Annotated in this window: 48 protein-coding genes, 1 tRNA gene and 1 other annotated feature (2 of these 50 only partly in view); of the genes, 20 read left to right on the top strand and 29 right to left on the bottom strand. The window is 60.1% G+C overall.

Going from position 1 to position 57,671, the window contains the following annotated elements; genetic code table 11:
* Window positions 1-442, bottom strand: the beginning of a protein-coding gene (locus tag EDD78_RS08435) for a S41 family peptidase (protein WP_132084653.1). The gene continues 1,715 nt to the left of window position 1, outside the view; only the first 442 of its 2,157 coding nucleotides appear in the window; its start codon is at window positions 440-442; the stop codon falls past the left edge of the window.
* Window positions 443-856: 414 nt separating this feature from the next.
* Between EDD78_RS08435 and EDD78_RS08430 the strand changes: the two genes are divergently transcribed.
* Window positions 857-2,878: an Ig-like domain-containing protein gene (locus EDD78_RS08430; RefSeq protein WP_132084652.1), complete on the top strand. Its 2,022-nt coding sequence runs from the start codon at window positions 857-859 to the stop codon at window positions 2,876-2,878.
* 118 nt (window positions 2,879-2,996) lie between these two features.
* Here EDD78_RS08430 and rpsR read toward each other — a convergent pair whose 3' ends face one another.
* The 6 genes from rpsR to EDD78_RS08400 all read right to left on the bottom strand — a co-directional run bounded on the left by rpsR (window position 2,997) and on the right by EDD78_RS08400 (window position 8,697).
* On the bottom strand, window positions 2,997-3,239 hold the full coding sequence (rpsR, locus tag EDD78_RS08425; RefSeq protein WP_079698831.1) for a 30S ribosomal protein S18: 243 nt from the start codon (window positions 3,237-3,239) through the stop codon (window positions 2,997-2,999).
* 41 nt (window positions 3,240-3,280) lie between these two features.
* Complete coding sequence (locus tag EDD78_RS08420) at window positions 3,281-3,736, bottom strand: single-stranded DNA-binding protein (RefSeq protein ID WP_079698830.1); 456 nt, start codon at window positions 3,734-3,736, stop codon at window positions 3,281-3,283.
* A 30-nt stretch (window positions 3,737-3,766) separates the two neighbouring features.
* A complete protein-coding gene (gene rpsF, locus EDD78_RS08415; RefSeq protein WP_341455981.1) occupies window positions 3,767-4,132 on the bottom strand; it encodes a 30S ribosomal protein S6 in 366 nt (121 codons plus the stop codon).
* Between the two features lie 160 nt (window positions 4,133-4,292).
* Entirely contained in the window at window positions 4,293-6,101 is a 1,809-nt protein-coding gene (locus tag EDD78_RS08410) for a peptidoglycan DD-metalloendopeptidase family protein (RefSeq protein WP_132084651.1), read from the bottom strand.
* Between the two features lie 178 nt (window positions 6,102-6,279).
* Window positions 6,280-8,259: an MATE family efflux transporter gene (locus EDD78_RS08405; protein WP_132084650.1), complete on the bottom strand. Its 1,980-nt coding sequence runs from the start codon at window positions 8,257-8,259 to the stop codon at window positions 6,280-6,282.
* A 15-nt stretch (window positions 8,260-8,274) separates the two neighbouring features.
* Complete coding sequence (locus tag EDD78_RS08400) at window positions 8,275-8,697, bottom strand: MarR family winged helix-turn-helix transcriptional regulator (protein ID WP_079698826.1); 423 nt, start codon at window positions 8,695-8,697, stop codon at window positions 8,275-8,277.
* Between the two features lie 197 nt (window positions 8,698-8,894).
* Here EDD78_RS08400 and EDD78_RS08395 point away from each other — a divergent pair, with 197 nt between their 5' ends.
* A complete protein-coding gene (locus tag EDD78_RS08395) occupies window positions 8,895-9,602 on the top strand; it encodes an alpha/beta hydrolase (RefSeq protein ID WP_350308583.1) in 708 nt (235 codons plus the stop codon).
* A gap of 53 nt (window positions 9,603-9,655) precedes the next feature.
* On the opposite strand, the gene fucO is transcribed toward EDD78_RS08395, so the two are convergent.
* On the bottom strand, window positions 9,656-10,804 hold the full coding sequence (gene fucO, locus EDD78_RS08390) for a lactaldehyde reductase (RefSeq protein WP_132084649.1): 1,149 nt from the start codon (window positions 10,802-10,804) through the stop codon (window positions 9,656-9,658).
* A gap of 133 nt (window positions 10,805-10,937) precedes the next feature.
* Window positions 10,938-11,489, bottom strand: a complete 552-nt coding sequence (locus EDD78_RS08385; RefSeq protein WP_132084648.1) for a TetR/AcrR family transcriptional regulator C-terminal domain-containing protein — start codon at window positions 11,487-11,489, stop codon at window positions 10,938-10,940.
* A gap of 393 nt (window positions 11,490-11,882) precedes the next feature.
* Between EDD78_RS08385 and serS the strand changes: the two genes are divergently transcribed.
* A complete protein-coding gene (gene serS / locus EDD78_RS08380) occupies window positions 11,883-13,166 on the top strand; it encodes a serine--tRNA ligase (RefSeq protein WP_132084647.1) in 1,284 nt (427 codons plus the stop codon).
* Between the two features lie 57 nt (window positions 13,167-13,223).
* Here the strand turns inward: serS and EDD78_RS08375 are convergent, their stop codons facing one another.
* The 7 genes from EDD78_RS08375 to EDD78_RS08350 all read right to left on the bottom strand — a co-directional run bounded on the left by EDD78_RS08375 (window position 13,224) and on the right by EDD78_RS08350 (window position 21,634).
* Entirely contained in the window at window positions 13,224-14,465 is a 1,242-nt protein-coding gene (locus tag EDD78_RS08375; protein WP_132084646.1) for a hypothetical protein, read from the bottom strand.
* A gap of 251 nt (window positions 14,466-14,716) precedes the next feature.
* On the bottom strand, window positions 14,717-15,505 hold the full coding sequence (locus EDD78_RS13980) for a biotin--[acetyl-CoA-carboxylase] ligase (protein WP_165873164.1): 789 nt from the start codon (window positions 15,503-15,505) through the stop codon (window positions 14,717-14,719).
* An 89-nt stretch (window positions 15,506-15,594) separates the two neighbouring features.
* Entirely contained in the window at window positions 15,595-18,828 is a 3,234-nt protein-coding gene (locus EDD78_RS13975; RefSeq protein WP_165873163.1) for a hypothetical protein, read from the bottom strand.
* Between the two features lie 37 nt (window positions 18,829-18,865).
* Window positions 18,866-19,633, bottom strand: coding sequence for a 23S rRNA (guanosine(2251)-2'-O)-methyltransferase RlmB (rlmB, locus tag EDD78_RS08365; RefSeq protein WP_079698819.1), 768 nt, complete (start codon window positions 19,631-19,633; stop codon window positions 18,866-18,868).
* Window positions 19,634-19,764: 131 nt separating this feature from the next.
* Window positions 19,765-20,049 (bottom strand): hypothetical protein, encoded by a 285-nt coding sequence (locus EDD78_RS08360; protein WP_079698818.1) that lies wholly within the window; start codon window positions 20,047-20,049, stop codon window positions 19,765-19,767.
* A gap of 400 nt (window positions 20,050-20,449) precedes the next feature.
* On the bottom strand, window positions 20,450-21,148 hold the full coding sequence (locus EDD78_RS08355) for a DUF6062 family protein (RefSeq protein WP_132084644.1): 699 nt from the start codon (window positions 21,146-21,148) through the stop codon (window positions 20,450-20,452).
* 150 nt (window positions 21,149-21,298) lie between these two features.
* The gene (locus EDD78_RS08350; RefSeq protein ID WP_132084643.1) at window positions 21,299-21,634 is read right to left on the bottom strand and encodes a hypothetical protein; all 336 of its coding nucleotides are present in this window, start codon (window positions 21,632-21,634) and stop codon (window positions 21,299-21,301) included.
* 46 nt (window positions 21,635-21,680) lie between these two features.
* Between EDD78_RS08350 and EDD78_RS08345 the strand changes: the two genes are divergently transcribed.
* On the top strand, window positions 21,681-22,538 hold the full coding sequence (locus tag EDD78_RS08345; protein WP_132084642.1) for a DNA-3-methyladenine glycosylase family protein: 858 nt from the start codon (window positions 21,681-21,683) through the stop codon (window positions 22,536-22,538).
* A 45-nt stretch (window positions 22,539-22,583) separates the two neighbouring features.
* On the opposite strand, the gene EDD78_RS08340 is transcribed toward EDD78_RS08345, so the two are convergent.
* A complete protein-coding gene (locus tag EDD78_RS08340) occupies window positions 22,584-23,576 on the bottom strand; it encodes a Gfo/Idh/MocA family protein (protein ID WP_132084641.1) in 993 nt (330 codons plus the stop codon).
* Between the two features lie 12 nt (window positions 23,577-23,588).
* Entirely contained in the window at window positions 23,589-24,551 is a 963-nt protein-coding gene (locus EDD78_RS08335) for an ROK family protein (RefSeq protein ID WP_079700398.1), read from the bottom strand.
* Window positions 24,552-24,680: 129 nt separating this feature from the next.
* Here EDD78_RS08335 and EDD78_RS08330 point away from each other — a divergent pair, with 129 nt between their 5' ends.
* A complete protein-coding gene (locus tag EDD78_RS08330; protein WP_165873162.1) occupies window positions 24,681-25,286 on the top strand; it encodes a pentapeptide repeat-containing protein in 606 nt (201 codons plus the stop codon).
* Between the two features lie 44 nt (window positions 25,287-25,330).
* Here EDD78_RS08330 and EDD78_RS08325 read toward each other — a convergent pair whose 3' ends face one another.
* Complete coding sequence (locus tag EDD78_RS08325; protein ID WP_079698813.1) at window positions 25,331-25,486, bottom strand: peptide deformylase; 156 nt, start codon at window positions 25,484-25,486, stop codon at window positions 25,331-25,333.
* A 15-nt stretch (window positions 25,487-25,501) separates the two neighbouring features.
* Window positions 25,502-26,845, bottom strand: a complete 1,344-nt coding sequence (locus tag EDD78_RS08320) for an MATE family efflux transporter (protein WP_132084639.1) — start codon at window positions 26,843-26,845, stop codon at window positions 25,502-25,504.
* A gap of 396 nt (window positions 26,846-27,241) precedes the next feature.
* Between EDD78_RS08320 and EDD78_RS08315 the strand changes: the two genes are divergently transcribed.
* Window positions 27,242-28,495, top strand: coding sequence for a hypothetical protein (locus EDD78_RS08315; RefSeq protein WP_132084638.1), 1,254 nt, complete (start codon window positions 27,242-27,244; stop codon window positions 28,493-28,495).
* Window positions 28,496-28,548: 53 nt separating this feature from the next.
* Here EDD78_RS08315 and EDD78_RS08310 read toward each other — a convergent pair whose 3' ends face one another.
* Genes EDD78_RS08310 through EDD78_RS08295 form a run of 4 tightly spaced genes read right to left on the bottom strand, consistent with a single transcriptional unit; the run spans window position 28,549 to window position 32,686 of the window.
* Window positions 28,549-28,980, bottom strand: coding sequence for an ACT domain-containing protein (locus EDD78_RS08310; protein ID WP_079698810.1), 432 nt, complete (start codon window positions 28,978-28,980; stop codon window positions 28,549-28,551).
* A 20-nt stretch (window positions 28,981-29,000) separates the two neighbouring features.
* A complete protein-coding gene (locus EDD78_RS08305; RefSeq protein WP_132084637.1) occupies window positions 29,001-29,579 on the bottom strand; it encodes an indolepyruvate oxidoreductase subunit beta in 579 nt (192 codons plus the stop codon).
* 21 nt (window positions 29,580-29,600) lie between these two features.
* Entirely contained in the window at window positions 29,601-31,337 is a 1,737-nt protein-coding gene (gene iorA, locus EDD78_RS08300) for an indolepyruvate ferredoxin oxidoreductase subunit alpha (protein ID WP_132084636.1), read from the bottom strand.
* Window positions 31,338-31,381: 44 nt separating this feature from the next.
* Window positions 31,382-32,686 carry a phenylacetate--CoA ligase family protein gene (locus tag EDD78_RS08295; protein WP_132084635.1) on the bottom strand — a complete coding sequence of 435 codons (1,305 nt, stop codon included), beginning with the start codon at window positions 32,684-32,686 and terminating at the stop codon, window positions 31,382-31,384.
* A 219-nt stretch (window positions 32,687-32,905) separates the two neighbouring features.
* Between EDD78_RS08295 and EDD78_RS08290 the strand changes: the two genes are divergently transcribed.
* Window positions 32,906-34,507, top strand: a complete 1,602-nt coding sequence (locus EDD78_RS08290) for a peptidoglycan D,D-transpeptidase FtsI family protein (RefSeq protein WP_132084634.1) — start codon at window positions 32,906-32,908, stop codon at window positions 34,505-34,507.
* A 94-nt stretch (window positions 34,508-34,601) separates the two neighbouring features.
* On the top strand, window positions 34,602-35,471 hold the full coding sequence (locus EDD78_RS08285; protein WP_132084633.1) for a DegV family protein: 870 nt from the start codon (window positions 34,602-34,604) through the stop codon (window positions 35,469-35,471).
* A gap of 46 nt (window positions 35,472-35,517) precedes the next feature.
* Here the strand turns inward: EDD78_RS08285 and EDD78_RS08280 are convergent, their stop codons facing one another.
* A complete protein-coding gene (locus EDD78_RS08280) occupies window positions 35,518-36,750 on the bottom strand; it encodes a hypothetical protein (protein ID WP_132084632.1) in 1,233 nt (410 codons plus the stop codon).
* 279 nt (window positions 36,751-37,029) lie between these two features.
* Window positions 37,030-37,281 (top strand) — a binding site (T-box leader).
* A gap of 64 nt (window positions 37,282-37,345) precedes the next feature.
* Here EDD78_RS08280 and leuC point away from each other — a divergent pair.
* Together leuC and leuD are read left to right on the top strand one after the other, a co-directional pair.
* Window positions 37,346-38,605: a 3-isopropylmalate dehydratase large subunit gene (gene leuC, locus EDD78_RS08275; RefSeq protein WP_207668664.1), complete on the top strand. Its 1,260-nt coding sequence runs from the start codon at window positions 37,346-37,348 to the stop codon at window positions 38,603-38,605.
* A 15-nt stretch (window positions 38,606-38,620) separates the two neighbouring features.
* Window positions 38,621-39,100 carry a 3-isopropylmalate dehydratase small subunit gene (leuD, locus tag EDD78_RS08270; protein ID WP_132084631.1) on the top strand — a complete coding sequence of 160 codons (480 nt, stop codon included), beginning with the start codon at window positions 38,621-38,623 and terminating at the stop codon, window positions 39,098-39,100.
* A 99-nt stretch (window positions 39,101-39,199) separates the two neighbouring features.
* On the opposite strand, the gene EDD78_RS08265 is transcribed toward leuD, so the two are convergent.
* The 3 genes from EDD78_RS08265 to EDD78_RS08255 all read right to left on the bottom strand — a co-directional run bounded on the left by EDD78_RS08265 (window position 39,200) and on the right by EDD78_RS08255 (window position 42,661).
* The gene (locus EDD78_RS08265) at window positions 39,200-40,486 is read right to left on the bottom strand and encodes a hypothetical protein (protein WP_132084630.1); all 1,287 of its coding nucleotides are present in this window, start codon (window positions 40,484-40,486) and stop codon (window positions 39,200-39,202) included.
* A gap of 225 nt (window positions 40,487-40,711) precedes the next feature.
* Window positions 40,712-41,374: a DUF6320 domain-containing protein gene (locus EDD78_RS08260; RefSeq protein WP_132084629.1), complete on the bottom strand. Its 663-nt coding sequence runs from the start codon at window positions 41,372-41,374 to the stop codon at window positions 40,712-40,714.
* A gap of 12 nt (window positions 41,375-41,386) precedes the next feature.
* A complete protein-coding gene (locus EDD78_RS08255; RefSeq protein WP_132084628.1) occupies window positions 41,387-42,661 on the bottom strand; it encodes a condensation domain-containing protein in 1,275 nt (424 codons plus the stop codon).
* 166 nt (window positions 42,662-42,827) lie between these two features.
* Between EDD78_RS08255 and EDD78_RS08250 the strand changes: the two genes are divergently transcribed.
* The 7 genes from EDD78_RS08250 (at window position 42,828) to EDD78_RS08220 (ending at window position 52,188) form a co-directional block, all read left to right on the top strand.
* Window positions 42,828-42,909 (top strand) — tRNA-Leu (locus EDD78_RS08250).
* A gap of 337 nt (window positions 42,910-43,246) precedes the next feature.
* Window positions 43,247-44,779 (top strand): response regulator transcription factor, encoded by a 1,533-nt coding sequence (locus tag EDD78_RS08245; RefSeq protein WP_132084627.1) that lies wholly within the window; start codon window positions 43,247-43,249, stop codon window positions 44,777-44,779.
* 4 nt (window positions 44,780-44,783) lie between these two features.
* The gene (locus EDD78_RS08240; RefSeq protein WP_132084626.1) at window positions 44,784-46,562 is read left to right on the top strand and encodes a sensor histidine kinase; all 1,779 of its coding nucleotides are present in this window, start codon (window positions 44,784-44,786) and stop codon (window positions 46,560-46,562) included.
* A 213-nt stretch (window positions 46,563-46,775) separates the two neighbouring features.
* Window positions 46,776-48,089 (top strand): ABC transporter substrate-binding protein, encoded by a 1,314-nt coding sequence (locus EDD78_RS08235; protein ID WP_132084625.1) that lies wholly within the window; start codon window positions 46,776-46,778, stop codon window positions 48,087-48,089.
* Between the two features lie 61 nt (window positions 48,090-48,150).
* Window positions 48,151-49,047: a carbohydrate ABC transporter permease gene (locus tag EDD78_RS08230; RefSeq protein WP_132084624.1), complete on the top strand. Its 897-nt coding sequence runs from the start codon at window positions 48,151-48,153 to the stop codon at window positions 49,045-49,047.
* Window positions 49,048-49,052: 5 nt separating this feature from the next.
* Entirely contained in the window at window positions 49,053-49,898 is an 846-nt protein-coding gene (locus EDD78_RS08225) for a carbohydrate ABC transporter permease (RefSeq protein WP_132084623.1), read from the top strand.
* Between the two features lie 22 nt (window positions 49,899-49,920).
* Window positions 49,921-52,188 carry a glycoside hydrolase family 2 protein gene (locus EDD78_RS08220; RefSeq protein WP_132084622.1) on the top strand — a complete coding sequence of 756 codons (2,268 nt, stop codon included), beginning with the start codon at window positions 49,921-49,923 and terminating at the stop codon, window positions 52,186-52,188.
* A gap of 281 nt (window positions 52,189-52,469) precedes the next feature.
* Here EDD78_RS08220 and EDD78_RS08215 read toward each other — a convergent pair whose 3' ends face one another.
* Complete coding sequence (locus EDD78_RS08215) at window positions 52,470-53,324, bottom strand: hypothetical protein (protein WP_132084621.1); 855 nt, start codon at window positions 53,322-53,324, stop codon at window positions 52,470-52,472.
* A 231-nt stretch (window positions 53,325-53,555) separates the two neighbouring features.
* On the opposite strand from EDD78_RS08215, the gene EDD78_RS08210 reads away from it, so the two are divergent.
* The 3 genes in view from EDD78_RS08210 to EDD78_RS08200 are tightly spaced (at most 18 nt apart) and all read left to right on the top strand, a layout consistent with a single transcriptional unit that may run on beyond the window.
* Window positions 53,556-54,233, top strand: a complete 678-nt coding sequence (locus EDD78_RS08210) for a DUF4956 domain-containing protein (protein ID WP_079698792.1) — start codon at window positions 53,556-53,558, stop codon at window positions 54,231-54,233.
* 12 nt (window positions 54,234-54,245) lie between these two features.
* Window positions 54,246-55,649: a CotH kinase family protein gene (locus EDD78_RS08205; protein WP_132084620.1), complete on the top strand. Its 1,404-nt coding sequence runs from the start codon at window positions 54,246-54,248 to the stop codon at window positions 55,647-55,649.
* An 18-nt stretch (window positions 55,650-55,667) separates the two neighbouring features.
* Window positions 55,668-57,671, top strand: the 5' portion of a protein-coding gene (locus EDD78_RS08200) for a glycoside hydrolase family 113 protein (protein WP_132084619.1). It continues 126 nt past the right edge of the window; 2,004 of the gene's 2,130 nt are visible here — the first part of the coding sequence; it begins with the start codon at window positions 55,668-55,670; its stop codon lies off the right edge, out of view.

The following is a 57,671-nucleotide window of genomic DNA, read 5'->3' as shown; positions in this document are numbered from 1 at the left end:
TGCCGAGGTTGTGCCCATAGAGGATGGTGTTCTGCGAAAAGGTCCCGCCCCGCCCGTCGCCGAGGGTGCACTCATAGTCCACAAAAACGCTGCCGCTCTCGCGGTAGTTCTTCTCCCCGTCGTGGAAACGGTAGTAGTCGTTGTCGCTGGTCTGCAGCACCGGCTCGTTGATGGCCGTGTCGGGGATGTAGAGCCAGCCCACCGTATCGGGGTTGCGCCGCCGGCTTTGGCGCAGCAGCTGCGCGACGTCCGGCACCTCGGGCTGGTAGGACGGCGCTTCCGGCGCGGACGGCGCCGGCTTCTCCTGGGAATAGCCCGGTGCCGGGGCGGCCAAAGAGGGGGCCTCCCCCTTAGGCGCAGCCTCCTCCCCCGCGCAGGCGCCGAGCGCCAAGGCCGCCGCCAGCACCAACGCCGCCATGCGGCCCGGATTACGTGCGCTCATTTTCCCATCCCCCTTCCTTTCCTTTTATTATAACAGGCCGGGACAGGCCAAATGTTAAGAGAAATTGAAAGTGGGCCGCACAAAATTTTGCCCAGCCGCTTCCAATTTTTCTTCCATGGATTGACAGATCTAAGGTTATCGCGTATAATACGAACAAAAGGAGAATATGTGCATAATTAATAGTACACATATTATCTTTTTTAAATTATTTATATATAATGTATGAATTTATCCCCTTTTATTTTCCAAAACAGAATTTGCCGCTTGCCTGATCTACGGGCAGGCGACTTTTTTTGTGCAGATTCACATGTTTCCTCTCCAGTATCTGGCTTGCCAAAGCTGTAGATTTAGTCACGCGGCAGGGATATCGGACCGCCAAGCGGTTGGGTAGATAAAGAAAAAGGAGAGATCATTATGAAGAAAAAAATGCTGGCGCTCTTGCTGGCATGCAGCATGGCGCTGGGCACCGCCCTGGGTGGCGGCGCCGCGGACGCCGAGGCGGCCGCAGTCCCGGCCGACCGGCTGAGCCAGCACAATACCATCGTCACCGGCGTGAAATTTGAAAAAGAGGCCGGGAAGATCACCTATTCCTACGAGGACTCCATCTCCTGGCCGACCCAGACCCCGAACACCGACCTGGGCGGGGTCAAGAGCACGATCTACGCCGACCTGCTCATCACCCGTCCGTCCGACGATGTAACCGCCGTCGAGATCGACGGCGAGCCGGTCGCGCTGGACGACAGCGCCAACGGCACCACCCCCACCGGGATGCTAAAATACTTCCCCGTCGGGCAGACGATCGACAGCCAAAACTACGCCTACGCCGAGGGCAAGACCTGGGAAGTGACGGTCAAATGGTTCACCGGTTCGTCCGGCGGCTACACGCTCAAGTCCACCGAGATGGTCACAGTGACCCGTGCGGCATATTCCGGCGAGGGCAGCACCGACGCTTCGGTCCGCACCAAGGTGCCCGCCGACAGGCTTTCGCAGTATAACACCACCGTCGAGGGGATCACCCTGCAGACCGGCGAGGGCACTGCGCGCTTCGCCTACGGCGAGGAGATCACCTGGCCGGGTGATCAGGATCCGAACGTAGACCTCGGGGCGGACGCCGACAGCGTCTACGTCGACCTGCTGATCGAGAAGCCCCAGGACGCCACCGCCGTTAAGATCGGCGGCGAGATCGTCAAGCTCGAGGATGCCGACCCGCCCACCGGCGCGACTAGCCAAGGGCTGCTGCATTACTTCCCCGTCGCGCTCAGGGGCAGCGACAACACCGTCGCCGGGCTGACCGGGGAGAAGTCCTGGACCCTGGACATCGACTGGTACAAGGGCAGCTCCTCGTCTGATTTCCAGCTGCTCAAGCTCGAAACCGTCACCGTGACCCGCGAGAGCTACACCCCGCCCGTGGAGCCTGAGGAGCCGTCCGTCGCCGAGGTGAAGGTCTCCCCCGTGACCCTGAAGCTCACCATCGGCGAATCGGCCGAGCTCACGGCTACCGTGAAAATGAATCCCGAGGAGGCCGAGTCCCCGTCGGTCAGCTGGTCCTCCAGCGACGATGCGGTCGCTTCGGTTGACGACAATGGCGTGGTGACCGCCCTCAAGGACGGGACCACCACCATCGCCGCCACGGCGGGCGGCAAGCACGGCAGCTGCGCGGTGGCCGTGGGAGATAACGAACCCGAGCCGGAGCCCGAACCGACCCCCGACCCTGAACCCACTCCCGATCCGGACCCGCAACCCACACCGGGCGGCTCCTCGGGCTCCAGCAGCCACGGCGGGGGCGGCGGCAGCGGCAATGTCTGGGGCAACACCGGCAATCCCTATGCCGCCAGCAATTCGGGCACATCCTCCTCTGTGGCCGGCAAGGCCCTGACCTCTTCCACCGTCACCAGCCAGACCAGCAAGGCGGTCGCCGCCGCGCTGAAGAACGATCAGAAATCCGCGGACGTGGTAATCAAGAACGCCCTTTCGGCCAGCCCGAAGGTCTTTGAGGACATGCTGAAGGCCGCCAAGAAGGCGGGCGGCGAGCAGGTGCGCCTGCTAGCAGATTCGACCGTCGGCGGCAAAATCCAGGCCCGGCTCTACATCGACGCGGCACAGGCCGCCAATCTGGGAGGGGACATCAAGCTCGGCGCCAAGACGGACGATGCGAAGGCGCGCACCCTGTTCGACAAGTATTTCAGAAACGAGTGCCAGTTTGTCAAGTTTAGCCAGGCCGGCAGCTTCGGGATGGAAATCCAGGCCGCGGTACGGGTAAACCTGGAGAGCATGAAGGTCGAAAACCTCAGGTTCTACAGCTATGATCCCGCCTCCAACTCCTACAGCCTGATCGACAATCCGCAGTATTTTGTCGACGCCAACGGCTTCCTGCACTTTGCCACCCAAAAGGGCGACACCGTCGTCATCAGCGACGGCCTGCTCTCCCGTAAATAGCGCTTCCTCCAAAACCGATTGCCGGGCGCTTCGCAATACTGCGAAGCGCCCGGCAGCTTTTCTCGCACAGAAAGAAGCCCCCGGCGATTTCGCCGGGGGCTCCTGTTTAATGAATCTCTTAGTCGCTGACAAACGGCAGCAGACCGATGTGACGGGCACGCTTGATGGCGACCGTCAGCTGGCGCTGATGGCGCGCACAGGTGCCGACCACACGGCGGGGCATGATCTTCGCACGCTCGGACATAAACCGGCGCAGCTTGGCGACGTCCTTGTAGTCGATGTTCTCGACCTTATCCACACAGAACGCGCAAACCTTACGTCTGCCCTTTCTGCCTCTGCCTCTTTCTCTATCCATAGCCATGGCTGAATCCTCCTTACTACAGGTTTTGACCCCGTTCCCACTTAGAACGGCAGGTCCTCATCACTGGTGATCTCCTGGAAGTCATCCACGCTGCCGCTCTGGTAAGAGACCGGCTGCGCGGCGGGCTGACTGGCTGGCGCATCGAAATTCGTGTAGGAGGGAGAGCCGCCGCCGTTTTCGGCCTTGGAGCCGATGAAGCTGGCGTTGTCCACGACCACCTCGACGGCGGTGCGCTTGTTGCCCTGCTTATCCTCATAATTTCTCGTCTGGATCGACCCTTCCACCCCGATGAGCTTGCCTTTGTTAAAGTACTTCGAGATGAATTCGGCCGTCTGGCGCCATGCGACGCAATTGATGAAATCGGCCTGACGCTCGCCGCCATTGGAGTATCTGCGGTCAATGGCCACGGTAAAGGACACCACCGAGAGGCCCGACTGGGTCGAACGCAGCTCGGGATCCGCCGTCAGTCTTCCTACGAGAATCGCTTTGTTAATCATGTTGAACCTCCTGCGCCTTGTGCGGCAAGCTTATTCCTCGCTCGCCGGTTCGCTGTCTGCCTTCTTCTCCTCGGGCTTCTTCTCCTTCGCCTTCTCAGACTCAGGCTCCTTCGCCACGATGAGGGTGCGCAGGACACCGTCGGTGATCTTGTAGCGGCGGTCCAGCTCGGACGGGAAGGACGGAACGCTGGTGAAGTTGATCAGGTAGTAGTACCCCTCGGTCTGATCCTTGATCTCATACGCCAGGCGGCGCATGCCCCAGTCATCGACCGAATCAATGGTACCGTTCTCCTCGATGATCTTGGTGAAACGCTCGATCATCTCCTTGATGCCTTCCTCCCCCAGTTTGGGACTGAGCACCATGATCGTTTCATAGCTCTGCATTAGTTTTGCCATGTAAAACACCTCCTTTTGGACTTTGGCCCTGTATCTGGCGTACAGGGCAAGGATGGCACCGCGCCCGTTAAGAGCACAGTACAACAGATAAATTATAGCAAAGGCACGTCCGAAAGTCAAGATTTTCCGTCAAGTTTTCTTTCCAACTTTCCCACTGCGGTCAGCGCGGGCAGACGGCGCCGATATAATCGCGCGCGTCGAGGTACTGCCCGTTTTTGCGGATCTCAAAGTGGCAGTGGTTGCCATAGGCGTTGCCGGTCTGGCCGACCTCGCCGATCTTCTGCCCCTGCACCACCTCATCGCCCACCTGGACGGTGTTGCGGCTGTTGTGGGCATAGAGGGTCTGGATCCCGTTGCCGTGGTCGATGATGATATGCCGCCCGTAGCCCCAGGCGGTATAGCCCGAGTAAATGACCGTGCCGGTCGCCGCCGCGCGGATGGTGGTGCCCGCGGGGATCGCGGTGATGTCGTTCCCGGTGTGGCCCGCGTAGCCCCAGATCGGCATGGTGATCTTCCCGCCGTCCACCGGCCACATGAACATCCCGCCGTCGAGGTCCTCGACGATGTCGTTTTCCCCCAGCATTTCGGCGCTGGGGCGCTTGCCGCCCACATTGATGTGCTGCGGCACCGGGTTTCTGATGATCCGGCTGGAGACCACCTCGCTGGAGAGCTGCTCCCCGTCGAGATAGGTCACATTCGAGACGACCTCGCGCAGCCCAGGCTCGCCGTCGGTGACCACGCTAAAATAGCCGATCAGCTCGTTGTTGTCCACCTCGCGGTTGGTGGTGTAGGGAATCTCCTCCTGCAGCGTCTCGCTGCGCACACTCAGCAGACGCAGGTAGGGCACCCGCCCCGAGATGAGCAGGCTGTCGCCGGGCATCAGGCTCTCGGTCACGCCGGGGTTGAGCCTCTCGAGCTCCTCGAGGGAGATCCCGTTGTGCCTGGCGATGTTGATCGGCATGTCGCCCGCCTGCACGGTGTAGCGCCGCTCGGCGGCCACCTCGGAGTCGAGCAGGCTGAAGATGTCCTGCGTGCCGACGGTCGAGCTGACCGGATAGAGCCCGCGGCGCACCTGGAAGCTGCGGCTAAAGCGCACCGACTCGGTCTCCGGGTCGCTGTAGCCCAGCGTCAGGCGCTGATCCAGCTCGGTGAGCAGCCAGTCGCAGTCGGCCATCGCGCCGATGAAGCGCCCGTCGATATAGACCCCGTAGGCCTCGAACAGGTCGTTGCCGGACAGGCGGATGAGCTTGTCCGCCAGCTCCTGGGTGTCGAGGTACTCCTCATCCCCCATAATTTGCAGCGTAAAGCGGGGGATGGTGTCGTTGGGGCTCTGGTATTCCTCGTGGATGATGCGCTCGCGCATCAGCTCCTCCGCCTCGTCGAAGCGCGCCTCACTGTCGATGATCCCGAGCTGCTCTCCGTTGTACTCCACCATCAGCCCGTAGCGCAACGAGGTGTAGTACTGCACGGTATGTACCAAAAACCAGATGGCCGCGATGGGCGCGAGGATATTAAAGAGCGTGACGAGCAGCCGCCAGAAGGCGTGCAGGAGCCTTCCGCCCACCACCCGCACCACCGTGCCGGTGGGGAGGCGGTCCTCCTCGCGCAGCGGCTGCCGCGCGCTGCGCAGATAGGTGAAAATCAAGAGGAACTGGCGCAGGGGCCGCAGCCACTCCCGGCTGGCCAGGTGCAGCGCACGGCGGTTCTGCTCATGCTGGCGGCGCAGTGAGGCGTACAGGTAAGCGCGCACCCGCAGCAGGCGGCGGTGGATGCGGCGCATGCGGTAGATCGACATCTGCCCCACGCTGTAGCAAACGGCATAGCCAAGCAGGAAGAGGATCGAAAGACAGTCCGAGAGCGCCTGCCAAAGCGCGCTCCCCCCGTCCCCCGGGGCGCCGCCCTGCTTGTCCTCCTGCCCCAGCAACAGCGGGTCGTGCTGCTCGGGCCGCGCGCGCCTGCGTTCCTTCACTGTCCTTCACCTCCCCGGCTTTGACTTCTTTTAAAAAACCACATAAATTGGCATACTATTCTATTATATGGGAAAATACAAGGTTTGTAAACGTTTTTACCCCGTTTTTCATGGAACCTTCACATCTACCCACAAAAAACCGGCCGTCCGGGAAACCCCGGGCGGCCGGTTTGCACGTTCAGTAGCGCAGGTAGTAGATCATCAGGTCCTCGCCGTTTCCCAGCGCCCCCTGATTGTTGCGATAGAGCTGGTAGCCGTACCGCTCGTAGAAGCTGTAGGTGCAGTTGGTGGTGGTCCACAAAAATGAGCTGTGCAGGCCGCGTCCCTTACAAAAATCGATGTAGCGGTCCATCAGCTGCTTACCAAGGCCCTTGCCCCGCACCTCGGGGCTGAGGATGAAGAGGTTGATCTCGCTGTCGAATTCTTCGTCGGTGTCCTCCCCCATCCGGTCGTGCTCCTTGAGGCCCCGCAGCGCCGCCAGCGCCGCCTTGCGCCCGCCGAAATGCCCCAGACAGAGGTGGAGCCAACGGGTAAAGCGCATCCAGCGGTTTTTCAGCTTCCAGCAAAGCCGCGTCATGGGCGACGCCTTTTCGTTTCCGCCGAAGAGCAGCCCCATGACATGCCCCTCCCGGTCCAGGATGACGTCGGTGTGCTCGGAGGGGATCACGCAGTCGCGCACATAGTACTCATACAGCAGCCCGGGGCGGCGCAGGCCGCAAAAGCCCTCGGTGAAGTCCCAGGTCTGTGCCACGATCTCGGCGCATTCCTTGAGATGGCGCCTCGAGTAGGGTACGAAGCGGTACTCCTCATCGCTTTCCGGCGCGTTCATCTCGGGATCGCCTTTAAAGAAGCGCAGCACGCAGATGGACGCCACCAGCAGGGTGATCGCCTCGGCCACCGGCGAGGAGAGCCAGACGCCGTCCAGCCCCAGCGCGCGCGGCAGGATCAGCACGGTCGGCAGGATGGCGATATACCCGCGCAGCACCGACAGCGCCAGCGAGGGCTTCGGCCGCGAGATGGATGCGAAAAAGAGGGTGAACACGATGTTGAGCCCCAAAAAGAAGAAGGCCAGGAAGTAAAGGCGCATCCCCCGCATCGTCAGCTCGGTCAGCCCCGGCGTGCCCGCCTGGTTGAAGGCCCCGGCGAGCGGCCGCGCGAAGAGGGCGCAGCACAGGTAGACGGCGGCCCCCACGATGAGGGCAAAGGAGCAGGCCAGGCGCAGCGCCTTCTTCACCCTGGCCTGGTTGCGCGCGCCGTAGTTCTGGCTGATCACCGGCTGGGCGCCCTGCCCGATCCCGGTGAAGATGGCGTTGCAGACGGTGACGATGTTCTGCACGATCCCGTAGGCCGCCACCCCGATGTCCCCCGCCAGGCGCAGGATCATCATGTTGAAGACCAGGATCACGGTGCTGATCGACATCTCGTTGACAAACGCCGGGAAGCCGGTGATTATGATCCGCCCGAGCTGGCGGGGCGAGAAGCGGCAGCGCTCGAGCTTAAAGTTGTTTTTCCCCCGCAGGAAGTGGATCGAGCAGATCAGCACGCTGATCACCGGCGAGGTGCCGGTCGCCAGCGCCGCGCCGAACATCCCCAACCCCAGCGGGAAGATAAACACGTAGTCCAACACGATGTTCGCCAGACTCCCCACCACCAGCGCGATGCTCGCCAGCCGCGGCGCGCCGTCGTTGCGCACGAAGTTGCAGACAATGTTGTCCGCGATAAAGGCGCAGGAGAAGAAGAGGATGGTGCGCACATATTCCTTGGTCATGGGCAGCACCTCGCCCGAAGCGCCGAGCATGCGGCAGAACGGGTCGAGCAGCGCCAGCATGGCGATCATGTAAAGGAAGCCGAAGGCCACCGAGATCACCAGCGACTGGGTGAAGAGCCGGTTCCCCTGCTCGCGCTCTCCCGCGCCCAGCGAGATGGCGTATAGGGTGGCGCCGCCGGTGCCGATCATCAGGCCCACGCCGCTGATCAGCCCATAGGCGGGCAGCGCCAGATTGAGCGCCACCAGCCCCTGCGCGCCCACGCCGTTGGCCACGAAGAAGGTGTCCGCCAGGAAGTAGACCGACATGGCGATCATGCTGAAGACGTTGGCCGAAACGTATTTAAAAAAGGTTTTTGTAATGTTCCCGTGCAGGATTTCGTTTGAATTCATCCTACCTCTCCTGTTCTAAAGAATTTCCTCCACAATGACCCGCAGCATCCGGTCGAGCTGGGCGAGCTCGTCGGAGCTGAAGCGCTCCCGGATTCCCTGCTCCACCTGGTCCATGTACCGGTCGTTGATGCAGTAATATTTCATAAATTTCTCGGTCACCAAAAGATGGGTCTCCCGCTTGTCCTTCTGTGAGCTCTCCTTTTGGAGATACCCCTTCTTGACCAGGCTGTTCACCCGGTAGGTCGCGTTGGGCAGGGACATCCGGCAAAAGGACGCAAACTGGCTCACCGTCGGCTTGCCCAGAAGGTAGATCACCTCCAGGCAGCTGCCTTCCAGCGAGCTGAGCGACGTGTAACCCGACTCCGGCTCCCGAAAAAGGTTTTTATAATAACTGAGCGTGATCTTGTCGTACAGCTTCCCCCATAGTTCCTCGAGCATGACCTCTCTCCTTTTACTTTCAACTTTTTAATTAAATATATTTAATTAAACTATTTTAATTATATCACCGCTTTTTTGATTGTCAACCCTTTTTCTTCCTGCCCATAGAAATTTTGCGGGCCGGTTGACAACGCCGCGCGCAGGCCGTAAACTGGGGATTATCAGGCCCGCGAGCGGGCGGAACGGAGTATTTTGCTATGCAGCTGATCCAAACGGAATTTACCATTGGCGCCCTTCCCGCCGCCCTCTGGGGCAAGGGGCAAGAGGAGGTCATCGTCGCCGTCCACGGGAACTTTTCGAGCAAGACGGACACCCCTATCCGGCTGCTCGCCGAACACGCCGCCGCAAAGGGCTATCAGGTACTGAGCTTCGATTTGCCCGGGCACGGGGCGCGCAGGGAGGAGGGCATCCCCTGCAAGGTGCAGACCTGTGTTTGGGAGCTGTGCGGGGTGCTGCGCTACGCGCGGGAGCGCTGGAAGCGCGTCGGCCTCTTCGGGTGCAGCATGGGGGCCTATTTCGGCCTGCTCGCCTGCCAAGGCCTGCCGCTGGAGCGCTGCCTCTTCCTCTCCCCCGTCGTCGACATGCAAAAAATCATCGAGGGGATGATGGCGCAGTTTCATGTCACGCCCGGGCGGCTGCGCGCCGAGGGCGAAATCCCCACCCCCATCGGGCAGACGCTCTACTGGGACTATTACCGATATGTCTCAGAGCACCCCGTCACCCGCTGGGACGCGCCCACCGCTATTTTGTGCGGCAGCGGGGACGACATGAGCGGCCGCGGGGACATCCAGGCCTTCGCGGAGCGCTTTCATTGCAAGCTGGACGTCCTCGAGGGCGGCGAGCACTACTTCCACACCCCCGGGCAGCTCGCCTACTATGAAGGTTGGTTAAAGAGAAATCTCTAAATAACGGAAAAATCCCCAAGGACCGCGGTCCTTGGGGATTTCTTCTGTCTTTTTTAAAGGAGGGAGAGGTAGAGCTCCTTGATCTCCTCGACGCTGGTCTCGCGCGGATTGCCCGGGCGGCAGGCGTCGGCATAGGCGGACTCGGCGAGGAACTGCACGTCCTCCTTCTTCACGATTTCGCGAAGGTTCTGCGGGATCCCCACGTCGGCGGCTAAATTCCGCACCGCGTCCACAGCGGCCTTGCGGTACTCCTCGACGCTCATCGTCTCGGTCCCCTCGACCCCCATCGCCTTGGCGATGTCGCGGTACTTTTCCCCGGTGGCGGGGGCGTTATACTCCATCACGGTCGGCAGGATGATCGCGTTGGCGATCCCGTGCGGGGTGTCGTAGAGCGCGCCGAGCGGATGGGCCATCGAATGCACGATCCCCAGCCCCACGTTCGAGAAGCCCATGCCCGCGACGTACTGGCCGAGCGCCATCCCCTCGCGGCCCTCCTTGGTATTCTCCACCGCCCCGCGCAGCGAGCGGGCGATGATCTCGATCGCCTTGAGGTGGAACATGTCCGAAAGCTCCCAGGCCCCGGCGGTGACATACCCCTCGATCGCGTGGGTGAGCGCGTCCATGCCGGTCGAGGCGGTCAGGCCCTTCGGCATGCTGGACATCATGTCCGGGTCGACGACGGCAACCACCGGGATGTCATGCGGGTCGACGCAAACGAACTTGCGGTTCTTCTGGGCGTCGGTGATGACATAGTTGATGGTGACCTCGGCCGCGGTGCCCGCGGTGGTCGGCACGGCGATGATCGGCAGGCACTTATTCTTGGTCTCGACGGCCCCCTCGAGGCTGCGCACGTCGGCGTACTCGGGATTGGTGACGATGATCCCGACCGCCTTGGCGGTGTCCATCGAGGAGCCGCCGCCGATGGCGATGATATAGTCCGCCCCGCAGGCCTTGCAGGCGGCGACTCCCGACTGGACGTTCTCGATGGTCGGGTTCGGCTTGATGTCGCTATAGAGCTCGTAGGGCAGACCCGCTTCCTCGAGCACCGCGGTCACCTTCTGGGTGACGCCGAACCGGAGCAGATCCGGGTCGGAGCAGACGAAGGCCTTCTTGAGCCCCCGGCCCTTGACCTCGGAAGCGATGCTCTGGATCGCGCCCGCGCCGTGATAGGAGGTTTCATTGAGTATAAACCGATTGACCATAAATAACCACTCCGTTTCTTATATTTTTAAGGAAATCCTCAGGTTCTGATAAAATAATAACAATATAAAAACCCGGCTGCAAGTGACAAATTGGCCCGGCTGTCACTTTTGTGACAACCGGGCCAAGGTGTAACTATTGCAGACCGCTGAGCAGCAGCCGCAGCCGCTCGGGCATGGCCTCGATGAGCAGGTCGACGATCTCCTCGGGAGGCTGCCGCATACCGGTGGTGGCCCACTTGACGGTCATGTCGATCGAGCCCTTGCAGTACATCTCGAGCAGGAAGCGGATATCCCCCTCGAGCGGGCGGCCGGTCTTTCTCGTGATGATCCCGGTGTAGAGGGATAAAATGCTCTCGTAGTCGTAGGCCAGGATGGAGTTGCAGTCCCGGGACTTGAAGGCCTGGGCGAAGAAGCTGCGCTCGGCCTTGATGAAGCAAAACTTTTTGAGCAGCCCCTCGCGCAGGGTATAGCTGACCCCCATCTGCTTGAAAGAGCGCTGCGCCAGCCGCTCGAAGTACCAGTTGACCAGGTCGTATTTGTCCTTAAAATTGCGGTAGAAGGTCTGGCGCGACAGGCCGCACTGCGTGCAGATGTCCTTGACGGTGATCCTGTCGAGTTCGGCGTGCTCCATCAGCGTCTTGATCGCCCCGGCCAACTCGTATTTCGTCTTGTCCTGCTCCTTCATGCAGCCGCCTCCTTACGATTGATCCCTTTTGGCATTATTTTATCATATTTTGAGGGCGGATTCATCCATTTTGCTTGCAACCCGCGGGAAAATTGTATATAATAGGGAACAGTTCCCAATCCTAACAGAATCAGGGCAAATGCGTTTGAAGGAAGCTATGGCCCCATCCCTTCCAAACAGAGAGCCGGTGGCGGGTGCGAACCGGCGGGAGAGACGGCTTATCCACTTCCCGAGCGGCCGGCGACGAGCCGGAGGGGCGGTACCCCTTATCGTACCAACGAGCGGCGGGCTTTCGGCCCGCAATTTGGGTGGCAACGCGGAGTCTTTCGTCCCATACGGTGTATGGGTCGGGGACTCTTTTCATTTTGTAAGAAAATAAGGGAGGACTAGAAAATGCTGGATATCAATCTATTGCGCACCAATCCCGAGCTGGTCAAGGAGAACATCAAAAAGAAGTTCCAGGACGAGAAGCTGATCCTGGTGGACGAGGTCGTCGAGATGGACAAGCGCTTCCGCGAGGCGAAGGGCAAATGCGACAACCTGCGCAGCCAGCGCAAATCCATCAGCAAGGAGATCGGCATGCTGATGGGCAAGGGGCAAAAGGAGGAGGCCGAGCGGACCAAGGAAAAGGTCGCCGCCATCGCCCAGGAGCTCGAGGAGACCGAGCGCCTCGAGGAGGAGCTCACCGCCGAAATCCGCAAGCGCATGCTCGTCATCCCCAACATCATCGACGAGAGCGTGCCCATCGGGAAAGACGACAGCGAGAACGTCGAGGTCGAGCGCTTCGGTGAGCCGAAGGTGCCCGACTTCGAGGTGCCCTACCATGTGGACATCATGGAGAGCCTGCGCGGGATCGACCTCGACTCGGCGCGCAAGACCAGCGGCAACGGGTTCTATTACCTGTGCGGGGACATCGCGCGGCTCCACTCGGCCATCCTCTCCTACGCGCGGGACTTCATGATTGACCGTGGCTTCACCTACTACGTCCCGCCGTTCATGATCCGCTCGAACGTGGTCACCGGCGTGATGAGCTTCGCGGAAATGGAAAACATGATGTACAAGATCGAGGGCGAGGACCTCTATCTCATCGGTACCAGCGAGCACTCGATGATCGGCAAGTTCATCGACACCATCCTGGAGGAGGACGCCCTGCCCCAGACGCTGACGAGCTATTCGCCCTGCTTCCGCAAGGAGGTGGGCGCCCACGGGATCGAGGAGCGGGGCGTCTACCGGATCCACCAGTTTGAGAAGCAGGAGATGATCGTGGTCTGCAGGCCCGAGGAGAGCAAGGACTGGTTCGTAAGACTCTATAACAATACCGTCGATTTCTTCCGCTCGATGGACATCCCGGTGCGCACGCTGGAGTGCTGCTCGGGGGACCTGGCCGACTTAAAGGTCAAGTCGATCGACGTCGAGGCCTGGAGCCCGCGCCAGAAGAAATATTTCGAGGTGGGCAGCTGCTCCAACTTAGGGGATGCGCAGGCGCGCCGGCTGGGGATCCGGATCCGCAGCAAGGAGGGGAAGAACTACTTCGCCCACACCCTCAACAACACGGTGGTGGCCCCGCCGCGCATGCTGATCGCATTCCTGGAGAACAATCTCCAGGCCGACGGCACCATCGCCATCCCGCAGCCGCTGCGCATGTACATGGGCGGCAAGGAGTTTATCGGGAAATAGAAGATTCGTTAAAAAGGTGCCCCGCCATTCTGGCGGGGCACCTTTTTAACGGAAACCCTACTCGTAGAATTTTCGCAGCACCGGCACCCCGGCCGTCACGCTGCCGCTGGCGGTGTTGACGGCCATGCTGCGGATGGTCCAGTTTGCCTCGTCGAAGCCGGTGAAGTTCCCGAGCGAGGAGAAGCCCTCGAGGGGGTAGCCCTTGGAGTAGGAATCGACCGATATGCTTCCGCCCCGGAACGCTTCTCCAACGCCGTTGGAGACGGCCGAGGTGCACCAGTAGGATTTGCTGAGCGCAACAGCGCCGCCGGTGGTCTCTCCGAACAGGGCGGATGTGCCGAACTCCGTCGAAGCAAGGGAAGCCGGTACCGCGTAGCAATCCGTGATCTGCAGCCTGCCGTCCGAGCGGGAGACCAGCCCGCCGGGATAACCGCAGGACACCGCCTCGACCCCCAAGGCGTAGCAGCGTTCAATGGTGCTCGAATTAAACCATCCGACCAGCCCGCCGGCCTGATAGCCGCTGACGGAGCAGTTGAGCGCGTAGCAGTCGCGGATAATGCTGCCGTCGAGCGTGGAAGCCAAAGCGCCGGAGTTTCTGCCCTGTGTTTCCCGGTAGGGGGAGAAGAGCGCGGTGGAGTCCTCGATCCCGAGGCGCTGGACGGTCGCGCCGGTGAGCTGCGCAAACACGGGCTCGTTTAACCCCCTGATCCGGTGCCAGCCGCCGTCGTAAGTTCCGCGAAAGTTGCTGATCGACGCGAAGCTCCCACCGCCGTCGATGTCGTTCACCTGCAAGAAACTTGCGGAGAGATGGTTTTCCACATGGTCGAGCTGCTCCCTGACGCTCACCCGGAAGGGGCTTTGCACACTCCCGTCCCCCGCATAGTAGGCCCCCGCCGTCCCGGCGGGGCAGCCGCAGGTGGGCGTGGTGGTAAAGGTCTTGACAGCCGTCGCCTCCCGGTCGAACGCCGCCCGCCCGGGCGCCGCGTGGGCAGTGACCTTGAGCGTCCAGGTGCTCGGCCCGGTCGGGTCGTAGCAAAGCGGCAGGTAGACATTTACCGGCGAGGTGGGGGTAACCTCCACCGCCGCCGTCACTTCGGGCGCGCCGGAAGCATAGCTCCCCTCAAAGAGGGAAAAGGTGTAGTCGACCGTCCCCGAAGAGCGGGTAAAGGGGATATTGACCCCGTAGTCGCAGGCATAGCCGTCCCGCACCGTGACCGTTACCCCGCTGTCCGCCGCCCCAGCCCTGACGCCGGCCGCCAGGAAAAAGGCCAGCGCCGCCAAAACCCACCGTTTTTTCATAGAATTCACCTTCTGAATAAGACCGCTAGTATAGATAGCTTGCGGCCGCTCTTCAGAGGGCAAGAGGCAAAAAGCGCTGGATTTCCTTGCTTTTTTCGCCAAAAGAGGATATAATTAGGAAAAGAATGTCAGTGGTTGGGAATTTTGTTCCACCCCTGCGCGAAAAGAAATGAAAACGAGACCGCAAGCTATCTATGCTTACGGTCTTTTTTCTTGGGGCTATTTTCCCGGCGCCTATGGCACTTTGGCGCCTATGGCGCCATGCGTACGCTCACCTCGCCCGAGCGCAGGGTCTGCCGCTCCCCGTTCGCGTCGCGCACGATCAGCCCGAACTGCTCGTCGATGTCCTCGGCCAGGAAAACCCCGCACTCCTCCTGTGAGCGGATCACCACCCGCTGGCCGAGGGTGACCATCCGACGGCGGCACTCCTGCCGGATCAGGGGCAGGTTTTGCGGGAACCCCCGGTAGCTTTCCTCCAGCCGGTCCAGCAGCGCCGCGGCCAAACGTTCCCGCTCGAAGGGCTGCCCCGCCTCGGCCCGAAGCGAGGTGGCCACCTCCTGCAGCTCGGGCGGGAAGGCGGAAGGATCATTATTGACATTGATCCCGATCCCCAGCACCAGCCAGGCAGGGACCCCGTTTTCGATCACCGACTCGATCAGAATCCCGCAGACCTTTTTGCCGCCGACCTGCACATCGTTGACCCACTTGATCCCCGGGGCAAGGCCGCAGACGTCCTCGATCGCCTGCGCCACGCAGACCCCCGCCAGGGAGGTCAGCGCCGCCGCCTGCGTGAGCTCCCCCCTTGGGCGCAGCAGCACGCTCAGGTAAATCCCCTCGCCCGCCGGGGAATGGAAGCTGCGCCCAAGCCGCCCGCGCCCGGCGCTCTGCCGCTCGCAGAAAACGGCGGTGCCCTCGGGCGCGCCCTTCGCCGCCAGCTCCTTTAATGTCAGGTTGGTCGAGGCGGCCTCCTCGAGCAAAACCAGATTATCTCTGAAAAAATCACCCTTCAGGGCCGAAACGAGCTTTTCGCGCTGCAGCACGGCGTTCCCCTCCTTCGCAGAGTCTCCCCTTATTATAGCGAAAAAAGCACCCGCTTCCAAGAGGAAGCGGGTGCTTTTTTTCAGTTTGATTAAATCCTGCGCAGATTGGACAGGAGCACCACCAGCACCGTCCAGACCAGCTGATAGCACAGCAGCAGGGTGAAGGTGATGTTCGCCATCCCCGCGAAGAAGGCGAAGAAGGTGATGATCGCATAGCCGATCACGGTGGAAAGCAGCTGCACCGCGGTGCCGATGGTCACCGCCGACTTGATCCGCGGGATGATCCCCAGCGCCCGCAGCATGGTCATGATCGAGCCGGAGTAGACGATCGACGCATGGGCGCGCCCCCGCGGGGCCATCACCCGCTCGTAGTCGGCGTGCAGGCTGGCGGGCACGATCCTGATGAAATGCTCGGGATAGCTGTAGAGCATAGACAATTTTCCCGGCGTGATGTTCGGGTCGGTGGAGTGGACGATCAGCGCCACCCCGCGCTCGGAGAGCTCGCGCAGCACCGGGGCCACCCGCTTGTCGCTGCCATAGGACAGGGCGAACATCGCGATCAGCTCGCCGGAGTTCGAGAGGTAGAGAATGTCCTTCCCCTCCCCGACGTAGCGCTCCTCATAGTCCTTCGAGGGGGTGCTCACCCCATGGTTTTGCATCAGCTGCGCGTTGCCGATCAGCACACGCTTGCCGTCCACCCAGGCGGAGAGGCCCATCGAATCCTCGAAGACAATGTTCTCGGCCTCCTTGAGGATCTTGCTGTTCCCACCGAGCATCCCCTGGAAGATGGGGGCCAGTGGCGAATCGGTCGCGCAGATGACGCTGCACGCATCGAGAATCGCCTGCTCGATCAGGCTCTCCTGGAACACCTTCATCGAGCTTAGGGTAATGCTGTCGGGCGGGAAGAGCTCCTTGGCCTTGAAGGTGACCGCCTTGACGGAGTTGTACTCCTCGACCACCGGGTAGCCCGCGATGACGGTCCCGGCCTTGGTGAGCTTCTTGGCCGCGCGCAGCATCGGCATGTTCCCAACCATGGTGGAGGTGAAGGGCGCGCAGACGGCCAGCAGGCCGCTGAGCACCGTGAGGGAAACGTAGAGGCTGCCGCCCACAAAGTAGCTGATCACCGACACGGCGATCGATGCGAGCAGACAGATGATCACCAGCACGCGGTTGATGCTCTCGGCATAGTCCTGCGCGTAGGACGCCTCCAGGAAGCCGGAGACGTACTTGGTCTTGACCGAGTAGGTGATCTCGGGCAGGTCGAGCGGCAGGCCCCGGGAGAGCTCGCGCGCAAAGTCCGGGCTCTTGATGGTGCGCATGACGTATTTCTCCTGGTCCGAGCAGACCAAGCGGCTGTTGCGCTCGATGCGGGACATCATCATCATTTTGCCGACGATGTTGAAGAGCAGCCCCAGCACCGGCACGCAGTAGTAGAGCTGGACCCCGACCTCTGAAGCGGCGGAAGGGGTGACGACCAGGGCCACGCCCTGGGCCATCGCCGCGATCATGGCGAGCGAGATGAGCGAATCGTTGTCCGCCTTGAAGGTGAACATGCTCACCAGCCCCCCGCCGATGGTCGAGCTGTTGATCAGCATGGTGATCGCGACCACCGCCACGTTGACGATCATGAACATCCGCACCGTGTCCGGATTTTCGGGCAGCATGATCGGCGGCAGCGGGAAGGCCTTGGAGATGAAGGAAAACGCGAGGTAAAGCAGCCCCACGAAGGCGGCCGTGGTCAGCGCGAAGCGCACCCGAAGCCCCATCTGCGCGCGCTTGATGTCCGCGCGGATGGCCCCGCGCTCCTCCTCGCTGCTAAGCGTGTCGGCGGGCGTGCCGTGCTCGTCGTAGTCCACGTCGTCCTGGAAGTCCTCCGGGTCGAGCGGCAGATGCTCCACCGGAAGCTGGGGGAGCGGCTCCTCCCCGCCGAGCAGCTTGGTCGCCTCATCCGCCGGCGGCGCGAAGGGGGATTGCCCCGCCGTCTGCGGCACGGAGAAATCAGACGCCGCCTCGTTCACCGGGGGCACTACCGTGGTCGCCTCGGGCGGCGGGGTATAAACCGGCTGGCTTACCGGCTCGCTCTCGGCAGGCGGGGCCATGACCGGGGCGCTCACCGGCGCGCCGGCGCTCCCGGAAAAAGAGCCCTGCGACGGGGGATTAAACTCCCCTGTCGGCTGGGTGATGTTAAAATTAAAATTGCCAGGAGCCGCGGACGGCGCCTGATAGCCGCCCTCCCGCGGCGAGGCGGGGGCCGGATCGAAGGCCGGCGCACAGGGGATGGGCGGGGTATAGACCGGAACGCTCACCACCGGGGAGGAAAGCGTCTCCATCTCGGGCGCCGGGGAAACCACCGGCGCGCCGACGATCGGCGCGCTGCGCCGCGGCTGAATGGGCGGGCGCTCGGGGTCGATCCCCTTGCCGAGCCCTACCCCTTCCCCGAAGTTTTGCAGCAGGTCGTCCATCGAGGGCTTTGGGGTGCGCCGGGTGGCGGGAGCCGCGGAGGGACTCGACGGGGCGGCGGAAAACTGCGGCGTCTGCGGCGGATAATTTTGCCGGGGCGCCGCCGGCGGATTATATGGCTCGGGCTGATAGCCCTGATAACGGCTGTTTTGGCCGTAGCCGCCCTGCTGGGAATAGGAGCCCTGATCGGGCTGATAGCGCCCGGGCTCGTCGTAGGGCTGCTCATACTGGCGCGGCGGGTATTCCTCCCGGGGCGCCGGCGCCGCCGGGCGATAGCTCTCCCGCGACGGGGCCGGGGCGCGGTAACCCCCCGGGGCACTCGGGACGGGCGGCGCAAAGTCGGTGGTGTTCTGGGTGGGGCTAAACTGGAAGCCCCCCTGGCGCGGCGCCCTTTCCTCCGGGGCATAGCCGCGCGCCGGATAGGGCTCCTCATATCCCGCGTTCCCGCGCGGGGTGGGCGGATAGGAGGCGCGGTACTCCTCCCGGTAGGGGCGGTATTCCTCCCGGGGCGGCTTTCGCCGCTCCGGCTCATATCCGCGCTGCTCATAGCGCGGCTCGTCGTAACCCCGGCCCTGGCGCGGGGCGTAGTCCTCCCGCCTGGGCTCCTCATATTGCTCGTAGCGCCGCGGCGGATACTCCTCCCGCGGCTGCTCATATTGCGCGCGGCGGGGGGCATAGTCCTCCTGCCGCCAGTTATCATTTTGCGGATAGCTCTCCCGCGGGGCCGCACGCGGCGGCGCATAGCCCTGCGGCGCATTCTCCGGCGGATAGGGCGCGCGGCCGTCATACGCCTGCATGCGCTCCTGTTCCCGCTTGCGCCTTACCTCTTCGAGGATCGCGTCGATATCGTAGTTTCCGTTCATTTCTCAAGTTCCCCTTTTGAGTCGACCGCGCTGGAGGCTAGCCCCTCTTTGCAGCGCTGCGCTGCCGCGCGATCTCATACATCAAAATCCCCCCGGCAACCGAGGCATTGAGCGAATTGGTCCGGCCGTACATCGGCAGCGACACGACCTTGTCGCAGCTTTCCTTCACCAGCCGGCCAACGCCCCGTCCCTCCGAGCCTATGACCAATGCGGCCGCGCCATCCATATTGCAGGCGCGGTAATCCTCTCCGTCCATATCCGCGGCATAAACCCACACGCCGCGCTCCTTGAGCTCCCGGATGGCCGACACCAGGTTGGTGACCCGGACCACCGGCATATATTCCAGCGCGCCTGCGGCGCACTTGGCGACCACCGGCGTGAGCGAGACCGAGCGGCGGCTGGGGATAAGTACCCCGTGCGCGCCCGCGGCCTCGGCGGTGCGGATGATGGCGCCGAGGTTGTGCGGATCCTCGATCTCATCGGCGACGATCAAAAAGAGCGGCTCGTCCCCCGCCTTGGCCCAGACGTCCTCCATCGTGGCGTACGGGTGGCCCGGCAGGGCCGCCGCCACCCCCTGGTGGGACGCGCCCCCGGCGATGGCCGAGAGCTTCTGGTCGTTGACGCGCTTGATGGGGATCTTTCGCTCCTGCGCCAGCGCGATGATCAGGCGCAGGCTGCCCTGCGCCTCGCCCTGCTGCAGGTAGAGGGTATCCGCCTCGTGCCCGGAGCGCAGCAGCTCCAACACCGGGTTGCGCCCGACCACATACTGGCGCTCGTAAGCGCCGCCTTCCCTCTGATCCGCCATGCGAATGTCCACCTTTCCGTCGCGTTGCGGCCATAAAAACCGTATAATAGCCACTTATGGCTATTATAGCACAGTCTGCCACAATATTACAATGCGTAATTTGCCGCTTAGGCGCGAAATCGGCCGGCGGCTCAGAGCAGCGCCACACACAGCACGACCACCCCGCACACCCCCAGCAGCGCCAGCGCCAGAGCGCCCAGCTTGCGCCAGCCCCATCTCCTGCCGCGCCGGGGTGCGAGCATGGACACCGCACCGTGCGAGCGCAGCAGCCCGTCGGCGTAGTCCTCCGCCATGCGCAGCATGCGCTCCTCGCTCACCTCGTCCTGCTCCGGCTTTAAAAAGAGCACGATCCGCTCGAAGCAGCTGCCGTCCTCGCCATTGATTTCGATGATCCTCTTATTGGTCCCTCTGATCACTGCATAACACCCCTTATCGCCAGTTTTTCGTCTTTGCCATTATTGTTGGCAGCCACCGCCAGGGGTATGCACCGTTATTCACCAAACCATCCAATATTCATACAATCCCCAAATACAGGGATTGACAGTTTTCCTTCCACAAAATCTTGTGGATATTCCTTCCCGCCTTCCGGGAATATTCGGTATACCGCCGCAAAAAATGCATCGCCGCGCGCGGGCAATATACCAATGGTAAAACGGACTTTTCCACAGCCCGTTCGGTTTTATGCGAAACCCGTTGTGGAAAACTCGGTGGAAAGTGTGGAAACTCCCCATTCTCACGCGCTTTACAAAAATTATACATTTCACGAATAATTATGCGCGAGTCTTGTCGAAAAAATTTTCATACTAAAAGTAATCCCTACTTGTCACCGATCTGACGCGCGCAAAGATAGGAGATCGAGCGCTCGATCGAGGAGCGGACCTCCTCCGGGATCGGCCCGGGAGCCGCGTTGCGGTAGTCGAAGAGGTTGCAGAAGCGGTCGACGTCCCCCTTGAGCGCCTCTAGCCGGCCCAGGGTAAGGCCGCCGGCCACCTCCAGGAAGCCGGGCAGCGCCTTCTTTGGCAGCTTTTCCTGCGCCTTCTGCGCGAGCAGGCGGTAGTGTGGGAAGCAGATGCACTCCTGCTGGGAGAAGAGCGTGCGAAAGGCCTCCTCCTTCTGCCACAACCCGAGGATGGTGTCGAGCATGCGCTCCATCGCCCAGTCGATCCGCGCGCAGACATAGCACCCTTCGTCGACCTCCCTGGCTTTTTCCAGGCGCTTGTCCTTGCCCAGGATGGGCGCCTTGGCCCCGACGACCTCCTGGCGGATGTAGTCGAGGTGGGACTGGAGCATGAGCCCCAGGCCCAGGCGGTTCTTCCTTGTGAGCATCATCCGGAAGTGGTCGGTACAAAAGCCCTGGCGGTTGGTGTCCTGGCGCACGTCCGGCTCCATCATGGCCGCGCCCATGATGTACTCCAGGCACCGCTCCTCCAGCGTGTCCCGCATGCGGCAGAGCGGGCAGCCTTCCTTGGGCTCGAACACCTCGCTGACCGGGATGGTGTAGATGGTATCCTTCAAAGCCGTTCCCTCCTAAAGCGTATAATAGTAACGATGTGGCTATTATATCACGAGCGCGAAGCGCAAGTGATATAATTGGCCATTGGCGGCAGCGCCGGCAGGCGCGGATCGCCGCGGCCGTAAAGATGTATAATAGCCACGATGTGGCTATTATACCACGAGCGCGAAGCGCAAGGTGATATAATTGGCCATTGGCGGCAGCGCCGGCAGGCGCGGATCGCCGCGGCCGTAAAGATGTATAATAGCCACGATGTGGCTATTATACCACGAGCGCGAAGCGCAAGTGATATAATTGGCCATTGGCGGCAGCGCCGGCAGGCGCGGATCGCCGCGGCCGTAAAGATGTATAATAGCCACGATGTGGCTATTATACCACGAGCGCGAAGCGCAAGTGATATAATTGGCCATTGGCGGCAGCGCCGACAGGCGCGGATCGCCGCGGCCGTAAAGATGTATAATAGCCACGATGTGGCTATTATACCACATTTATGATATAATCCGATAGAACCCTCAGAAAAAGGAGTGCACCGCTATGAGCCATATCCACCGCTTTCCCCTCCCCTCGCCCGACGACTTCGATGCGCAGCAGACGCTCGACTGCGGGCAGGCCTTCCGCTTCCAGCTACAGGAGGACGGCTCCTATGCCGGAGTGGCGGGCAGCCATCCCTGCCGGATCTGGCAGGAGGGGGCCGCGGTCGTGGTGGAGTGCTCCTGCAATGAAGATGACTGCGCCCCCTTCTGGCGGCGGTATCTCGACCTCGGGCGGGACTACGGCGCGCTCAAGCTGATTCTGCGGCAGGACCCGGTGATGGAGAAGGCCGTCTCCTTCTGCCCGGGCATGCGCCTGCTGCGCCAGGACGAGTGGGAGACGCTCTGCTCCTTCATCCTGAGCCAGAACAACAACATCAAGCGGATCAAGGGGATCATCGCCACCCTCTGCAAGGAGTTCGGCCAAAAGCTTCACGGCGGGCAATACGCCTTCCCCGCCCCTCGCGACCTCGCGGGACGCACCCTCGGGGAGCTCGGGGTGCTGCGGGCGGGCTTTCGGGCCAAGTACCTGCTGGACGCCGCCCAAAAGGTCGCCTCGGGCGAGCTGGAGCTGCGCGCGCTCTACAGCGTCCCGCTCGGGGAAGCGAAGGAGCGGCTGATGACCATCCACGGGGTGGGGCCCAAGGTGGCGGACTGCGTGCTGCTCTACGGCTTCGGCAAGGTGGAATGTATCCCCAAGGACGTCTGGATCAAGCGGGCGCTGGCGATCCTCTATCCCGGGGGTTTCCCCGCCGCGCTCGAGGCGGTGGGCGGGCTCGCGCAGCAATATCTGTTCCACTACTGCCGCACCTGCCCGCAGGCGCTCGAAGAGCCCCGCGCGCTCGCCGGGGCCGGGATATGATCAAAACAAAAGGCTGCCAAATTCTTTGGCAGCCTTTAGCTATTCCTACATATCGCCGGGGAAGCGGATCCCGGCCTGACGGCGGATCGTCTCCATCGCGCCGCTGACCTCGCAGGCGAGGGCGCAAAGCTCCTCCACCTTTTCCCGGTTTCGGGCGGGGTCCCCGATCGCCTCATAGAAGGAGCGCGCCTCAAAGCTCATGATGTGCTCGCGGGTGTCCCCCCCGGCGAGCGCCTCCTCCCTTCCGTCGGGGTGGTGCAGGGTCATCCCCTGCAAGGTGGAGATCGAATCGATGGTGATCGTGCCCCGCTCCCCGATGATCTCGCTGCCGAGCTTGGTGGTACCGGCCTTGCAGTGGGTGATCACAGCCCCGAAGCCGTCGTACTCGAAGATGGCGCTCCCGGCGGCGTCCGCGCCGCTTTCGAGGAAGGAGGCGCTGGCGTGAATCGCCTTCGGCCTCCCGAAGAGCCGGATGGCCGGATAGACGCAATAGACCCCCATGTCCATCAGCGAGCCGGTGCAAAACTGGGGGTTAAAAATATTGGGCAGCTCGCCGCGCAAATAGGCGGGATACTTGGAAGAATACTGCGAGATGTCAAAACGCGCCAGGCGCACCGGGGCGATCTCTTTCACCGCGCGCTCGAGCAGCGCGAGCGCGGGCAGATGCATGGTCACGATCGCCTCGAGGAAGACGAGCCCTTGGCGCCTTGCCAGGCACACCAGCTCCTCGGTCTGCGCACGGGTGGGGGCGACCGTCTTTTCACAGATGACGTGCTTGCCGTGCTCCAGAAAGAGGCGGCTCTGTTCGACGTGCAGCGAATTGGGGCTGGCGATATAGACCGCGTCGATCCCATCGCTCTGTGCCATCTGCCGCAGGTCGGTAAAATAAGCCGGCGCGCCGGTCTCCGACGCAAACTGCTGCGCGCGCTCCCCGCTGCGCGAATAGACGGCGGCGAGCGTCAGCCCGTCCACATATTTTGTCCCGCCCAGGAAGGACTTCACGATCCAGCCCGATCCGACGGTCCCCAGACGCACCATACCGCCCACCTCCTATTCCCGGCCGAGCATGGCCGCGCCGATGATCCCCGCGTCGTTGCCTAAAGAGGCCTGGACCAGCTCGGTGGTGTACCGGTCCGCGCCGCCGTAGACCTCCTTGTAGACCTCGGCGCGCAGCGGGGCGAGCAGCGCCTCGCCGCTGTGGGAGATCCCGCCCCCAAAGCAGATTTTCTGCGGATGAAGCATGTTGATGAAGTTGGTCACCCCGCAGGCGAGGTAGCGGATGTAGGTGTCCACCACCTTGGCGGCGGACGCGTCGCCCTTCTCCCTGGCGTCGAAGGCGGTCTTGCCGTCGACCTTGCCGATGTCCCCGCCGACGAGCTCCCACATCCCGCTTTGAGGGTCGCTCATCATCTCCTCCTTGGTCATGCGGATCAGCCCGGTGGCAGAGGCGTAGGATTCCAGGCACCCCGGCCGCCCGCAGGTGCAGCGCACCCCGCCGATCTCGACGACCGTGTGCCCGAACTCGCCCCCGCGGCTGTGGTAGCCGGAATAGATCTTCCCATCGATAATCACCCCGCTGCCGACCCCGGTGCCGAGCGTGATCATCATGGCGTATTTGCATCCCTTCATCGCGCCCGCCAGGCACTCGCCCAGGGCGGCGGCGTCCGCATCGTTGGCCATCTCGATCTTCCTCCCGAGGCGCGCGAGCACCAGCTCGCGCAGCGGCACATTCTCCATCACGATATTGTTGGAGTAGATGATGGTACCGCTCTGCGAATCGACGCTCCCCGGTATCCCGGCGCCGATGCTCACGACCTCGCCGAGGGGAATCCCCGTTTCGGCACAGAGGTCCCGCACCAGCTTATTTAGGGCGTTGGCCAGCTTTTCGCCGTTGTCCTCCCCAGCTTGGGAATAGGTCGGCAGGGACATCTTTTTGACGATCTCATATTTCTCGTTTACCAGTCCCGCCTTCACGCTCGTGCCGCCGATGTCGATCCCGATATAATAGCTCATGCGCTCGCTCCCCTTTTGCATATTCTACCTTCCATGGTAGCATACCCGCCCTTCGCCGTCAATCGGATATTGCCTCCCGGAAAGCGCTGTGATACAATAAGCCTATTCACTCAAAAGGGGGCGCTCAACATGCTGGAGCAGGACAGGCTGGAATATGAAAACGAAGACTTCTCGGGCGAGGACTTCGGAGAGCGGGAACTGCGGCGGGTCACCTTCCGCAAGTGCCGCTTCGGGGGCGCCGTGATGAGCGACCTTATCACCAGCGGCTGCACCTTTGAGCGCTGCAGCTTCACCTTCGCGCAGATGGGCGGCTCCACCCACAGCGGTACCGCCTTCCTCAACTGCAACTTTGAGGAGTGCATCCTCTTTGGGGCGCTCCTGGAAAACTGCAAGTGCACCGGCTCCTCCTTCTCGGGGGCCGACCTGACCGGCTTTGCCATCCGGGGCGGGAGCTACGACTACACCGCCTTCTTCGAGAGCGACCTGTCCGGGCTGACGCTGGACCATATCTCCTTCGCCCACGCCGACCTGCGCGGGTGCGACCTGCACAAATCCTCCTTGCAGGAGTGCGACCTCTCACATGCGCTGCTCTTCGGGGCCAAGCTGCAAAACAGTGACCTGCGCGGCGCGCTGCTCGACGGGGTGGACTTCAAAAGCGCAATCCTCAAGAACACCAAGATAGACGTTACCCAGGCAATCCTGCTCGCCGAAAGCCTGGGCTGCCGGGTGGGATAATCCTATCGTTAAAGGAGCTTCGACGGCCGTCGAAGCTCCTTTTGTTATTTCCCCTTATAGACAAGTGCCCTGCTGTCGACCGCGCGCATGGTCGCCAGGATTCCGTCGAGACGGTCGTACTCGTGCTGGATGAGCTCGCTCATGTCGCCCTTTAGCGCCCACTCGTGCCCGTTCCAGCTCTCGTCCCGAAAGCGGAGAATACAGCTTTATCCCCCTCAGACGGTGGTATGGTGAATCCATTTGCCGCCCCACATCCGCGGCAGGATGAAGAACAGCTTGCCCAGCTCGTCGCTCGAGAGCAGGAAGTAGACCCAGACCGGCGGGAAATGGAGCAAAAAGGCGGACGAGAAGCCGAGGACCAGCTTGAAGACCACCATGATGAAGGCGTCCACCCCCGCGCAGAAGGCGGTGTCCCCCGAGCCGCGCAGCACCCCGGCCAGGGTGACGATGTTGATCGACTGGCAGAAGAGCAGATAGGCCGCGACGAACATCATCCCCCTGATGATCCCGGCCGTCTCGGGCGAGGCGGCGACGAAGCCGGGCGCCACGGGCCGCAGCAGCACCAGGATCAGCCCCACCACGATCCCGAAGACGACCCCGATCTTCATCATGGTCTTGGAGGTGCGCAGCGCCTCCTCGTCCTTCCCCTGGCCGATCAGGTTGCCGGTGATCACCCCGGCGGCCACCCCGACGCCCATCACCGGGACCATGGCCAGCTCCTGCAGCATCGAGATAAAGCTGATGGCCGCCAGCGCCGACACGCCCAGCCGCCCGGTGATGACGGCCTGCAGCGAAATCCCCACCGCCCAGATCATCTCACTGCAGAGCACCGGCACGCTGTAGCGCACCACCGTGAACCAGTATGTGCGCGTCGGGCGGAAAAGATCGCGCAGCGAGAAGCGGACCTTTTTCTCGATGCAGTACATATAGACCAGCACCATCACGCTCTCACAGATGCGGCTGATCAGGGTCGCCAGCGCCGCGCCGCGGATCTCCATGCGGGGCGCGCCCAGGTTGCCGAAGATAAAAACCCAGTGCAGCACGAGGTTGAGCGCGAAGGAAAGCCCATAGATGCACAGCGAAACCCGCACATTCTCCATACTGCGCAGGCTGATGAGAAAGACCCCGGTAAAGGCGGCGAAGACATAGGAGAAGGCGATGATCCGAAGGAACTCGACCCCGCTGGCGATGACCTGCGGGTCGTTGGTGAAGATGGACATCACGGCGGCCGGGAAGGCGAGCACCAGTGCGCCGAGCAGCGCCCCGGCGATCATTCCCACCCGCAGGATCAAGCCCATGATCGCCCGGATGGGGTCGAGCTCGCCCTTGCCCCAATATTGAGCGGTCAGCACGGTGGAGCCGGTGGCCAGGCCGAAAATGGTGGTGGAAAACAGGAAATAGGGCTGGTTGCCCTGCGCGACGGCGGAGAGCTGCACCTCGCTGATATTGCCGATCATCAGCGTATCCATCGCGGCCACGCCGGTGGTGATCAGGCTCTGCAGCGCCACCGGAAAGGCGATATAAAAAATCCTCCAGAAGAGCGAATGTTCCCGATTCAAACCGCTATCCCCTTTGCACCCCGTATTGTCGAGAAAAAACCATCACCAAAAATTGTATCACACCTGCCCGCGCGCCTGTCAAGGGCAAAGGAGCATTCTCTCTGGAAACGACAAAGGACAGGCCCGGTTTTTAGCAGGAAGCAACAAAAATCCCCTCAAATAAAAAGGCCGTTAGATATGCAGTCTAACGGCCTTCATTTCAGTCTTATTCGCAGGAGAAGGGAGCAGCGCTCCCAGCTCCTTCCATTCTTTCCCTAATTATATCCTTCTTTGGCGAAAAATGCAAGCAAAAGACGGATTTTTCATCCCCTCCCGCCGAACGCGCGGCCGTTAGACTGCATATCTGCTGGTCATTTTGTTTTGTTGCAGACGCGGCCCCTGTCAGGAGGACCTCTGATGAAACGGTTTATCCATTTTCTGTTCCTGCCGCTCGTCTTCGCGGCGCTCTCCCTCCCCGTCCACGCCGCGCAGGAGGGGGTGAGCGTCGCGGTGCAGGACGGCTACGTCAGCGACTACGGGGTCAATATCCCCTTCACCCGCTCGCCGCGCACCGGCAGCTATACCTTCTCCCTCTACCCGGGCGGTGCGGCGGCGGGGAGCCCCGAGGTCACGGCGGCGGTGGAGATCACCTCCGCCGCACCGGTGAACGTCTACCTGCCGCTGCGCCACGACCCGGCCGGGCCGAGCACCTGGACGCTGGCCGTCACCGCCCATGTGGCGTCCGGGCGGGAGGCGCTCGACCGGGAGGCCACGGCCGCCAAGACCTTCACCACCGCCCCCACCTGCAGCTGCCCCGCCGGGACGGCGGGGGCCTACTACGTGGGGGACGGCAGCGCGCAGCACCCCTTTCTGGTGGGCGCGCGGGAGCAGCTCGTCCATATGGAAAAGCACCTCGCCGCAAGTCTCTTGCAGGTGGCAGACATCGACTGCGGCGGGACCCTCCCGACGATCAGCTGCTTTACCGGGAGCTACGACGGCGGCTGGCATAAAATCAGCGGGCTGGATAAACCCCTGTTTTGGACGCTCAGGCAGGCGACCGTCCAGCGCCTCGGGATCGAGGACTCCACCGCCATTTTCCCCACCCTGAGCGATCACATCGGCATATTGGCGGGCTCTGTCCACGACGGCACAATCCGCGACTGCTACAGCCTCAATTGCTCCCTCAAGGGCTACAACACCGGCGGACTGATCGGCGGATTCTTCGGTGAGGCAAGCAGGATCGAGCGCTGCTACGCCCTGGGCGCGCGGGTGGATTCCCACAGCAGCCCCGCCGGGCTGGTCGGGCGCGCGGACGAGGCCCGGTTCCAAATGTCGCACTGCTACGCGATCCCCGCCTATCTTTCGACGGAATCGGCCGGATACCCGTCGGGCGCCCTGTTCGGGTCGAGCGCCTATGACGGCCATACCACCTCGATTGCCCAGTCCTATTGGTGCACCTCAGTGGTCTCAAACGGGGCGGGCGGGGCCTATCTCAACGCCCGCGTTTCCATCGACTCCTACTCCAAGGGATTGCCCCTCGCCGGCTTCTCCACCCTCGGGAATCTCACCGGCTTCGACGATTCAGACTGGGTGGTGCGCAGCATGACCTTCGATTCGCCCGGCGGCAGCGTGACGGCCGAGGTGCCGGTGCTGCGCGGCTTCTACGAATAACCGCGCCAAAAGAGGCCCCGCAAACTTGCGGGGCCTCTTTTCTTTGTATCCGTTTATTTATCGAAAATCTCTTCCTCTCCCAGCAGCGAAATTCCCTGTTGCGAGAGCTTCTCGGCGGCGAGCGCGTTGTCCCTTACGCGCAGGATCACCGACGCCGCCTTCTGGTCCCGGCTGATGAAGGCGTACATATACTCGACGGTTATCTTCTCGTCATATAAAATCTTCATCGCCTTCGAGAGCCCGCCCGGCTTGTCCTCGATCCCGATGGCCAGCACCTCGGTCAGCGAGACGGTCAGCCCTGCCTCCTTGAGCGCCCGCTGGGCCACGTCCGGATGGCTGACGATCAGGCGCAGGATCCCGAAATCGGTGGTGTCCGAGATGGAGACCGCCCGGATGTCCACGCCGTGCTCCCCCAGAATCGAGGTAATCTCATAAAGCCTCCCCGGCTTGTTCTCCACAAAGACGGACAGTTGCTTAACTACCATCGAAAACCTCTCCTTTCCATTTAGCCCGCGGCCTTGACGCCCAGCTCGAACGCCTCCAAATTGAGCTGCCGCAGCTTTTCGGGTACCAATGCCTTCACCGCGTCGGTCCAAAGGCTTTTATCAAACCCCAGCATGGTCGAGAGCACGCCCATGAGCACCACGTTGACCGCCTTGGCGTTCCCCGCCTGCAGGGCCGGCGAGAGCGCGTCGAAGGCCAGGATGTCCACGCCCTTCGCTTTGATCTTTTCCACCAGGCCCTTCGGATATTCGGCCGCGCCGGTGATCACCGGCATGGGGTCGATCTGCTGGGTGTTGGTGATCAGCTTGCCGCCCATTTTGAGATAGGGCACCCAGCGCGCCGCCTCGAGCAGCTCGAAGGAGACGATATAGTCGGCCTCCCCCTTGTCGATGACCGGGGACAGGACCTTCTCGCCGTATTTGACGTAGGTGACCACCGAACCGCCCCGCTGGCTCATGCCGTGGACTTCGCTGACCTTGACGTCCAGCCCGCTTTGCAGCGTCACGCTGCCGAGAATCCGGCTGGCGAGCAGGGTGCCCTGTCCGCCCACGCCGACAATCATAATATTCGTCGTATTCATATCGTTATTCCCCTCTTCGCATTAGTCCTCGTCGTGCTTCTTGATCGCGCCGGGCTTACAGAGCCTCTGGCAGAGGTCGCACCCCACGCAGAGGGTGGCGTCGATCTGCGCCTTGCCCTCCTTCATGCTGATGGCGGGACACCCGATCCCGAGGCACATCTTACAGGAGACGCAGCGCGCGCGGTCCACATGGAAGGGCGGGTTCTTCTTGACCTTTTTGAGCAGCACGCAGGGCCGGCGGGTGATGATGACCGACGGCTCGTCGGCGGCCAGCTCCTCGGTAATGATCTTCTTGAGCTCATAAAGCTCGTTGGGGTCCACCACCCGAATACGGCGCACCCCCGCGCCCTCGCACATCTTTTCGATGCTCACCATATAGGTCGGCTCATTTTTGAGCGTCAGCCCGGTGGTGGGGTTCTGCTGGTGCCCGGTCATGCCGGTGATCGAGTTGTCCAGCACGATGACGGTGGAAATCCCCTTGTTGTAGGTGATGTTGATCAGCCCCGTGACCCCCGAATGCATGAAGGTCGAGTCGCCGATGACCGCCACCGAATTTTTGGCGCTCTCACTGCCCCTGGCCTTGTTGAAGCCGTGCAGCCCGCTGATCGAGGCGCCCATACAGACGGTGGTGTCCATCGCCTGCAGCGGCGGCGCGGCGCCCAGGGTGTAGCAGCCGATGTCGCCGAAGACGGTGACCCCCAGCTTATGTAAGGTGTAAAAGAGGCCGCGGTGCGGGCAGCCCGGGCACATGACCGGCGGGCGCACCGGGATATTCTCGTCGAGCGTCAGGTATTCCGGCTTCTCCCCGGCGATTCTTTCGCGCAGATAGGTCTGGGAATACTCGTAGAGGAGGGTGAATTCCTCCTTGCCCTTCACCTCGAGCCCCAGCGCGCGGCAGTGGTTCTCGATGAAGGGGTCGAGCTCCTCCACCACATAGAGGGTTTCGACCTCGGCGGCAAAGTCGCGCAGCAACTGCTCGGGCAGCGGGTAGGAGATGCCGAGCTTTAAAAAGCTCGCCTGCGGGAAGGCCTCCTTGGCGTACTGGTAGGCGACGCCGCCGGTGATGATCCCGAGCTTTCTGTCGCCCATCTCCACCCGGTTGTAGGGGCAGTTCTCCGCATATGCCTTGATCGCCCGTTGGCGCTCCTCGACCGCGACGTGGCGGCCCTTGGCGTTGCCGGGCATCATCACGTATTTCTGGGGGTTCTTCTTGTATTCGCGCAACGGCACATCCTGCCGCTCGCCGGTGTCCACAATGCTCTGGGAATGGGAGATGCGCGTCGAAAGGCGCAGCAGCACCGGCAGATCGAACCGCTCGGAAAGCTCGAAGGCGTCCTTGGTGAACTGCAGGCACTCCGCCGAATCGGAGGGCTCGAGCATCATGAGCTTGGCCGCCTCGGCGTAGTGCCGGGAGTCCTGCTCGTTTTGAGAGGAGTGCATGCCCGGGTCGTCCGCCACGGCGATGAGCATGCCGCCGTTCACCCCGGTATAGGAGGCGGTGAAGAGCGGGTCGGCCGCGACGTTGAGGCCCACATGCTTCATCGCGCAGAAGGAACGCGCCCCGCCGATCGACGCGCCGATGGCAGCCTCCATAGCTACCTTCTCATTGGGCGCCCACTCGGCGTAAATCTCCTCGAATTTGGCGACCTCCTCGGTGATCTCGGTGCTGGGGGTGCCGGGATAGCTGGAAGCGATGGTGCACCCGGCTTCGTAAAGTCCTCTGGCAACCGCTTTGTTGCCAAGCATGAGCTGTTTCAATGGAAATTTCCCTCCAAGTCTATTTCACAATTCAAGTACATCTCTCAGTGCGTATCGCGCAGGTCGACGATCCGTTTGGCCTTGCCCGCGAAGCGCTCGATCGACTTGGGCTCGGCCAAGGAAACCTTGGCGTCGATCCCGAGCACGGTGTGCAGCTTGTGCTTGATCGCGCCGTGCAGCCGCTCGAGCTCGCTGTAGCTCTCGAGCAGCGAGCCGTCGAGCAGCTCGACTTTGACCTCCAGCTTGTCCACAAACCCCTCGCGGGTGACGATCAGCTGGTAATGCGGGCCGATCTCCTTAACCGTGAAGAGCACCGACTCAATCTGGCCGGGGAAGACGTTGACCCCGCGGATCTTGAGCATATCGTCCGCGCGGCCCATGATCTTGTCCATGCGCACGTTGGTGCGCCCGCACTCGCAGGGCTCGTAATTGAGGCGGCTGATGTCCTTGGTGCGGTAGCGTAGCACCGGGAAGCACTCCTTGGTCAGGGTGGTGATAACCAGCTCCCCGGTCTCCCCCGCTTTCAGCACCTGCCCGGAGTGGGAGTCGATGATCTCGGGGATGAAGTGGTCCTCGGCGACGTGCATGCCCTCGCGGCGGTAGCACTCCCCCGAGACGCCCGGCCCCATCAGCTCGCTCATGCCGTAGTTGTCGGTGGCGAAGAGCCCCCAGGCCTCCTCGATCTTTTCGCGCAGCTCGATCGAGCAGCCCTCCGAGCCGAACAGGCCGATTTTGAGTTTGAAGTCGTTCTTGACGTCGTATCCGAGATCCTTTGCCGTCTCGGCCATGTACATCGCGTAGGAAGGGGTGGAGATGACGGTGGTCGCTCCGAAGTCCTTCATCAGCATGAGCTGCTTTTCGGTGTTCCCACTCGAGGCGGGGACCACCGCCGCACCGAGGCGCTCCAGCCCATAGTGCAGTCCCAGCGCGCCGGTAAAGAGCCCGTAGCCGAAGGAAATCTGGGCGATGTCCTCGTCGGTGACCCCCACCGCGGCGCACAGCCGCGCCACCAGCCGCGCCCACACGTCCAGGTCGCTCCGGGTGTAGCCCACGACGGTGGGCTTGCCGGTGGTGCCGGAGGAGGCGTGGATGCGCACGACCTCCTTCATCGGCACGGCGAACATGCCGAAGGGATATGTATCGCGGATGTCCTCCTTGGTGGTGAAGGGCATATATTGCAGGTCGCTCAGCGTCTTGATCCTTGCCGGATCAAAGCCGGCGCCGTCAAACTTCTTGTGGTACATCTCAATGCGCTCGTAGCAGTACTGCGCGATGTGCCGAAGCCTTTCCAGCTGCAGCGCCTCAATGTCGGCGCGCCGCATGGTTTCAAATTCTTTTTCAAAAATCATGGCGGACCCTCCAGCGGTTCTCGATTCTGTCTTTGCGGGGGCGGCTGTCCAGATTTTCGTCCCGCGCTTTAACGAGTAAAATCATTATAGCAGAAAATAAGCGAAAAATCATCATAAATTTCACAATCCCCTAAAATCCGGGCCGCACCCGCCCGCATAGCCGCTTTGCCGCCGCCCAATAATACCCTTGAATCAAGAATATCTGAGGGGGCTTTTCCCATGTATAAGCGCATGACCGTGCTGTTCTGCCTGATGGTCGCTGTGGCCGCGACCCTCTTTTTCCGCCTTTACTACCTCACCGCCGGGGACAGCCTGAGCACCGCCGCCAAAACCCAAAGCAGCTACACGCTGGATGTAGTCAGCGAACGGGGCACCATCTACGACCGCAACCTGCAGCCGCTGACCGGCAACCGGGAGCGGTATATCGCCGCCGTAATGCCCTGCCGCCAGTCCCTGGCGGCGCTCTCCCAGGAGCTCAGCGGACAGCGGCGGGAGCAGATGATAGAGAGCTTCTCGGACAACCGCCCCTTTTTAATCGAGGTGGACTCCCCCGACATCTACGCCTATGGGGTGGACGTCTTTAAATCGAGCGAGCGCTACTCCTCCCCCCAGCTTGCCGCCCACATCATCGGCCATCTGCGGGACGGCAAGGGCGCCTACGGGATCGAGCGCTCCTACGACGAAATCTTGTCCTCCTGCGGCAGCAAAGTGTCGATCAGCTACGCGGTGGACGCGCGCAAATCTCCGCTCGCCGGGGTGGCCCCTACCATTAGCCGGAACTACTCGGGCGAGGGGGTGGTGCTCACCCTGGATAAGGAAATCCAGCAGCTTGTTGAGGAAGCCGCCGGCTATTACATCGAGAAGGGCGCGGTGGTGGTGATGGATATCCACACCGGGGACATCGTGGCCAGCGCCAGCTTCCCCGCCTTCGACCCCGGCGACGTTTCGGCCTCGATGGACGCGCCCGGCTCCCCCTTTGTCAACCGGGCCTTCTCCGCCTACAACGTCGGCTCCACCTTCAAGCTCCTCACCGCCGCCTGCGCGCTGGACAGCGGGATCAGCGAGAACCTGGGATACGAGTGCAAGGGCTACATTGAAATCGACTCGGTGCGCTTCAACTGCCACAAGCTGACCGGCCACAGCTGGCTCACCATGCAGCGGGCAATCGAGCAGTCCTGCAACCCCTATTTCATCAATCTCGGACAGAAGCTCGATCCGGCGCGTTACCTGGAGCTGTGCCGGGCGGTGGGCTTTAGCCGCTCCATCCGCCTCGCCCCGCAGCTGAGCACCTCCGCCGGCACCCTTCCGAGCGTCGAGGCGCTGCAAAACCATGCCGAGCTTGCCAACTTCTCGTTTGGGCAGGGGGCCTTGACCGCCTCCCCGGTGCAGATCGCCCAGCTGATTTGCTGTATCGCCAACGGCGGCAGCGCCGTGTCGCCCCATCTCGTGGCGGGGGCGACCGCGGACGGCGAGACCCTTTCCCAGGAAAACCCCGCCGCCGCCCCGGTGCGGGTGATCTCGCAGAACACGGCACAGATTTTGCAGCGGATGATGGTCGCCACCGTGGAGGAGGGCAGCGGCCAGAACGCCAAGCCCGACATCGGCTCGGCGGGCGGGAAGACCGCCTCGGCCCAGACCGGGATATTCCTGGAAAACGGCAGCGAGATCGTCCACGCCTGGTTTTCCGGCTTCTATCCGGCCAAGGACCCCAAGTACGCCATCGTGGTGCTCAACGAGGGTGGCAATTCGGGCGGGGCGGTGGCCGCCCCGGTCTTCCGGCAGGTCGCCAACGGAATCCAGCGCCTCGGGAAGCTGTCCTGATTCCCGCTTTTGCTTGCGAAACAGGCCGGGATGGTATATAATGACACCATTGGGCCGGCGCGCTGCGCCGAATTTTGAGGGTGAGGTGCGAGCAATGGCTGGCAAATATGTCATTACCTGCAACAATACCGCGGACCTGCCGCAGGAATTCATTGAGAAAAACGGGCTTCCGATCGCTCATCTGGGGTATTCCATCGACGGGGAGGACTACGATGGGGACCAAAAGAAGCTGGACCCGAAGGACTTTTACGCCCTCATGCGCGAGGGGAAGATGACGAAAACCCACCAGGTTTCCCCCGAAGGGGCGCGCGCGGTGATCGAGCCCTTTTTGCAGCAGGGCTACGACGTGCTGCACATCGCGTTTTCCTCCGGGCTTTCGGGTACCTGCGGGAGCACCGAGGTGGCCGCCCAGGAGCTGCGCGAGCAGTACCCCGAGCGCAAAATCGAGGTGGTGGACTCCCTGTGTGCCTCCCTTGGCGAGGGGCTGCTCGTCTACCGGGCGTTAAAGCTCAAAAGCGAGGGCAAGACCCTCGACGAGGTCAGGGACTGGCTCTATGAAAACCGGCTGCATCTCTGCCACTATTTCACGGTGGACGATCTGAACTTCCTCTACCGGGGCGGGCGGGTCTCCAAGACGGCCGCCTTCTTCGGCACCATGCTGGGGATCAAGCCGGTGCTGCATGTGGACGACGAGGGGCACCTCATCCCGCTGACCAAGGTGCGCGGCCGGCGCCAGTCGCTGCAAAAGCTGGTGGACTACATGGAGGAGCTCGCGGCGGGGAGGCAAAACGACATCGTCTTCATCAGCCACGGCGACTGCCAGGAGGACGCGCAGTACGTCGCCGACGAGGTGGGGCGCCGCCTCGGGATCGAAAACTTCATCATCAACTACGTCGGGCCCACCATCGGGGCCCATTCGGGACCGGGAACGGTCGCGCTCTTCTTCTTTGGGGAGAAGCGCTAGCATATGGCATAAAAAGCGGCCCCCGGCACATGCCGGGGACCGCTTTTTAGTGGTCGAACACCCGCAGCACCGGCCGGCCCAAAGAGCCGTCCATCCGCCAGACCGTGTCAAAGTCCCAGCCCTGGGAAGTAAACTTGCTCTGGTCGGCGAATTCGGCGCCGGTAAGGGCAAAACAGCCGTTGTTGTTTTTGTCCCCACAGGCATACTGGACCCCGGCGGAGTTGGGGTACTCCCAGGCGCAGGCGGAAGCGTTGATGTCATAGCCGGTAATCGCCCCGCCCTTAAGCGTGGAGGACAGTGAATCGATCAGGGTGTAACAGCCGATCGACTTTGTTCCTCCGTTCCCTTCGGAAGATATTCCTCCCACATAGGCACCTCGGATCGTGAGCCCCGCGGCATAGCAGTTTTCAATACGATTCAATTTGTTGTCACTTGTATTGTCATCTCCGGCGGAAATGCTTCCGGTATAGGAATAGGGAGTCGACTCGGCAATAAAAGTGCAATCTTCAACAAAACAATTTCTGACCACAACTTTCCCATAAAACGTCCCCATCGCCGCCGCCAGTCTCTGCCCATGAAATACCGAATCCCGAACGCCCAAATTTTCAATTTGGGCGTTGACCGGATTGCCAAACAAGCTGGCTGCATTCGCTGTAATATTAGCCTCGGAAATCACGTACCCTCCGCCGTCGTAGCTTCCGGTGAAACTGGGTATGGGCGAAAAATTATCAAATACCGCCAGACTGATGTCGTTGACCTGCTGGCAGCTCTTCCCCAGATGTAGGCGCACATGGTCGAACTGCTGCGGCGAGGAGATCCAATACGGGTCGGCCGCCGCGCCCGTACCCATGTAAAACGCGCCCGCAGTCCCCGCCGCACAGCCGCAGGTCGGCGTGGAGGCGGTGACGAAGGAGATGGTCTTCACCCCCTCCCGCTCCAGCCCCTCCCGCCCCGGCAGGACGTGGGCCGTCACTTTCAGGGTGTGCGTGCTTGGCCCGGTAACATCGTAGCGCAGCGGCAGAAAAACCGTCACCGGGGAATCGGCGTGCACCTCCACCTCGGCGCGCACCTCGGGGGCGCCCGCCGCCGTTTCCCCCGCATAAATTTCAAAGGTGTAGCTGTCACTCCTCCCGGTGCGGGTAAAGGGGATGTTTACCCCGTAATCGCAGGAATAGCCGTCCTGCACCGTCACCGTCACACCGTCTCCCGCGGCGCCGGACGGCACAAGGACGAGCAGCGCGCCCAGCACTGCAACGACGGTTCCCATCAGCTTTTTCATCATGCGTCCCCCTTAAGCAATAAGACCGCTAGCAAGGATATCAGGCGGCCGGCCCCGCCGGGGGACGGGATGAAAAGCTGCCCTCTTCCCTTGAAATCCGTACCAAAACAGGGTATAATTAGAAAAAAGAAAGCAAGAGACGGCCGAATGTTCTTTTTACAGTCGAGCTTTCGGCCTACGCTTGACCGCCTGATATCCTTACTGACGGTCATTTTTATTTTTTCCGGCGGAAAAGCATCTTGACAAACGGAAAGCAAAAGTTTATCATGAATTCAATATGAAAATACGCTCACGAGGACCAGTAGGACCCCTTCCCCGTACGCAGAGAGCTGCCGGTTGGTGCAAGGCAGCTGCGGCAGGAGTGCGAACTCCCCTCTCAGTAGCCCTTCTCAAACGTCAGGAGTAGGAAGGGACGTGACCCGCCCGTTACAGCGGGAGGATATGGTTGTATCCGTCCGAGATGCATGCCCCCTGTTTGGAGGGTATGAATTAGAGTGGTACCGCGTAAGACAGCAGTCTTTCGTCTCTAAGGTTTAGAGGCGAAGGGCTTTTTTGTTGTAGAAACAGTATATTAACCGATAGGAGGAATTCCCATATGGCCATGACCATGACCCAGAAAATTCTGGCGCACGCCGCCAAAAAGGACGAGGTGAAGGCGGGCGAGCTGATCAGCATCCCCTGCGACGTGGTGCTCGGCAACGACATCACCACCCCCGTCGCCATCGACGAGTTCGAGAAGTACGGCTTCGAGAGCGTCTACGACAAGGACAAAATCTGCATCGTGTGCGACCACTTCACCCCCAACAAGGACATCAAGGCCGCCAAGCAGTCGGCGCGCTGCCGCCAGTTTGCAAGCAAATACGACATCACCCACTTCTACGACGTGGGCAAGATGGGGATCGAGCACGCGCTGCTGCCCGAGCAGGGGATCGTCAAGGCCGGGCAGGTCATCATCGGCGCGGACAGCCACACCTGCACCTATGGGGCGCTGGGCGCCTTCTCGACCGGCGTGGGCTCGACCGACATGTGCGCGGGCATGAAGAGCGGCAAGTGCTGGTTCAAGGTCCCGGCCGCCCAGCGCTTCGTGCTGCACGGCAAGCTGTCCCCCCACGTTTCGGGCAAGGACGTGATCCTACATATCATCGGCATGATCGGGGTGGACGGCGCGCTCTACCAGTCGATGGAATTTTGCGGCGAGGGGGTCGCCTCCCTTTCGATGGACGATAGGTTCACCATCGCCAACATGGGGATCGAGGCCGGCGCCAAGAACGCCATCTTCCCGGTGGACGAGCAGACCAGGCGCTACATGCGCGAGCATAACGCGGGCGAATACATCGAATTTGCCGCCGACGAGGACGCGCCTTACGTGGAGAGCTATGACATTGATCTGAGCACTTTAAAGCCCACCGTCTCGCTGCCCCATCTGCCGGAGAACGCGCGCGAGGTCGCGGCGCTCGATAAAATCGAAATCCAGCAGGTGGTCATCGGCTCCTGCACCAACGGGCGGATCAGCGACCTCGAGGCCGCCGCCAAGGTTTTTGAGGGCCGCCAGGTGCACGACGGCGTGCGGGCGATCATCATCCCCGCCACCCAGGAAATCTATCTCGAGGCCATGCGAAGAGGGTACCTCGAAACCTTCATGCTCGCCGGCTGCGCCGTCTCCACCCCGACCTGCGGGCCGTGCCTGGGCGGGCACATGGGGATCCTCGCCCCGCATGAGCGGTGCGTGGCCACCACCAACCGCAACTTCGTCGGGCGGATGGGCGACACCACCAGCGAGGTCTACCTTGCCTCGCCCGAAACCGCGGCGGCCAGCGCCGTGGCGGGCTACATCACCACCCCCGACAAACTGTAAAAGGAGGAACCAGATATGCTGTTAAAAGGTGCCGTTCACCGCTTTCAAAATAACGTCGATACCGACGTGATCATCCCGGCGCGCTACCTCAACACAACCGACCCCAAAGAGCTCGCCTCCCACTGCATGGAGGACATCGACAAGGATTTCGTCAAGAAGGTGCGCCCCGGCGACATCATCGTGGCGGGGAACAATTTCGGCTGCGGCTCCTCCCGCGAGCACGCGCCCCTGGCCATCAAGACTGCCGGCGTGAGCTGCGTCATCGCGCGCTCCTTCGCGCGCATTTTCTACCGCAACTCGATCAACATCGGGCTGCCCATCCTCGAATGCCCCGCGCTGGTGGACGAGACCAAGAAGGGCGACGCCCTCTCGGTCAACCTGGACACCGGAGAGATAGAAAACCTTACGACCGGCAAGAAATATACCGCGGTCCCCTTCCCCGAGTCGATCCTCGAAATCATCCGCAAGGGCGGGCTGCTTAGATCCATCCAGTAATAAAAAAAGCGGCGCGCTGGCTCAATGGCCAGCGCGCCGCTTTTTCTGCGTTTGGGTGCATGCCGCCCCCATCGGCAAATTTTCACCTCCCCGCGCCAATCAGTCCTCCGGGCCGAATCCAGCTTCGTCCGCGCTTGGCGCGGACTGCAGGGCGCGGGACTGCGGAGCGGTGAGCGGACGCTCGCACCGAAGGGTGGGGTATTCGGCCCCCTCCCTGACCTCCCAATATTCCCCGGAAAGGCCCGGGAGGTTGGAGAGCGAGGAGAACGAGCCCAGCGGCAGTCCCAAGGTCCCGGCCGGGTCGTAGTTGTAAGTCCCGGAGCGCATATACCAGCCCACCGCGCCCTTGGCGACTCCCGGCGCGGTGTCGTTGGAATAATAGCAGCCGGAAAACTGGTCGTTGCCGGCATTGTCCCAGCCCACCAGCGTCCCCCGGCCATAGCTGTAAAAGGTAATTTTGTCAGGGATGGCAAAGCACTCGTTTAAAACCGCCCCGCTCGAGTGACCCGCAAAGGCTCCCACATGCCGGCCCTGGGTGATTACATGTGCGGCATAGCAGCGCTCCAGGGTCGAATTGTTCACATTGCCCGCCAGCGCGCCGTTATTGTTGTCCACCCCGCCGATGCTCGAATCCCGCAGGAAGCATTCGCTGATAAAGGAGTTTGCGGTGATGCCCGCCAGCGCGCCGAGCGTGACGCCCGTCGGCGAATAGAAGTCCAGACCGGTGAGCCCCAGCCTTCGGACGGTGGCCCCGCTGAGCTGGCCGAACAGGCTGAAACCTTCAATGTTTTGGAAGGGGATATGGGAGATGGTGTAGCCGTCCCCGTCGTAAGTTCCGGTGAAGACGGAGAGCGGCTGCCAGGGCGTGGGCCAGCCGCTAAGGTCGATATGCGCCGTCTGCCGAAAGCAGGCGGACAGGTGCTCGCGCACATGGTCGAGCTGCTGCGGCGTGCCCACCCGGTAGGGGTTTTCGCTGCTGCCATCCCCGGCGAGGAAGGCGCCGGGAGCCTCCGGATGCCCGCAGGTGACCCCGGCCTCGAAGGGGTATTCCCGGGTGAAGGGGGCGTCCAGCCCCTGGCGCTGCGGCTGTACGTTGGCACTCACGGTCAGCAGGTACTGCCTGCGTTGGGTCAGATCATAGTCAAAGGGCAGGAAAACAGTCTGCGCCGTGGGAACGCTCAACGTCTTCTGCATTAGCAGGCTGGCCGGGTCGGCTGTGCTCCCTTCATAGATCGTGAAGGTGTAGCTGTCGGCGCGCGGCGAAGGGGTGAACGGGAAGGAGACCCCGTAAACGTCCGCGTACGCCTGGGATGGAGAGAGCGCCCACGCGCGGATGGGGAACAAGATCAGGACAACGGTCAAAAGGACCAGGAGCTTTCGTTTCATCCAACTTCCATCCTTTCCGGAAAGACCTACAGCATAGCTTACTGGCTGTCTTTTTCCGGGCGGGTATCTCCCCCAAAAGCCGGATTCCCCTTGTAAACCTTCTCAAAAAAGGATATAATTAGGACAATTTAGTAAAATCACCGCAGTTTTGCGGCCCAAAACGACCAGACGGCATATAAAAATGACCCATAGTAAGCTATACTATGGGTCATTTTCTTTTGTTTTTTAAAAGTGGAACCGTTTGACCATCTCCTGTTTGGTTTTGCGGTCGGCCAACAGGATGGTGCCCACCAGGATGACGGCCGAATAAATGCAGGCCGTGATGTAGGGCCAGCACACCGTGGTCAGGCCGAAGACCATCAGCAAAATCGAAAGGATCCCCAAAATTCCGATCATGAACTGGTAGAGCACGAAGTCCCGGAACAGGAGCGGGCGCACCAGCATGACCGAGGTGATGATCCCCTGCGCGGCGATGATCAGAAAGGGGATGACGTAGCCGAGCATCCAGCCGTGGTTGCCGGTGGAAAGGTCGATGACATAGCCGAGCACCGAGATGGCGATGAGCTGGATGAAGATCATCAGCCCCACGTTTTTGAAGGAGCGCCGGGCGGTCAGGAAGCTGGTCCAGCCATAGATGGTGGCCCCGAGCACGATCAGCGACCAGATGGTGTCGCTGTCGGCGACATAATCGAAATAGAGTGAGAGCGCCACCAGCACCACCGAGACCATCGCCAGCACACGCAGCAGGTAGCGCATGCGGTTGGAAAACTTGATATGCGGATAGAGCGGCGCCTCTTCCCCGCCCAAGCTCTCGAGCGGGGCGCCGCAGAGCACGCAGTATTCGTCCTCGCCCTGCGCTCTCACGCCGCAGCGCTTGCAATAGGTCATCCCGCCGCCTCCTCAGATTTCATTGTGCACGATCTCGCAGTCGATCCCCTTTTGCGCGAGAAAGCTGAAAAAGTATTGCTGCACATCGGCCGAGACCAGGGAGCTGGTGAAGGTGAAGCTCATCCTGTCCCCAAGGCTCACCATCCCCGCCTTGACCGGCTTGAGTGAAGAGATGCTCACCAACAGGTCCATGCGCTCGACAAATTCCTGCATCCCCTGTGGCAGGGTGACCACCCCGAGGTTGGAGAGCGCGCAGCTTTGCCCCCGCTCACCCCGGCGGTGAATGACCCGCAGGCCGATCCGCTTGATAAATAACGGGATGAAGCGCACGAGCAGGTTGCGCTCCGCCTCGACGTTGTAGCGCAGCTTCTGCGCGAGGCGCTCCTGGCACAGCTCCTCCTTGAAGGACTTTTTGACCCTTTCCAGCACCTCCTCAAAGGTGTAGTCCCGGTCGAAGGTCATTCCGATGTTGAGGTAGGAGAAAAAATTGCACAGGGTGTGCGACTGGTAGAAGCTGCGCAGGTTGACCGGGATGCAGATCACAATCGGCTTATCCCGCCGAAATTTCGGATTGCCGCCCAGATAGATCGAGCGCAGCAGCAGCGCGGTCATGTATTCGGTCACGGTGGCGCCCGCGCTCTTGCATAAAGCGAGCATCGGCCGCACCGGCAGCACCCCGGTGATCACTCTCGTGACCCGCCTTTCCAGCAGCGGCCCGCGCAGGCGGAAGGCCGCCGCCGTGGTGTGGCTCTCCTTCTCCGAATCCCGGGAATAGTTTTTGATGAAGCTGTCCTCCTCGAACTCGTTGGGGTGGCAGCTCCCCTCGAAGAGCGGACACTCACCCAGGTCCCGGTCAGGGTGCGCCAGGGCAAGGTAGTGATAGAGCAGCCGGCGCAAAAACATCAAGGCCCCGGTCCCGTCGGTCAGGGAATGAAAAATCTCGAGGCTGATCTTGCGCCCGAAGTAGGAGGTGCGGAACAGGTAGCCGTTGTTTTGAATCCGCTCGATCCTAAGACAAGGATAGGTTCGCTCCTCCTGGACGAGGGGCTTTGAGAAGTTGCTTTCGAGATAATACCAAAAAAAGCCCTTGCGCTGCTTGACGCAAAAGGATGGAATATCCACCAAGGTGCGCTCCACCGCCTGCTGCAGCAGGTCGGGGACCACCTCCTCGCGCAGGACGGCGCTCAAGCGGTAGACGTTGGTGTTCTTTTTATTGGAAATCGCCGAGAAGGCCTTGGCCGCGTTGTCCAGGCGCTTCCAGTAATATTCGCGGTATTTTTTCTCCATGAGGCGCGCTCCTGCTTTTCCTTGATTGCCGAACCCGGTATCTGTTTCTATTATAGTAGCTGCTCCCTCGTAAAACAACTGCTAAGATGTAAATGATCTCTAAAACTTCGCGGCGCTCCCCAGTTGACACGCCGCCAAAAAATATGCTAGTATAATTTGTATCTGTGCGGGAGTGGCGGAATGGCAGACGCGCTGGTCTTAGGAGCCAGTCTTTCGGGGTGTGGGTTCAAGTCCCATCTCCCGCACCAACAACATGAAATCCGAACCCATAGGGTTCGGATTTTTGTGCGTCTACTGCCGCAAAAACACGTTTAAGCGAATCGCTTAAACGTGTTTTTTATGTTAACAGCATCATTACCCGATGGAAAGATCGACACGATCATCCTTATACTGAAAAACAGATAATGATCATTTTTTCTCACCTGCACAATTATTCTTTTCCCCAACAAATAAAAAGAAGCAAACTCCCCCCGATCTGTACAACCCTTGTATCATGTATGCTATACTGGAAGCAAACGCGAAGAAACAGACATTTTGCCGGATTAAGGGGACAAGGGTTTTTGAAATAGGAACAGGAGAGATTTCATGAAATGCAGAATTTTTCTTGTTGAGGACGAATATGAAACCCGTCAGTCGATTCACTACCTGGTCGATTGGGCTGCGTACGGGTTTGAGATCGCAGGGGAGGCGGCCAATGGCCAACAGGCCCTGGAGCTAATCGCACAAGCTCGGCCGCACATTGTACTTACCGATATCCGAATGCCGCAGATGGACGGCGTGGAACTGACCAAAACATTGCAGATGCGCTTCCCTGATATACGCGTAATTGTTTTGAGCGGATACAGTGATTTTGAATATGTCCGCGACTGTTTTCAGTATGGGGCGGTTGATTATGTGCTCAAGCCCACGCTACGGGCGGACGAGCTGCTGACCCTTCTGGAAAGGATCGCATCAAAAATACCATCCTGTCATTTTGTACCTTCTTTTCGTCCGACAGCGGAAAGCCTGTTGGGCCTGCTATTGGCCGGGATGTCTGAAAATCTTGCGGCGGATCCAGGGCCTTTTTTCCCGGGTCCGCAGTACAGGCTCTTGGCCATGGATGTGCCCTATGTCTTTGACAAGGCGCCGGATCTTGGCCGCTGTTGCGATTTACTGCGTAAGGCGGCGCAGGAATGCTTTTCAGGCCGCTGTACTACCGTGGCCGAGTTTGAAAACAGGAGGCTGGTTCTGCTGATCAATACATCAGCAGAGTTTGAGCGGCGGGATGCCATGGCCGCAAGGCGGGTTGCGGTGATTATGGAGCATTCCCTTGGGGACTCGTTCTGGGTGTATAGCGATGCGATCGGCCACTGGTCTGAGTTGTACCAGCATTGGAAAAATGGATATGCTGCAACACTCAAGCAGCGTTTTTATCATCACAAGGATTATTTCATCGAGGAGGCTTCCCTCAGAACCGGATTTCAGGAAAGGGTTCCCTGGGATGTGCAGCATTTCAGCGCTTTACTGGAACAGGGGCGCATGCTGGACGCCCTCGACGCGATGGTTCAGTATACCCGGGATATTCTTTCCACCGCCTCCATGGAAGAGCTAAAATTAAAGGCCCTTCTCTCTAATATCGTATACCAAATTATCGACTATCTCGAAGAGGCCGAGCTTCCGCTGGAACATACGGTGGAGCTGCGCCGGAACCTGATCGTACGCATCAGCAATACACGTTTTTCCGGCGAATTGCTACAGCTGACGGAGCAGCTGGCCGAAGAGCTGCAGCAATACTGTATCGTCAAAAAAAAGCCGTCAGAGGAAATGATCCTGGATTATGTTGAAACGCACTATGCGCAGCAGCTTTCCCTATATGATCTGGCCAAACAGTTCAGTTTTAACTATCATTATTTGTCAGCCTATTTTACGACGCATTACCAAAAGAGCTTTACAGAGTATCTGAACACCGTGCGCATTCAAAAGGCTCAGCAACTGCTCCAGGAAAACATACTCTCCGTGGCTGAGGTGGGCGCGCAGGTAGGCTATACCGACAATAGTTATTTCTCACGCGTTTTTAAAAAAAGTCTTGGTGTGACGCCCACCGCTTACCGCAAGCAGTACCAGAAAAGACAGAGGTGAATATATGAAAACGAACCAGAGACGTTTTTTAAAAATTGTCCAGGCGAACAGCTTGTTTTTGGAGGTTCTGCTTCTTACCGTGGCTGGGGTGGTCGTTGCGTGCACCTTGACCATGGCGATTTCCTGGAACAATTCTCAGAAGCTCCATCTGGATACCATCAGCTATTCAAGTAAGCAGAGCCTGGGGCAGGTGCAGGAGGCTTTTGCCGAATGGACGCAGGAGCATTCCTCTCTTTTGTACGCACTGCAAAGCGGCTGGGCCGTGCAATCTTTTCTCACCACGCAGGACGCCACTACGCTGGAAGCGAGACAGGCGTCCTACCAGCTGACGACGTTGCTCAAACAGCTGGATTTTATTGGAGAGAACGGTTTCTCCTGGCCGCTGATTTTAACCGATGTGAAGGGGGCGGTAAAAAAATCTTATGCGTATTCCACTGTAACCGAAGAATTTTTTCTTCAAAAGGCAGCCTCTTACAAGGGACAGAGTACTTCCAACAAGCCGGAATATATTTTCATACAAAACGGGCCGTCCGAATGGGACGTGGACCACAACTGCATACTGATGTCCAAAACGCTCCGAAGCAGAGGAAACAGGGAAATTTATGGATTTGCCTATGTTGTCGTGCGGCAGGGGCAGCTAAAAAGCGCTTACACCGCCTTGAGCAACGCTTCAAGCCGTCTGATGCTTCTCAACGACGAGGGAATTATCGTGAGCGCCGAGGACGAGACACTGATCGGCCGCTCCTTCCCACAGCTGTTAAAAACCGCGCGTGCGGCGGAACAGCAGGACCTTGCTTTTGCAGAAGCCTTCTTTCAGGAGGCAAAGGTGCATCTCGTTTCCGTCCCGATCAGCAACTGGGGGCTTCATGCCATCGCCATCATCGACAATCAGACGGTGGTGCAGCATGTACGCGAAAGTTTCTATGAAACGTTATTCGTCTGCCTGCTGGTCATCCTTGCGATGCTGCTCGTGCTTTTCACACGGCTTGAGTTCCGGTTTGCACCGCTGCGGCAGCTGATCCGCCATATGGAACACGCGAAGGAAAAGGAAATGTTCATGCCCATCCAGATCAAGGGAGGATATGAGGTACGGCAGCTGGGAACCGCTTACAACCGGATGGCCCAACGGGCGGAGTCCTATGTCGGGGCTTTACAGGAAAAGGAACGGCAGAAACGCAAGATGGAAATACGCAGCCTTCGCATGCAGCTGGACCCCCACTTTATTTACAATACCCTTGCGTCCATCAAGTTTCTGATCATACACGGTGAAAACCAAAATGCGGAAAAGGCGCTCGATATGCTTACGCTGTTGCTGCGCAGCAATATCAGCAGCGACCAGGAATTTATCACGCTGGAGCGGGAGCTCGCCAGCGTGGAGAGCTATGCCTTCTTACAAAAAATCCGCTTTGGCGACCGCATTTCCCTGCAATTCCACTGCGAGGAAAGTGCAAAGGACTGCCTCGTCCCCAAGCTCATGCTGCAGCCTTTTGTGGAAAATGCATTTTTCCACGCGTTCCCGGAGGAGAACGACAGCGGCTTGGTTAGCATCTTTGCGCGTGTAAAAAAGGGCGAGCTGGTCTGCGAGATCATTGACAACGGATGCGGCTTCTCCTCACAGGAAGCAGTAACCTCACATAGCGCCCAGGAAAGGGAGAGCATTGGCATACGGAATGTGAATGAGCGGCTGCAGCTGTTATACGGGGAAAACTTCGGAGTGTCAATTTCCAGCAGTGTGGGGGGCGGCACCTGTGTGACAATCCATCTGCCCGCCGGGGATCAGTAATCTCTGCATTGCCGCTAAGATTAATTGGTTAAAGTTAACAAAATTAAATATATAAACTGTGTTATTTTATTTTATATCCTCAAACCAATCCTATTTTGACCAAAATTGATCCTACCGCTTGTTTCGGACGACACACTATAATGAAAGCACAGGTAATGAGCGCGCATTACAGAAAGATTCGACAAATTTCTGGCCATAAGAGGAGGAAGGTTCATGAGGATCAGGAAACTACTTGCTCTGCTGCTGGCTGCGGCGGCAGCACTGTGCCTGCCGGCCTGCGGCGGTTCCACCTCCGGCTCCAATGCCGGAAAAACGGCCGACGAAAGTAAAACAGAAATTACCGCCTGGGCGTGGGACGACAATTTTAATGTGAAGGCGTTGCGCCTCGCAAAGGAACGCTATGAGGCTGAGCACCCTGATGTGACTTTAACCGTGATCAGCCAGTCGCTCAATGATGTTGTCCAGAAGCTGAATACCGCCTTTGCGGCGGAAAGTTATGACGGCCTGCCCAACATCGTTTTGATCGAAGATTACAGGGTGGGCGGCTATCTGGACGTTTTCCCCGGTTCGCTGCGCGATCTGTCCAGTATTATAAACGCAGACGACTGGATGCCCTACAAACTGAGCGCCTTTACCCGCGATGGAAAAATTTATGGCGTTCCTTTTGACAGTGCCGTATGCGGTATGTTCTATCGTGTGGATTTTCTGGAACAGGCCGGGTACACCGGCGAAGATCTGAACAATATCACCTGGAGCGAATATATCGAGATAGGCAAGAAAGTAAAGGAAGCGACTGGCGTCAGCATGCTGGAACAGACCAGCGGCGACTTAACCCTAATGAAAATTCTGATGCAGTCAGCCGGCACCTGGTATGTAAACGAGGACAACACCTCCTTAAATATCGCGGGCAATCCGGTGATCAAAGAGGCCATGCAGGTATATAAAGATTTGATGGATGCCGGCATCGTCATGAATTTCCCAGGCTGGGATGAAAAGGTGCGCGGTATTCAAAACGGGGACCTTGCCACCATCGTTGACGGCTGTTGGATCAGCGCCACCATCAAGACCGCTGAGGATCAGAGCGGCAAATGGGCCCTAAAGCCCATTCCCCGCATGGACCATGTAGAGGGAGCCGTAAATGCTTCCAATGTGGGCGGCTCCTCCTGGTATGTCGTGGATAAGGTAGCAAACGCGGATGTGGCCGAGAATTTCTTAAAAGAGACCTTTGCGAGCGATACTGGATTCCTGAACGAACTGGTCAACGAAATCGGCCTGTTCAGCTCGCACAAAAGCGACGGCAGCTTCACCAACTATGAGGCACAGGACGCTTTCTTCGGCAACCAGAAGATCTGGGAAGATTTCGCCGCTTGGGCCGAGCTGGTTCCACAGGTCCCGTATGGCATTAATACCTATAACATCGACGATATCGTTGAGGAAGAGCTCCAGACTGTCCTGCAGGGCGGGGATATTGATGCGGCATTGTCCGCCATCGAATCCCGCGCCGCTCAAATCGGTCAAATTGGCTGATTATAATCAGGCTGCGGGACCGTTTTACGGGACCGCAGCCTTTTCACGGGGGAGGATTTCCATGCGAGAAAAATCCAAAATCGCCAAAGGCCCACTGGAAAAAAAATTAAACCGCACCGGTTGGATGTTTGTTTCAGGGGCGAGTGCGCTGATCATTGTTTTTACATTCTATCCCGTCGTCGATGCGCTCCGCCTGGCATTCATGTCAGGCAAGGGAAACCAGCTCTCCTTTGCGGGAATGGGAAATTTCCAACGAATGCTGCAGGATGAAACCCTGAAAAAAGCCTTTTTCAACACATTTTTATACCTGATTATCCAGGTCCCTATCATGCTAATCCTGGGCCTGATTATTGCCTCCATGCTGCAAAATAAGGACCTGCGCTTCAAGGGGCTGTTTCGCACCGCTATCTTCCTGCCGTGCATCACCTCCTCGGTGGCGTATGCATTGGTGCTGAAAACCATCTTTGCCAACGAGGGCTTGTTTAACACTCTGCTGACGAAATGCGGTCTGATCAGCGAGCCGATTTTGTGGCTCAACGACGCATTCTGGTCGAAAATGCTCATTATTATCGTCATCACCTGGCGCTGGACCGGCTATAACGCCATGTTTTACATTGCCGGGCTGCAGAACATTGAACCCTCCATCTACGAAGCGGCCGACCTGGATGGCGCCGGTTCCCTGCAGAAGATGCGCTATATTACCGCACCGCTGCTGCGCCCTGTGATTCTTTTCACCAGCATCACTTCCACCATCGGTACGCTGCAGCTGTTCGACGAGGTGAAGAATATCACCAACGGCGGCCCTGCAAATGCCACAATCACCATCTCCGGTTACATATACAACGTATGCTTTTCTTATGTGTCGGAGTTTGGGTACGCCTCCGCGATCGCATTGGTGGTCGTTATCATCATCGCCATTCTCTCCGCGCTGCAAATGCGGGTCGGAGACAAGGAGTGATATCCATGGGAAAAACCAAGAAAAAAGTGATCCTGGCAATTGAATATGTGTTTTTGTGTTTCGTCTCGTTCTTATGCGCATTCCCGTTTTTATGGATGATCATCGGTGCCACCAACACCTCGTCCGATGTGATGCGCAATAAGATGACCTTTGGCAGCGCATTATGGAATAATCTGCAAACCCTCCTGCAGCCGGAAAAGGGGTTTGTGACAGGGCTTAGCAACACCATCATCACGACCGTTGTCACCACGTTGCTTTCACTGCTTGTCTGTTCACTGGCGGGCTACAGCTTTACCATGTATCGAAGCCAAAAACGGGAAAAGCTGTTTAACATTCTTCTGCTTACCATGATGATCCCTTTTAGTTCCATAATGGTGCCGTTATACCGTATGTTCGCCCAGATGAACAAGATCCCGGTCCTGAAGCTGGTCGGCCTCAATACCCTGGGCGCGATGATTCTGCCCTCGGTCTCCACCGCATTCCTCATTTTCTTCTTCCGCCAGAATGCCAAAAGCTTTTCCAAAGAGCTGGCGGAGGCCGCCCGAATTGACGGTTTGGGCGAATGGGCAATCTTTTTTAAAATATTCTTTCCGGTGATGCGATCCACCTTCGCCACCGGCGCCATTGTCTCCTTTATGAACAGCTGGAACAATTATCTCTGGCCCTTGCTGGTGGCTCAGTCCCCACAGGTGCGCACCTTGCCGATGGTGCTGTCCGCCCTGGGCCAATCGTACACGGCGGACTATGGCGCGCTGATGACCGCCATCGTGATCGCCACCTTGCCCTCGGCGCTGGTCTATTTCCTCATGCAGAAGGAGTTCGTGGCGGGCATGACCGGAGCGGTCAAATAACAAAACATATCAGGAGGTCATTATGCAATCCAAATGGAATATGAATCCGGGCTGGTATTTTAAACCCGACTTCAATGAAAACGATATCGCGGGAGAAAACCTTGCAGATTATGAATGCATCGATCTGCCCCACACTGTGAAGGAACTGCCCTACAACTGCTTTAGCCACGATGAGACGGCGCTCTGCTGTACCTATGTCAAAAAATTCACCGTGCCGCAGGAGTGTGAAGGCAAAAACGCTGTCATCGAGTTTGAAGGCGTGATGACGCAGCACAAGCTGTATGTCAATGGCGCTCTGGCGGGCGAGCATCGCGGCGGCTACTCCCGTTGGCGGTGCGACATCACCCAATGGATGGCCAAGGGTGAAAATACGTTGGTGGTCATGGTGGATTCCCGGGAGGACAAGGACATTCCTCCCTTCGGCTATACCATCGACTATCTCACATATGGCGGCATTTACCGGGATGTTAATCTGTATTTTCTCCCGCAGGCCTGGCTGGATACCGTACTGTTTCGATATCGGTTAACCGGCGGCGATGCCGAGATGGCACCCGAGGTCCATCTTGAAAATAAGGCCGACGCCTTTGAAGGCGTTTTACATCTGGAACTTTTGGAGGATGGCCGCTGTGTCAAGCGCTGGGAGCGCAGCGTTACTGTGGAAGAGGGCGGCAGCACAGCCACCCTGGCAGGGGAATCCTTCTCAAAGCCAACGCTTTGGGATCTCGAGGACCCGCATCTCTACACCGTGAGGGTAACGCTGTATAAAGACGGCGCCGCGCTGGACCGCCATACCCTGCGCATCGGTTTTCGCACGGTGGAGTGCAAGCCAGAGGGCTTTTATCTCAACGGCCGGGCAGTCAAGCTGGTGGGCCTGGACCGCCATCAGTCCTATCCCTACAGCGGCTACGCCATGCCCGCCCGCGCCCAGAAGAAGGACGCAGAAATCCTGCGCAATTACCTGCATGTAAACACCGTGCGCACCTCGCACTACATGCAGTCGGAGGATTTTTTGGACCGTTGCGACGAGTTGGGCCTGTTGGTATTTTCCGAGATGCCCGGTTGGGGCTATATCGGCGGTGAGGCCTTCAAGGAAAATGCCCTGCAAAACATCCGGGATATGATCACTGTGGAATACAACCACCCGAGCATCTTCATCTGGAGCATACGGATCAATGAATCGGACGACGACGATGCATTCTATACCCAGACCAACGAGTTGGCCAAGAGCCTGGATACCTCCCGTGCCACCACCGGCGTGCGCTGTATTACGAACAGCCATCTGATCGAGGATGTCTATACCTTCAACGATTTTATCCACTACTCCCATCCGGTCAAGCACTACCGCGAGGTGGTGTTGCTCAATCAGCAGAAGGTCACCGGACTGACCCACAAAGTCCCTTACCTGGTAAGCGAGTACTGCGGACATGTTTTCCCGGTAAAGCCGTTCGACTGTGAGGAAAAGCAGATGCGCCATGTGCAAATCCATGCGGCGGTGCAGAGCGCCAACATGCTGCGCAAGGACGCCATGGGCGCCATTGGCTGGTGCGCCTTCGACTATAATACCCATGGCGATTACGGCTCGGGAGATAAGATCTGCTATCACGGCGTCATGGACATGTTCCGTATCCCCAAATATGCCGCTCAGGTCTACCGCAGCCAGGTATCCCCACAAAAGGAAATTGTACTGGAACCCGCCACCGTCTTCGCGCGGGGCGAAAACGATGACAACCGGCCCATTCCCTTCGCTGTGCTGACCAACTGCGATTATATCGAGGTGGAGGCCTATGGACGCAGCATCGGTAAATTCTTCCCCAGCCTGTCTTACTGCGGACTGGCGCATCCGCCCATTATCGTAGATGAGGATCCCGGCCGCTGGCAGGATATCTGGGAGGGCGGCGCCATCATCGGCTACCTAAACGGCAAAGAAGCCGCCCGCAGGACCTACTCCCGCGATGCCCATCTGGCCGGGTTGGCGGTTACCCCGGATGATCTTGTCCTCAATAACACCGTGGTGGACAGCACACGTTTCGCCTGCCGCTTCCTGGACCAGAATCAAAATTTGCTGCCCTTCTACAACGGGGTCGTGCAGGTCGAGGTCAGCGAAGGGCTCAAGGTCATCGGTCCCAAAACCATCGCGGTAGTCGGCGGCTCCATCGGCTTTTGGGTCAAAACCACTCCAATTAATAAAAAAATGGAGGCCACCGTGACGGTCCGCGCTTTGAACACCAGCATCCCGGACCAGGTTTTCTGCTTACGGCTCGAGCCACAAAAGGATATTTTGGTGCTTTAATATTTTTTATAACAGGTATTGCCATCACAAGCGCGGGCGAAGGTAAGTCTTCGCCCGCGCTTGTTTTATCTATCCCAGTAGCGAAATGCTGCCGTGGCACATAACTATAAAATAGCCTCCCGTGCTCCGATCCTTAAAAAACATCCCCGGACGGTCACGTCCAAAGGGGATGTTTTTCTATGATTCCTTCTATAAAATTGATTGGAGAAATTGCTCTGACACCGGCAAAGTGATATACTAGATTTGTTATACATCCAGGCGGATGAAATCCCATTAAATGGCTATTCTATGCGCTCGATCAACACTCTAATTGGATCGTAGCAGTGGTATCCCAGGACCATGCCGTCGTAGTCCACCGCACGGCGCACCTTCTCCCAGGATTGCCGGGCGGCTGCGAGGCCGTCGGCGTAATAGGTGCTCTCTTCGGTGAGGCCGTGCACGCCCGGAGGCTGGAACTCGAAGATGCACACCACCGGCTTTTTTGCGGCGCGCGCCAGGTCGGCCTCGGCCTGGATATGCGAAGCCTCTCCGGAGCGGTAATAATTCATCACCGCCACCCCGTCGCAGCCCTCCTCAATGAGCCGCGCGAGAGCCTCACTATGGTCGTTGTCGTACCAGTAGGGGATGCAGGCGAGCAGGGCGAGCCCCTGCCTATTGGCGTACTGGCGCGCGGCAACCATTGCGGATACATACCCCTCCATCACCCGGGCTTCGTCCTCCTCCCAAGACTGCGTGAGATAGGGCTCCACATCCACCATCAGGCCCTCCAGCGCGCCGCCGGAACGTTTGGCGAGAGCAGCCGCTCGGTCCACCTCCTCCTTGAGCGCGGCGGCCTGAGGGTCGAGTCCCCACTCCGGACGGCCCGTCAGCAGCAGGACCTGCACGCCGGCCTTCTCCATGTCGCAGAGGAAGGAGACGGCCTGTTCCTCCTCCCCTTCCGGTATTTCCTGATAGAGGTCGCCCGCCTCCAGCCGGTGGAGGGTATCCAATAGCCCGGCGCGCCGCGCCGGCTCAAGAACCTCCCCTCCCCAGGAAAACAGGCCGTCGCCCAGAACAAGGGGGCCGCGCCAGGGCAGGAGGACGAGGACCGCCGCTATCAGGAGCAGCGCCGCCAGCCAAATCCATCCGCGTTTCATCCGTCTCCCCCTTTCTTTTGTGCATTCCCTGTTACAAATTTATACTTTTGACAACGCTCTCCGGAGGCCCGTGGACCTGGAGAAAGGGGACAAAGATGGAGGCCCCGGCCCCATTTGCTTTGTGCAAAGGGCTGTGCCGGGGCCGGAGGAGTCCGGGATTTCCATAAGTATGATTATATCCATTTCACTTGACTTTGACAACACTTTGCCGGTGTTGATGGAGGAATTTAAATGAAAACTGCGCTATACAATCTATTGCAGCAGACGGGGGACCTGACCTGGCAGACCATTCTGATCAACCTGGCCATGGCCGCGGTCATGGGGCTTGTCATCTTCCTGTCCTACCTGTACACCCACGCGGGCACCGTCTACAGCCGAAAATTCAACGTCTCGCTGGTGATGCTCACCGTTTTGACCACCACCGTCATGACGGTCATCGGCAACAACCTGGCGCTTTCCCTGGGCATGGTGGGCGCTCTGTCCATCGTGCGTTTCCGCACCGCGATCAAGGATTCACGGGACACGGCCTACATCTTCTGGACCATCATCGTGGGGATCTGCTGCGGCGCTGGGGATTACCTGGTGGCCGCGGTCGGCTCCGCGCTGGTCTTCGTGCTGCTGCTGATTTTGGGCCGGGTGCGCAACGACGAGCGGATGCTGCTCATCATCCGCGCCGCGCGCACCGCGCAGGCGGAGGTGGAATCGGTGGTCTACCTGTACTACTCCACCTTTGCCAACCTCAAGGTCAAGAACACCACCCCGGATACGGTGGAGCTGATCTACGAGCTGTCCCGCAAGGCCCTGCGCAACGCCGGGCACAAGAGCGAGTCGATCACCGACCGCCTCTATGCGGTCGGCCGGGTGGAGTACGTCAATCTGGTCGCCCAGAGCGACGAGGTCAGCGGTTAAGGAGAGATTGCCATGCGCAGAGCACTGTGCGGCCTGCTGGCCGCCGCCGGCGCGGTGGTGCTGGCCCTCGCCGTCTCCGGGTACAGCCGCAGCCATCTGGAGCGCTATCAGCAGCACCTGCAGGCGCCCGGCCCCTCGGCGGACATGCCGAAGATCACGGAATTTCATACCCACCTGCCCATCGTCACCCTCGACGCCGGGGGTCAGGAAATCCCCGGCGAAAAGCGGGACGGCAGCACCCTCCTCGGAACGCTCCGGGTGGTGGACGGCGGCGCGGGGGACAACCGCCCGGGCGATCCCCCGGCGCTCGAGAGCGGCGTTCTGCTGCGCTACCGGGGCAACTCCTCGCTGCACTTTGACAAAAAATCCTTCCGCCTCAAGCTGGTGGACGGGGCGGGAGAGCGCGATTCCCACGAGATGCTGGGCATGCCCAAGGAGGACGAGTGGATTTTAAACGGCCCCTTCCTGGACAAGACCCTCATGCGCAACTATATGCTGATGAACATCTGCGGCCAGGTGCTGGAGAACACTCCGCAGGTGCGCTTCTGCGAGCTCTTCGTGGACGGGGAATACCGGGGGGTCTACGTGATGATGCAGAGCGTCTCGCGCGCCCAGGCAGGGCTGGCAAAGTCGCCCCAGAACCGGCCCGACACCTCCTATATTGTCCGCCTGGACCGGGGCGGCAGCGTGGAGCTCGACAACTTCTCCCTGTACACCCTGCGCACCCAGAGCAAGCTCAACGTGGTCTACCCCTCCGGCAAGACCTGTACGCCCGAGCAGGCAAAATACATCGAGCGGGACGTCAGCCAATTTGAAAAGGCGCTCTACTCCCTGGACTACGACGACCCAGTGCTGGGATACGGCGGCTATATCGACGTGGATTCCTTCGTCGACTACATGGTGCTCAACGAGTTTTTCCAAAACTACGACGCGGCGCGGTACTCCACCTATCTGTGCAAGCCCCTGGGCGGGAAGCTCTCGATCGGCCCGGTGTGGGACTTCAACAACGCCTTGGACAACTACATCGAGACCGCCTACGACGCCACCGGCTTCGCCTTCCCGGACGATCTGTGGTACTTCATGCTGCTCAAGGACGAGCGCTTCACCCAGCGGGTGATCGACCGCTATCGACAGCTGCGGCGCACGGTGCTCTCCGAAGAATACCTGCTAAGCTATGTGGACGACGTGGCAGCCTACCTGGGCCCGGCAATCGAGCGCAACTTCGCGGTCTGGGGCTACACCTTCAGGCCCGAGTACGGCCTGCTGGAGCCTGCGCAGCGCAACCTTGACAGCTACGGGGCGGCCCTCGCACAGATGAAGGACTTCCTGCGCCGGCGGGGCGACTGGCTGGACCAGAACATCGAGCTGCTCCGGCAATACTCCCACCCCTCCGCCGTCAAGAAATTTCAGCACTGAGAAAGGAAGTGGCCGCCCATGCGCAAATTCCTCATCCTGTGTGCCGCCGCCGTCCTGGTGCTGCTGGCCGGGAACTATCTGATCTACCACACCAGCTACTACATCGACTGGCGTCCGGACGAAGCCATATCCAGCTTCACGGGCACCAGCGGCAGGGAAATCCTGGTGGACCGGGGGGACGGCCCCGCGCCCTTTGAAATCCGCGGGGTGGATCTGGGCGTCGGCAAGCCGGGGCACTTCGCCACCGAGTTCGCCATCACCCGCGAGGAATACCTGCGCTGGTTTGGGCAGATCCAGGAGATGGGGGCCAATACCGTGCGGATCTACACCATCAACTCCCCCGCCTTCTACGAGGCCTTCCTCGAATACAACCAGGATAATCCCGACCCGCTCTACCTCATCCAGGGCCTGTGGGTCAACGACTATTCCCAGAACTCGCACATCGACGCCTACGACCCGGATTTCCTCGACCCGCTGCTGGAGGACGCCAAGCGGGTGGTGGACGTCATCCACGGCCGCCGCAACGTGTCCTACGACCCGAACCGGGGCAACGGGCGCTACCGCTATGACGTGTCAAAGTGGGTGCTGGGCTACATCCTGGGCGTGGAGTGGGAGGACCTGACCGTGGCCTTCACCGACCATATGCGGGAGGAATCCGCTCCCTACCGGGGAACCTATTTCTACGCCACAGACGAGGCCACCCCCTTTGAAAGCATGCTGGCCAGACTGGGGGACACCGTGGCCGCGTACGAGGCCGGGCGCTACAAGCAGCAGCGGCTCATCGCCTTTGCCAACTGGCCCACCACCGACCCGATGACCTACGATGAGGAAACCTCCAGGCTGTTTCTCAAGTTCGCCGAGGTGGACGTGGAGCAGGTCAAGACCACCGAGGCCTTTTGCTCCGGGCAGTTCGCCTCCTACCACGTCTACCCCTACTATCCCGACTATCTGCGCCACAGCCCCGACCTGGCCGGATACCTGGACGAAAAGGGGCAGAGCAACACCTATCGGGCCTATCTCAAGACCCTCGCCGACCACCACGCCATGCCGGTGGTCATCTCGGAGTTCGGCGTGCCCTCCTCGCGGGGGATGGCCCAGGTGGATTACGGACGGGGCTACAACCAGGGGGACCTGTCCGAGCGCGCGCAGGGTGAGGCGATCGCCGCCTGCTACGAGGACATCATGGCCGCCGGCTGCGCCGGGAGCGTCATCTTCACCTGGCAGGACGAGTGGTTCAAGCGCACCTGGAACACCATGCACGCGGTGGACCTGACCCAGACCGCCTATTGGAGCGATTACCAGACCAACGAGCAGTATTTCGGCCTGCTCTCCTTCGACCCCGGCAGGGAGCGCAGCGTCTGCTACGTGGACGGGGACGACGAGGAGTGGGCCGGCAGCGCCCCCGTCAGCGAGGGGGAAGGGCTCTCCCTGTCCGTCAAATATGACGAGAAGTACCTTTACTTCCTCGTGCGGGGCGCGCGCGAGGACCGGGCGGTCTATCTGCCGATCGACACCACGCAAAAGACCGGCTCGGCCGTCTGCGCCTCCCCCGCCCTCTCCTTCGACCGGCCGGCCGACTTTTTGGTGGTGCTGGACGGGAGCGGCAATTCCCGGGTGCTGGTCCAGGAGCGCTACGACTGTCTGCGCGCCATGTACCTCCACCAGGTGAAGGGGCTCGACCCCTACGAGTTCCCGCCCGCCGCCGACACCCCGGACTTTGTGCCCATCAGGCTCATTTTGCAGGTTTCTCCCCTCTTTCCGAGCGTGGAGCAGCCCAAGATGAACATGCCCACCTACGAGACCGGCAAGCTGGTGCACGGCAACGGCAACCCGAACAGCGAAAACTTCCTCTCCCTGGCGGACTTCTGTTACGGCGAGGGGTTCGTGGAGCTGCGCCTGCCCTGGCAGCTGCTCAACTTCTCCAATCCCTCCGACATGGAGATCCACGACGATTACTACGCCCACTACGGGGTGGAAAACCTGCGCCTGCACAGCCTTTGGGCGGGCGTCGGCACGGGAGAG

The organism is Harryflintia acetispora, assembly GCA_004340125.1.
GTDB classification, from domain to species: Bacteria; Bacillota; Clostridia; order Oscillospirales; family Ruminococcaceae; genus Harryflintia; species Harryflintia acetispora.
This window is presented reverse-complemented; position numbering and strand designations above follow the sequence as displayed.

Coding starts and splice junctions, on each gene's coding strand:
- EDD78_RS08430 (WP_132084652.1), top strand. CDS start 857: ATGAAGAAAAAAATGCTGGCGCTCTTGCTGGCATGCAGCATGGCGCTG.
- rpsR (WP_079698831.1), bottom strand. CDS start 3,239: ATGGCTATGGATAGAGAAAGAGGCAGAGGCAGAAAGGGCAGACGTAAG.
- EDD78_RS08420 (WP_079698830.1), bottom strand. CDS start 3,736: ATGATTAACAAAGCGATTCTCGTAGGAAGACTGACGGCGGATCCCGAG.
- rpsF (WP_341455981.1), bottom strand. CDS start 4,132: ATGGCAAAACTAATGCAGAGCTATGAAACGATCATGGTGCTCAGTCCC.
- EDD78_RS08405 (WP_132084650.1), bottom strand. CDS start 8,259: ATGAATTCAAACGAAATCCTGCACGGGAACATTACAAAAACCTTTTTT.
- EDD78_RS08400 (WP_079698826.1), bottom strand. CDS start 8,697: ATGCTCGAGGAACTATGGGGGAAGCTGTACGACAAGATCACGCTCAGT.
- EDD78_RS08395 (WP_350308583.1), top strand. CDS start 8,895: ATGCAGCTGATCCAAACGGAATTTACCATTGGCGCCCTTCCCGCCGCC.
- fucO (WP_132084649.1), bottom strand. CDS start 10,804: ATGGTCAATCGGTTTATACTCAATGAAACCTCCTATCACGGCGCGGGC.
- EDD78_RS08385 (WP_132084648.1), bottom strand. CDS start 11,489: ATGAAGGAGCAGGACAAGACGAAATACGAGTTGGCCGGGGCGATCAAG.
- serS (WP_132084647.1), top strand. CDS start 11,883: ATGCTGGATATCAATCTATTGCGCACCAATCCCGAGCTGGTCAAGGAG.
- EDD78_RS08375 (WP_132084646.1), bottom strand. CDS start 14,465: ATGAAAAAACGGTGGGTTTTGGCGGCGCTGGCCTTTTTCCTGGCGGCC.
- EDD78_RS13975 (WP_165873163.1), bottom strand. CDS start 18,828: ATGAACGGAAACTACGATATCGACGCGATCCTCGAAGAGGTAAGGCGC.
- rlmB (WP_079698819.1), bottom strand. CDS start 19,633: ATGGCGGATCAGAGGGAAGGCGGCGCTTACGAGCGCCAGTATGTGGTC.
- EDD78_RS08350 (WP_132084643.1), bottom strand. CDS start 21,634: ATGTGGTATAATAGCCACATCGTGGCTATTATACATCTTTACGGCCGC.
- EDD78_RS08345 (WP_132084642.1), top strand. CDS start 21,681: ATGAGCCATATCCACCGCTTTCCCCTCCCCTCGCCCGACGACTTCGAT.
- EDD78_RS08340 (WP_132084641.1), bottom strand. CDS start 23,576: ATGGTGCGTCTGGGGACCGTCGGATCGGGCTGGATCGTGAAGTCCTTC.
- EDD78_RS08335 (WP_079700398.1), bottom strand. CDS start 24,551: ATGAGCTATTATATCGGGATCGACATCGGCGGCACGAGCGTGAAGGCG.
- EDD78_RS08330 (WP_165873162.1), top strand. CDS start 24,681: ATGCTGGAGCAGGACAGGCTGGAATATGAAAACGAAGACTTCTCGGGC.
- EDD78_RS08315 (WP_132084638.1), top strand. CDS start 27,242: ATGAAACGGTTTATCCATTTTCTGTTCCTGCCGCTCGTCTTCGCGGCG.
- EDD78_RS08310 (WP_079698810.1), bottom strand. CDS start 28,980: ATGGTAGTTAAGCAACTGTCCGTCTTTGTGGAGAACAAGCCGGGGAGG.
- EDD78_RS08305 (WP_132084637.1), bottom strand. CDS start 29,579: ATGAATACGACGAATATTATGATTGTCGGCGTGGGCGGACAGGGCACC.
- EDD78_RS08295 (WP_132084635.1), bottom strand. CDS start 32,686: ATGATTTTTGAAAAAGAATTTGAAACCATGCGGCGCGCCGACATTGAG.
- EDD78_RS08290 (WP_132084634.1), top strand. CDS start 32,906: ATGTATAAGCGCATGACCGTGCTGTTCTGCCTGATGGTCGCTGTGGCC.
- EDD78_RS08285 (WP_132084633.1), top strand. CDS start 34,602: ATGGCTGGCAAATATGTCATTACCTGCAACAATACCGCGGACCTGCCG.
- EDD78_RS08280 (WP_132084632.1), bottom strand. CDS start 36,750: ATGAAAAAGCTGATGGGAACCGTCGTTGCAGTGCTGGGCGCGCTGCTC.
- leuC (WP_207668664.1), top strand. CDS start 37,346: ATGGCCATGACCATGACCCAGAAAATTCTGGCGCACGCCGCCAAAAAG.
- leuD (WP_132084631.1), top strand. CDS start 38,621: ATGCTGTTAAAAGGTGCCGTTCACCGCTTTCAAAATAACGTCGATACC.
- EDD78_RS08265 (WP_132084630.1), bottom strand. CDS start 40,486: ATGAAACGAAAGCTCCTGGTCCTTTTGACCGTTGTCCTGATCTTGTTC.
- EDD78_RS08260 (WP_132084629.1), bottom strand. CDS start 41,374: ATGACCTATTGCAAGCGCTGCGGCGTGAGAGCGCAGGGCGAGGACGAA.
- EDD78_RS08255 (WP_132084628.1), bottom strand. CDS start 42,661: ATGGAGAAAAAATACCGCGAATATTACTGGAAGCGCCTGGACAACGCG.
- EDD78_RS08245 (WP_132084627.1), top strand. CDS start 43,247: ATGAAATGCAGAATTTTTCTTGTTGAGGACGAATATGAAACCCGTCAG.
- EDD78_RS08240 (WP_132084626.1), top strand. CDS start 44,784: ATGAAAACGAACCAGAGACGTTTTTTAAAAATTGTCCAGGCGAACAGC.
- EDD78_RS08235 (WP_132084625.1), top strand. CDS start 46,776: ATGAGGATCAGGAAACTACTTGCTCTGCTGCTGGCTGCGGCGGCAGCA.
- EDD78_RS08230 (WP_132084624.1), top strand. CDS start 48,151: ATGCGAGAAAAATCCAAAATCGCCAAAGGCCCACTGGAAAAAAAATTA.
- EDD78_RS08225 (WP_132084623.1), top strand. CDS start 49,053: ATGGGAAAAACCAAGAAAAAAGTGATCCTGGCAATTGAATATGTGTTT.
- EDD78_RS08220 (WP_132084622.1), top strand. CDS start 49,921: ATGCAATCCAAATGGAATATGAATCCGGGCTGGTATTTTAAACCCGAC.
- EDD78_RS08215 (WP_132084621.1), bottom strand. CDS start 53,324: ATGAAACGCGGATGGATTTGGCTGGCGGCGCTGCTCCTGATAGCGGCG.
- EDD78_RS08210 (WP_079698792.1), top strand. CDS start 53,556: ATGAAAACTGCGCTATACAATCTATTGCAGCAGACGGGGGACCTGACC.
- EDD78_RS08205 (WP_132084620.1), top strand. CDS start 54,246: ATGCGCAGAGCACTGTGCGGCCTGCTGGCCGCCGCCGGCGCGGTGGTG.